Below are 56687 nucleotides of genomic sequence, written 5' to 3'. Positions count from 1 at the left end.
TGTCACCAGACGCACCCCCACCGGCCAGCGGTACTTCGACGGGTCAGATGTGTGCGCCGTGCTCACTCCCGCTTTTTCGCGAGACGACCGGAAGGTGATCGCTTACTGTCGGGTGTCTTCCGCCGGACAGCGCGACGACCTTGCGTCGCAGCGCACCGCCATGGAGACGTTCTGCCTAGCCCGAGGGCTGGTTGTGCACGAGTGGGTCAGTGAGATCGGCGGTGGTATGGATTTGCTGCGGCCTAAGCTTCTCAACGTCATGAGCCGAGTCAAGGCCGGGCAGGTGTCGACGCTGGTCATCGCCCACAAGGACCGGCTGGCCGGTTCGGCTTCGACTATCTCGCCTACGAGGTGAAGTGGCCGGATGTGAGCTGTTGGTGATCAACCAGGAATCGCTGTCACCGCGGGAAGAGATGGTCGCCGACCTGCTGTCGATCGTGCACAGTTTCTCAGGTCGGCTCCATGGCCTGCGCCGATACGAGAAGCCGATGAAGACCGACGACTTGAACGGGGGTGCCCGGTGAAGACCACCCGGATCGCTTACTCGCAGCGACTCAACGTCGGCAAGTATCGTGCGCTGGCCGAGCAGGCCCGGCGACTCGGGCGGGTACGCAGTGAGGTATGGCGCCGCTACGGCTCCGTGGCCGGGGCAGGGCTGACGGACCGGCAGGTCCGCGACCAGTGGTTAGCCGAGGGCACACACCGACGGTTCGAGGTGCTGGCCAACGCGTGGAAAGAGACCGTCCGTGACGCTATGGCCGACATCACCGCCAGCCGGGAGTCGGCGAAGACGGTGGTACTTCGGGCGGTTGGGCGTCATACCGCAGACCCCGCCGCGCGCAGACGGCTGTTGGGGCTGCTCAAGACCAACAAATGGTCCGGCGACGCATACCTGGCCCGGCAGATGCGCAAGCACTGGCGGCGCGGGCAAAATCACACCCACAACCAAATCGTGGTGCGCGCCGACAAGCACCACACCCATGTCGACGGCAACGGCCTTCTGTGGCTAGCCGTACCGGGGCTCGTGCGGCGTCAGCTCGTGCGTATCCCGCTGAATACCACCGTCGCGCCGAGGGGCACGCTGCGGCTGATCCTGCGGGGCGACCGGGTCGAGGTCCACTACCAGATCGACGCCGCCACCATGAAGACCTCACAGCGTCCGTGCGGCGGATCGACGATCGGCGTGGACAAGGGCTACACGGAGGTACTGACCGACTCCGACGGCAACCACCACGGCGCACGCCTCGGTCGGTTACTGACAACAGAGTCGGATCGGACCAAGGAACGCAACCGCCGCCGGGCGAAGCTGCGTTCGATCGCCAACAACGCCGCCCGACGCGGCGACCAGGCCAAGGCGGACCGGATCAGCCAGAACAACCTGGGCACCGTCAAGCGTGACCGGCAGGCCGCCCGCCACCGGGCACAGGTCCGCACGGAGATCTTCACCGCTGTACATCGAGTCGTCGACAAGGCCACCGTCGTCGTGGCCGAAGACCTCACCAAGACCTTCGCCGGGCGTAAACCGCTCGGCAGGGACACCAACCGACGCCTCGCCGCGTGGACCAAAGGAGTCACCGCCGAGGCGCTGGCCAGCGTGTCGGAGCGCAGAGGTTCTGCGCTCGTGCACGTCAACGCCGCCTACACCTCACAAGTCTGTCACCGCTGCGGCTGTCTCGGCCGTCGCGCCGGGGACCGGCTTCACTGCACAGTGTGCGGGGTGGTGTGGCAGGCCGACGTGAACGCCGCGATCAACGTCCTGCAACGACACGGTGACCCCGACATCACCCTGCGCACCCCGCATAACTTGGTGAAGCAGATCGTGCAGACACGGGCCGATCGCCACCGGAGCAGACTGCCGCTCCCGGACTTCAGCCCAGCCCTGCTGAGCGAAGAGCGAATCATCCGGAAGTCTCACCCCGATCAGGTGTGAGCAACAAGAAGGAAGCAGACTCTGTGATCGTGGACGCGCTCTCGGTACGGGGACTCAGTCGCAACTTCGGCAACCTGGTCGTGCTCGACGAGGTGAGCTTCACGCTCCCGGCGGGCCGGATCGCTGTGGTGCTGGGCCCCAACGGCAGCGGCAAGACCACACTGCTGCGCTGTGTCGTGGGCGCCGACCGGCCGGACGCGGGTGAGGTGCTGGTGCAGGGCCGCCGGGCCGACGAGACCGATCCTCAGGTGCGGGCGCTGGTGGCGGCCGCCCTGGACGACATCGACTTCTTCCCCGACCTGTCGGTGGTCGAGCACCTGGAGTTGGTCGCGTACGCCCACGGGGGTGACGCCGAGCCGGTCGAGGAGGTCCTCGCCGAGCTGGGTCTGGAGCCGGCGCGCGACCAACTGCCGGTGACGCTGTCCAGCGGGCAGCGCCGCCGGCTGGCGCTGGCGTCCTGTTTCGTCCGGCCACGCCGGGTGCTGATCCTGGACGAGCCCGAGCAGCGCCTCGACGTGCGCGGGCGACAGTGGCTCGCCGACCGACTGCTCCGGGAACGGGCGGCGGGCACGGCGGTGCTGCTGGCCTCGCACGACCCGGAGCTGATCGACGCGGTGGTCGACGAGCGCATCGAGATCGGCAAGTGACCGCCGCGCCGGCCACGATCGCCGACACGCCGGCCGGGGTGCCGACCGCACGACAGGTGCGAACGCACCTGCGCAAGGCCCGCAGCCGGCATCACGACCATTCCCTCGGTGACGTGCTCGGCGACGCGTACGTCATGGTCCTGTTCGTGGGCATGTACGGCTGGTTCGCGATCAGCGCCAGCCGCGACCTGCTGGACTCCCCCACCGTGGGGCAGGCCGAGCCGGGCGTGCGGTGGTGGCTGGCGGTCGCCGCGCTGCTGGCCGGCGCGGGGCTCGCCTGGCGCGGTCTGCGGGCGCTCGGCCCGCTGCTGGTCACCCCGGCGACGCAGAGCTGGGCGACCAGCGCGCCCATCGACCGGCGGGCCTGGCTGGCGCCGCGCCTCGCCCTGCTGCTGGTGGGCGCGGCGGCCGGCACCGCGGCGCTCGGAGTGGCAGTGGCGGCGCTCGGTGGGGTCACCGAACCGTCCGCGCTGGGCTGGGCGGCGGCGGCCGGCGCGGGCTGGGGCGCGGCCGCGCTGGCGCTCAGCGTCGTCGCCCAGGGCAGCAGGTCGGGGCGACGTTGGCCGACAGTGGTCGGGGCGGTGCCGATGGTGGCGGCAGCCGCGATCACCGCCCTGGTGGTGCTCGTCGGTCGCCTCGGAGACGGGCTGCCCCGGCCGGCGACGACGCCGACCGTCGCGTTGTTCGCCGCCGCGGTGCCCCTCGCGGGCCTGGGAATGATCCTCGCGGCACGCGCGCTGCCCCGGGTCGACCGGGCCACCCTGACCACCGGCGCGCAGTTCGCCAACGCCGCCGCCACGGCCACGATCCTGCTGGACCCGAGCCTGCTCGCCGGCCTGGTGGAGAGCCGCCGCTGGCGCCGGATCGGCCGGGTTCACAGCCGCCGGTTCCGGCCCGGCCCCGGCTGGTGGGCGCTGCTCCAGGCCGACGTACGCCGGCTGCGCCGCCACCCGAGCGCCGTGCTGATCTGGGCGGCGCTGATCGGGGTGCAGTACGCTGCCGCGCTCGCCCTGCCCGGGTTGGCCGGGGCCGCCCAGGTGGTGTTCGCGTACCTCGCCGCCAACCGGCTGACCGGCGGCCTGCGGTCGGTCAGCCGGTCTCCCGGGCTGCGCCGGGCGCTCGGTGGCAGCGACAACCTGCTGCGCGGGATCCACGTGGTGGTGCCGGCCGTCGGTGCGGGCCTGTGGTGGTTGCTGACCCTGCCGTCCGTCGATCCGGGGCCGGCCTGGCTGGCGCCGACGCTGGCGCTGGGGGTGGTGGCCGCCGCCTTCCGGGCCGGCACCCGCCCGCCGATCAACTACGGCGGCGCGACGGTCAACACGCCGTTCGGGATGATTCCGGTCGACCTGATGCGTCAGGGGTCACGGGGGCCGGCGCTGCTCGCCGTGCTGGTCCTCGTCCAGCTGTTCCTGGGCTGAGCTGGTTCATCTGCCCGGTCGGCCCGGGGCCCGATCGCGGGGCCGGTGATGCTCGCGTGCGTCCGGCCGGCCTGCTCCCAGAACACCAGGCCCCAACGCGCCCCTGCCACCGACGTCATCGTGGTGACCGGAGCCGAGCGCGGCGGCGACAGCGGCGACGCCGTCCTCGATCTCGGTCGGTGTACGGGCCGCGTAGCCGAGCACCAGGCCGGGCCGGTACGGCCGCTGGCAGTGCCAGGACAGTGGTTGCACCTTGACTCCGCGCGCCAGCGTCGCCGCCGCCAGCTCGGTGTCGACCACGGCGTCGTCCAGCGTGATCATCAGGTGCAGGCCGGCGGCGGCGCCGTGCACCGTCGCCGACGGCAACGCGCGGGCCAGCGCGGTGATCATGGCGTCCCGCCGACGGATGTGTCGCCGCCGCAGCAGCCGTAGATGCCGCTCGAAGGCGCCGGAGGTCATCAACTCCGCCAGCACCAGTTGCGGGAGCACGGCGTTGCCCAGGTCGGCGTTGCGCTTGGCGGCCACCACTGCCTCGCGCAGCCGCGCCGGCACGAGCAGCCAACCGACCCGCAGTGCGGGGGCGAGCAGTTTGGAGACACTGCCGGCGTAGCAGACCTGCTCGGGCAGCAGACCACGCAGCGCCGGCACCGGAGGACGGTCGTAGCGGTGCTCGGCGTCGTAGTCGTCCTCGATGATCAGACCGCCGGCCCGCGCCCAGGCGACGAGCTGTCGGCGGCGGTCACCGTCGAGCACCACGCCGGTCGGGAACTGGTGCGCGGGGGTGAGCATCACGGCCGGTACGCCGCTGGCGGTCAACTCGTCGACCCGCAGCCCGGCGTCGTCGACCCTGATCGGCGGGGTGTCCATCCGCCAGTTGTTCAGGTGCTGGCGCACCCCGAGCGAGCCCGGGTCCTCGACGGCGATCCGGTCGACACCGGCGGCGGTGAGCGCCTGGGCGAGCAGCCCGAGCGCCTGGGAGACGCCGGCCACGATGATCACCTCGGCGGGGTCGACGCTGATGCCGCGGTTGCGGGCCAGCCAGGCGGCGACGGCCTGTCGCAGCGCGGGCGTGCCACAGGGGTCGCCGTAGCCGAGGTCGGCCGCGGCGACGCGGCGCAGCACGCTCCGTTCGGCGCGCAGCCAGTCCGCGCGGGGGAAGGCGGCCAGATCGGGTACGCCGGGCGTCAGGTCGATGGTCGCGTGCGCCGCGCGTACCGCGTCGAAGATGTCGGTGCCCGGTGCCGGCGGGAAGGTAGCGGCCGGTGCCGGCGCGGCGGCCGTTGTGGGTGTGGGCGCGGCCGGCGCGGCGACGACCACAGTGCCGGCCCGGCCCCGACCGGCGACGTGCCCCTCCTCGGTCAGGCGCTGGTACGCCTCGGTGACCAGGCCCCGGGAGACACCGAGGTCGGCGGCGAGCACCCGGGTCGGGGGCAGCCGGTCACCGACCGGCACCCGCCCCTCGGCGATGGCCTGCCGCAGCCGGTCGGTCAGCCAGTCGGCGCGCCCGCCCGGCGCCGCGTCGGTGACGGTCAGGTGCAGGAAGTCGGACCCGGCCGATATGGACCCCTCGGACGCAGTCACTTTGGCTCTGCCCATCGGACCATTGTGGCAGCAGAGTGAGCAGGAGCCCGACCTGCCAACTCCGCCGGAGGACGATCGTGACCATCCCGTTCCTGATCACCACGCTGATCGTGGTGGTCACCCCCGGCACCGGGGTGATCTTCACGCTCTCCGCCGGCCTGTCGCGGGGTGCGCGGGCCGGCGTGCTGGCCGCGTTCGCCTGCACGCTGGGCACGTTGCCGCACCTGCTGGCCGCGATGACCGGGCTGGCCGCGCTGACGCAGACCAGCGCCGCGGCGTTCGAGACCGTCCGCTACCTCGGCGTCGGCTACCTGCTCTACCTGGCCTGGTCCGTGGCCCGGGACCGTGACGCCTTCGCGGTGACCACCGACGCCCCACCCCGCTCGGCGATCTGGGTGATCGTCTCCGGGGTGCTGGTCAACCTGCTCAACCCGAAGCCGACGATGTTCTTCGTGGCGTTCCTGCCGCAGTTCGTGGACACCACGGCGCCGGGTTCGACCCGGGCGATGCTCGGCTGCGGCGCGGTGTTCATGCTGCTCACCTTCGTGGTGTTCAGCGGCTACGGCATCTTCGCGGCCAAGGTACGCGACAGGGTGCTGACCCGACCGCGGGTCACCGACTGGCTGCGCCGATCCGCAGCCGGCACGTTCGTCGCGCTCGGCGTGACCCTCGCCCTCACCGAACGATAGGACCACAGTGCATTTCGAACATGCTCCACAGCTGCGCGAGGCGTACCCCGACCTGGTTGCCGGTGTGGTGTGGTCCGCCGGGATCACCGCCACCGCCGACGTGACGGCACGCACTGCCGATCATCTCGCCGACGCGCGGCGGCGGTTGGCGGGCGGGGCCGAGAGCGGGTTCCCGGAGATCCAGGCGTGGCGGCGGGCGTACGCGGCGATGGGGCTGCGGCCCACCAGGTACCGGTGCGCCGCCGAGGCGCTGCTGCGTCGGCTGCGCCTGGACGGCGAACTGCCCCGGGTGCATCCGCTCGTCGATCTCTGCAACGCCGTCTCGGCCGCGTACGCCATCCCGGTCGCGGTGCTCGACCTGGACCGGGTCGACGGCGACCTGGTGGTCCGCCCGGCACACGGCGACGAGGAGTACCTGAGTTTCGCTGGCGACACCGAGCACCCCGAGCCGGGCGAGGTGACCTTCGTCGACTCCGCCGGGCGGGCACACGCCCGACGGTGGACCAACCGGCAGAGCGGCTGGTCGGCCGTGCGGTCGGGCACCTCGTCGGTGCTGATCGTCGCCGAGGCGCTGCACCCGGGTGGCGAGCCGGCGGTGACCCGGCTGGTCGCCGACCTCGTGACGGAGCTGACCGACGGGTGGTCGGCCCCGTCGGCCGCCGCGGTGCTCACCGCCGCCGCGCCCCGTTTCCGCACCCCGACGGCAGATGGTCAGGCGGTGTCGCCGGGCATCAGGTGACGGTAGCCGGGGATCGTCTCGGCGAACCAGCCAGCGACACTGGCCAGGCCGCGGTCGTTGAGCTGCGCGTCGTGGATCGGGTACGCCGCCGCCGCGCCCACGGCGCCGGCGAACCGGATCGCCTCGTCGAGGCGCAGCCAGGACCCCTGGGCCGGGACGAGCAGGGTGCGCACCGGCTCGTCCGGCACGTGCAGGGCGTCGCCCGGGTGGTAGAGCTCGTCGCCGATCAGATAGCCGAGGTTCGGGCAGTCGGGCTGCCCCTCGTGGATCGCGGCGTGCCGGCCGCCGTGCGCGCTGACCGGGATGCCGGCAGCAGTGAACCGCTGCCCCGCACGGACCCGGGTCACCGGCAGCGGGGCGAGATCCGGCAGTCGGGCGCCCTCCGGCGCGTACACGGGGACACCGAGACCGGCGAGCCGCAACACGTCCATGTGGTCGGTGTGCTCGTGGGTGACCAGGACGGCGTCCGCGCCGACCAGGGCCTGCGGCTCGCTCCACGTCCCCGGGTCGACGACCAGCACCCCGCCGTCGTGCTCGACGCGCACACAGGCGTGGGTGAACCGGGTGATCCGCATCAGGCGACGGTACGCCGACGGCACATCGGTCGTGGTCCCCGTGGCGGTTGGGCCGGCCCCGCCGGGGTAGTGCGGCAGCATGCCACAGCGATACGAGAACTACCCCAGGATCGCCGTCGTCACCGGCGCGGACTCCGGCATCGGCAAGGCCTGCGCGGTGGCGCTGGCCAAGGCCGGCTTCGAGATCGGCATCACCTGGTACGGCGACCCCGACGGCGCGGAGCGGACGGCCACCGAGGTCCGCGCGACGGGTCGGCGCTGCGAGGTCGCCGAGGTGGACCTGACCCGGCTGCCGGACGCGGCGGCGGTGGTGGACGAGCTGGCCGACCGGCTGGGCGGCATCGGGGTGCTGGTCAACAACGCCGGCATCGGGGCCTCGGCGCCGTTCGTCGACACCGGGTGGGAGCAGTGGCGCGAGGTGCTCACCGTCGACCTGGACGCGCCCTTCCTGTGCGCCCAGCGGGCCGCGCGACGGATGCGGGCCACCGGCGCCGGCGGGCGGATCATCAACATCACCAGCGTGCACGAGCACGCCCCCCGGGTGGGCGCCGCCGCGTACTGCGCTGCGAAGGGCGGGCTCGGGCTGCTGACCCGGGTGATGGCCCAGGAGCTGGCCGCCGACGGGATCACCGTCAACGCCGTCGCCCCGGGCGAGATCGCCACGCCGATGACCGGTCAGGAGGGTGTCGACCCGTTCACCCAGGAACGGCCCGGCGTGCCGCTGGGGCGACCCGGCGACGCCCGGGAGGTGGCCGCCGTGGTCGCGCTGCTCGCCTCCCCCGCCGCCAGCTACGTCACCGGCGCGTCCTGGCCGGTCGACGGGGGCTTGTCGCTGATGGGTCCCCAGGCCACTGCGTTGACGAACGACGACTGGCGATCGGTCTGAGCGGCACCGGCGGGCGCCGTCAGCGCATCGGCGCGGCCGACGCCCGGACGATGTAGGCGAACTGCACACCGAACGCCACCACCGCGACCAGCACCCCGACCACTACCGTCAGCCCGACCCCGGCCCCGACGGTCGTGGCCACCAGGGCGATGCCGAGCCCGCTCAGCACCGCGTTGACCGCTCCCACGAGTGCGGCCGTGGTCAACATGAACTCCCACCGCCCCGGGCGCGTGCCGACCAGGTTCCAGGCCGTGCTCATGGCGTCGTCGGCCACCACCGCGTCGGCGAAGAAGTCGTGCTCACCGGCGAGATGATGTTGGTAGTAGGCCCGGATGCGCTGGATCCGCAGCAGGTCCAACGAGTTCTCCACTGTGGTCTCCACGAGCCGCAGGAACGTCAGCACCCCGATGATGACCAGCGTCGGTAGCACCGCCGCCAGGTACGGCCGCACCAGCTTGTCGTTGCTGGCGACGAAGCCGAGACCGATCAGCGCCGCCGACAGCACGGACAGGAAGATGGTGGCGCGGCCGGTGGCCTCGGCGATGGTGCCGGCGCGCGACGTCTGCAACGCGTAGTGCTCGGTGGTCAGGACGGTGAGAAGCGCCTGCTCGCGTTCACTCTCGTCCACCCCGCCACCCTCCGTGGTCGCACGACTCCGTTACCGTCACCCTATGAGCGGTGGACCGGGTCGCAACGGCGAACCGGCCGCTCGGAGAACGGGACAGCGCCCAGCAAAGCGGGCACGTATCCTCCGAACTCCGGTGATCAGCAAGCGGCGGTGGGGCCGACCGACGGCGGAAGGGGACCGGATGCCCGGGTGGGCTGGTCGGGGCGGGCGGCAACGACGGGCCTTCGTCGTCGGTGGGGCACTCTTCGCGATCGCCGTCGTCATGTTGCTGGCCGCCTGGCGCAGCACCGGTTTCCTCAGCGACCTGCTGCTCAACCTCGGGGCCAGCGTGGTCCTCGCCGCCATCTCGTACGTCATCTTCGACCCGTTGTTCGAGGAGGCCCGCAAGGCGCGGGTGCAGGAGCACCTCAGCTTCGACCAGCAGGCGTTCGTGACGCGGCTGCACCGCTCCGGTCGTCGGGTGCGCATCCTCGACACCTGGACGATCCTGCTGGAGCAACGGCACCGGGAGGAGACCCTGAGCGCGGTGCGAGCGGCGCTCGCCAACGGCGCCCAGGTGCAGTTGCTCCTGCTCGACCCCGACTGCACCGCCGCCCAGCAACGCTCCGAGGAGCTGGAACGGCAACGGGTGGACGTGCCCCGGCAGATCCGCACCAACCTGCGCCACCTGGCCGCGTTCACCGAGGCGCTCGACGCGCGGCTGCGACACCGCCTACAGGTTCGGCTCTACGACGCGTCCCCGTCGATCCAGCTCTACCAGTGGGACGGGCGGGCGCTCATCTCGTTCTTCCCGATCGGGAAGTTGTCGTTCAACGTGCCGCAGCTCGAGGTGGACATGGACAGCCCGTGGGGCGGGTTCGTGCACGCCCGGTTCGAGGAGCTGTGGGAGCACGAGCAGGCCACCCTCGACCTGGAGCGGTACTGGTCGGTCACGGTCACGCTGCGCCACGACGAGTCGGACGTGGTCGAGGTACGCGTGCCGTACGTGACGGTGGACGGGCAGCACCACGTCGACTGTCGGGGGTTCCGGGTCACCGGGCCACTGACCGTGCGAGCCGTGCTGCCGCCCCGCGCGCCCGGGGCAGCCCCCGGCGTGTTCGCGCTGGCCGAGCCTGCCGACGGGGACCGTACCCCGGTCGAGGTGGTGAAACGGCACTTCGACCAGAAGTACGGGCACGGCGACGGCGAGCGGGACGTCCGCCGACTGGTGCCGCCGCCGGGCGATGCCCGTACCCCGGCGCCCCGCCCCTCGACGGCCGGCGACACGCACGCACGGTGACCCCCCAACGGACCGTCGGCCCGGCACGGGAAACAATGGTGGCCCAACCCTGATCGCCAGGAGGACCGTCGTCGTGTCGCACCGCACCGCACCGCCGTCCGGGGCGGCGCAGCTGCGCGCCGACTGCGGACGCTGCTTCGGGCTGTGCTGCGTGGTGCCCGCCTTCGCCGCTTCGGCGGACTTCGCCATCGACAAGCCGGCCGGCTCGCCCTGCCCCAACCTGCGCCCCGACCACCGCTGCGGCATCCACACCGAGCTGCGCCAGCGGGGTTTTCCCGGCTGTACGGTGTTCGACTGCTTCGGCGCCGGGCAGCAGGTCGCCCAGGTGACCTTCGGCGGGCGGGACTGGCGGGACGCGCCGGAGACGTTGCCGGCGATGGCCGAGGCGTTCGCGGTGCTGCGACCGCTGCACGAACTGCTCTGGTACCTCACCGAGGCGGTGGCGCTGCGCCCGCCGGCCGACCTGCGCGCCGAGCTGGAACGCGCCCGCGCCGAGACGCTGACGCTCACCGAGGGTGACCCGGCGCACCTTCGCGCCGTGGACGTCGCCGACCAACGGAACCGGATCAACCCGCTGCTGTCCCGGGCCAGCGACGTGGCCCGCGCCCCCGACGGCACCGACCGGCGGGGCGCGCGCCTGCTCGGGGTGGATCTGCGCCGCGTCGACCTCCGCCGGGCCAACCTGCGCGGGGCGTTGCTCATCGGCGCCGACCTGCGCGGGGCGGACCTCGGCCTGGCCGACGTCACCGGCGCGGACCTGCGCGGCGCCGACCTGCGGGGCGCGGACCTGCGGCGCACGCTCTTCCTGCACCAGACCCAGCTGGACGCCGCCCGGGGGGACACCCACACCGGGCTGCCGCAGACGCTCACCCGGCCGGCGCACTGGACGGCGCTGCCGCTCACCCCGGTCCGTCAGCCGGCCCGGTCTCCCGCACCCGCCCGTCGGGGCCGACGTCGCTGACCGCGAGGTTTCGGCCCTGACGACGCCGGGTAGCCAGCGCCGACGCGAACCGGCATCGACGGGGGGCACGGCGTGGGCTACCGAAAACGCGACGGTGAGCTGCCGGGCGACCCGCAGCACAGCGAGGACGAGGCCGGCCAGGTGCCACTGGTGCAGGTCGAGACGGACACCGAGGTCCCCGCACCGGCGGACACCGACGTCCGGCCGGACATCGTGACCGAGCCCGACAACTCGGGCGTCGCCGGTGGTTCGTCGGGCAGCAGCGGCGGCGGGTCGAGCATGCCGGGGCACCCCGACGCGACCCGCTGACCCAGGCTCAGCGGCTGGTCAGCGCGGCCCGAGCCTCGGTCATGCCCTTGTTGGCGAGCCCGTCGGCCCGCTCGTTCTCCGGGTGACCGTTGTGCCCCTTGACCCACAGCCAGGTGACCTCGTGCCGTTCGCAGGCCGCCTCCAGCCGCTGCCACAGGTCGGCGTTCTTCACCGGCTGCTTCGCGGCGGTCCGCCAACCGTTGCGCTTCCACGACGCCAGCCAACTGGTGATGCCGTTGCGCACGTACGTGCTGTCGGTGTGCAGCTCCACGGTGACCGGCCGGTTCAGGCTCTCCAACGCCTGGATGGCCGCCATCAGTTCCATCCGGTTGTTGGTGGTGGGCGTGGCCTCGCCGCCGCACAGCTCCCGCTCGTGATCGCCGTAGCGCAGCAGCGCACCCCAACCACCCGGACCGGGGTTGCCACTGCACGCCCCGTCGGTCCAGATCTGCACGCCCCTGCCGGCCGCCGCGTCCACCATGCCCGGCAACCTACCGGGCGCGCAGGTCGTCCTCCCCGCTCGGGGGGCCGCCGCGCCGAGCCGCCGGCGCCGAGCCCACCACCGCGGGTGGGATGGCCGGCGCGGGCCGGGTGGGGCGCAGCCGGTCGCGGACCCGGTGTACCGCGTCACCGGCGGTCGCGGCGATCATCGGCACCAACCGGGTCGAATTCATGATCGCGACCTCCTCGGCCGGGGTGGTGCCGCCGTCGAGGAAGCGCAGCACCCGCTCGGCCGGGTTGCGGTCGAAGAGCCGGTCGAAGAACTCGGGACCGCCCACCCCGCCCCGGTCCAGCGCGCGCAGCGCCACCGCGTCCATCCAGCGGTGCCGGCGCGGGTACGCCGGGGCGGGCACCGGAGCGCGGCCCGCGGCGAGGGCGCGGGCCACCTGGTCGGCCTGGCGGTACATGGCGGAGAAGGTGAAGCCGGTGGAGGGGCGGGTCGCGCCACCGGCCGTGCCGAGCCGGACCACGCGGGGGGTGGGCCGGGCCGGGAACGGCGCGTCGGTCATCGGGATCACCCCGTTCTCCACCTCGCGCACCCGCAGCCCGGTCGGATCCAGCCCGAGCAGGTCCCGGTAGCCGGCCAGCGCCGCGTCGTACCCGGCGTCGGTGAGCAGGTCCGGTGAGAACTCGGTGTACTCGACCAGGGCGTAGCGGTCGCTGACCGGCAGCACGTACCCGAAGGAGACACCCAGGGGCGGTTGCGGGGTGCGGAAGTCCATCAGCACCGCCCGCGTCGGGTCGAACACCGGCCGGTCAGCCTCCAGCCACCACCCCCGGAAGTGCTGCAACCAGGTCGTTCGCCCCGCTCGCGCCGGTGGGCGGGGGCGGGAGTCGAGCACCCAGCCGGCCCGTACGCAGCGCCCGTCGCCGGTGCGCACCAGCACCCGGTCGCCGTCGTCGCGCACCGTCTCGGCGGGGGCCACGATCCGGGTGGCGTCGAGGCGACGCTCGGCGTCGGCAGCCCGGTCGTAGACCGGGCCGGAGCGGAGCATGGCGTACCGCAGCGGGGTGAGGTCCAGGACGCGGCGTCGCGCCGCCGTCGCCACCTCGACCTGCTGCCAGCTCGCGCTGAGCAGCGGGTCCAGGTCGCTGTCGGGGTGGCCCCAGAACGCCCAGGTGCGGTCCTGACCGCGTCGGCGCACCGGGTCGACGATGGCGACCCGCAGATCCCGGACGCCGTGCCGGTCCAGTGCGGCGAGCAGCAACGACGCGGCGCCGCCGCCACCGAGCAGCGCGAGGTCGACGTCGAGCGGCGCGGAGTCGGTCACCCCCACCACGCTGCCACACGGCCGCCCGACACCACCGGACGGGCCGCGACGGCGCTCAGGCCACCGGGGCGGGCGACTCGAACGGGGGCGGGTCGGCAAACGCGCGCCAGGTGGTGCATTTCCGCCGTCGTCGGCAATACCTCGCCCCAGGCCCAGCGACGACAGCCCGGCCGGAGCAGACATCGATCGGAGCACCGGTGCCGGTCGGGCCGTCCGGGCCTTTCCGCAGCTCTCCCCGCCTTCGGGTGGACACGTGACGGCAACGAGGATTTCTCATTTTCACCTGATCGAGGACCCAACCCACCTAGTGTTGGGCACACCGGTGCTAGTCACGGAGTTGGCCACCCGAACGACGTCCCACGCAGTCAGCGGACGAAAAGTGAGGGAAGACGCGTATGAAGGTCTCAACAGCACTCTGCTCGGCGGCGCTCGGCGTGGGCCTCGGCACGCTCCTGCTGCCAGGCGCCGCACTGGCCGACACCACTGTGTCACCGGCCACCACCCCGGTCGGTGGGACCGTCGTGCTCACCGCGACGACCTGCAACCCGAAGTCGGGTGACGCCATCTTCCGGGTCACCGGCCCCAACCGCGACCAGAACGTCCGATCCACCACGGCCGCCGCCGGCGGCGGGCTGAGCGCCGAACTCTTCACCGCCGGGTTCACCCTGGGCACGTACACGGTGGCGGCGACCTGCGGCGACGGCAGCTCGGCCGGCACCGCCACCTTCGCCGTCACCCCGATCGGCGGCGCGCCGGCCGGCTCCGGCGGCGACAACCGTGACACCGGCGCTCTCGCCGCCGGCGGCACGCTGCTCGGCACCGCCCTCGCCGGCGCGGTGATCCTGATCCGCCGGCGCCGTCCGGTCTCCACTGTCGCCTGATCGGCGACCGTTCCATCCCTGAGACGGGTGCCCGCGCCGGGAACACCGGCGCGGGCACCCTGACGATCCGGTACGGAGGTGCACACGTGTGGTGGCGGCGGACCCTACCGGCAGTGGTCGCCCTGCTCGGCGTCAGCGGGCTCGGGCTGATCACCGTCGGCCTCACCGCCGACCCGGCGCGGCCACCACCACCGTCGGCCGACGCGCCGACCCGCACCCACCCCGCACCGGACCTGGCACCGCTGCCACCCGCCGCGCCGGTCCGGGTGCAGATCCCCGCCATCGACCTACGCGCCGACATCGTCCCCGTCGGCGCCGACGCCGCAGGGGTGCTGGAGGTGCCGCCACTGGACCGGCCCACCCTCGCCGGCTGGTACCGGCACGGCGTCAGCCCCGGCGAGACCGGCAACGCCGTCCTGGTCGGACACGTCGACGCGCCGTCCGGCCCGGCGGTCTTCTTCGACCTCGGTCGGCTCCGCGCCGGGCAGCAGGTACAGGTCACCCGCGCCGACGCACGGGTCGCCACGTTCACAGTGGACGACGTCCGGGCGTACCCCAAGGAGCACTTCCCCACCACCCTGGTCTACGGCCCGGCGGACGCCGCCGGGCTGCGCCTCATCACCTGCGGCGGCCAGTTCGACACCGCCACCGGCAACTACGTCGACAACGTCGTCGTCTTCGCCACCCGCACCGCCTGAGCCGCGCCGCAGACCCGAGCCGCCCGCCCGCCGGAGCCACCGCCCCGCTGTCGGGAGCCGGACCCCGCTCGGCAGAATGCGGTGGCACCATCCCCTGATCGGGACGGTGCGCCGACGAGGGGGAGGCACGCGGTGGATCAGCGACCGGTACGGGACCGGACCGGTCGAGGCGTACGCGCCCTGGCCCGGCGACTGCTCGGACGGGTCGAGGGCGACTCCCCCACCCCCCGCCGGTCCAACCCGGACGCCGTGGTCGACTGCGCCGTCTACGTCAACGGCCGGCGCGAAGCCGGTCAACAGCACTACGCCGACGCGTACGCCCGGGCGCGGCACGGCCGCGACGCCTTCGTGTGGCTGGGACTGCACGATCCCGGCCCGGCGGTGCTCGCCGCGGTCGGGCAGACCTTCGGCCTCGACGAACTGACAGTCGAACAGGCGCTCGCCGACGGGCACCGGCCCACAGTGCAGCGCCACGGGTCGGTCACGCTGCTGGTCCTGCGCACCGCCGGGTACGTGGAGCACGACGAGCTGACCGAAACCTCCGAGGTGATCGACACCGGGGACGTGATGGTGCTGCTCGGTGACCGCTTCGCCATCACGGTGCGGCACGGCGCCGCCGGGACGCTGCGCAGCGTCCGCGCCGACATCGAACGCCGCCCCGCGCTGCTGGCCGCCGGCCCGTGGGCGGTGGCGTACGCGGTCTGCGCCCGCATGGTCGACTCCTACCTGGAGGTGGCCGGGCACGTGGAACGGGACCTGGAGCGGGTCGAGGAGGCGGTGTTCGCCCGCGACCGCACCGCCGACATCCAGCACATCTACCAGCTCAAACGGGAGGTGGTGGAGTTCAAGCGGGCGGTCCTGCCGTTGCAGGCGCCGATGCGTACGCTGCTCGACCCCGACGGCCCGCCGCGTGCCCTGCACCGCTGGTTCGTCGACGTCGACGGCCGGCTGAGCCGGGCGGTGGACCGGGTGGCCGCGTACGACGACCTGCTCACCTCGATCGTCCAGTCGCGACTGGCGCAGCTCGCCGTCGAGCAGAACAACGACATGCGCAAGATCGCCGCTTGGGCGGCCATCGCGGCCACCCAGACCGGCATCGCCGGCATCTACGGCATGAACTTCGACCGCATGCCGGAGCTGGCCTGGCGCTACGGCTACGCCGGGGCCCTCACCCTGATGGCGGCGGCGGCCCTGTTCCTGTACCGGCTGTTCCGCCGCTCCGGCTGGCTGTGAGGCCCGCCGCGCCGCGCCGCGCCGCGGCTCGGCGCGGCCCGGCGCGGCCCGGCGCGGCGCGGCCCGGCGATCTTGCACTTTGTGTCGTCGATCCGCACCTTTTATGCCCTATGCCACGACAGAAAGTGCAAGATCGCGGGGCGGGGCGGGGCGGGGCGGGGCGCGGGGTGGGGTGGAGCAGGGGTGGGGTGATTGGGGCAGGATTGGTGACGTGGGTAAGGGTGCGGGACGTCGGCGGGCGAGCGCGACAACGGGACGGGTGTGCCCGTGCGGCTCCGGCCGGGCGTACGCGGACTGCTGCGCGCCGGCGCACGACGGAGACGCCCCGGCGACGGCTGAGGCGTTGATGCGCTCCCGGTTCAGCGCCTTCGCCCTCGGCGACACCGGTTACCTGCTGCGCAGCTGGCACTCCTCGACCCGACCCGCCTCCCTGGAGCTCGACCCGGGGCAGCGGTGGACCCGACTGGAGATCGTGGAGACCGAGCGGGGCGGCCTGCTCGACACCGCCGGCACGGTGACCTTTCACGCGCACTACCGGGCCGGGGGCCGGCCCGGCACGGTGACCGAACACAGCCGGTTCGTCCGCGAGGACGGCCGGTGGGTCTACCTCGACGGTGACCAACCCTGACGCGTGTTTGGGCGTAGGATGACGTCGGCGTAGTCCTGCGCCGCACCTCCCTCCCGGCGCTCACGCCGTCGGCAACGCGGAGGCAGAGGGGGCCTGGAGCCCTCGGGACGTGGTGCCACATGCCCCACTCCGGCGGGGTCGGCGGGAGCGTGAGTCCCGGTGACCGTGCCGTTGACCGGGAGCATGTGATGACCACTCAGAGATCGTTCAAGGCCCGGGTCCGGGCCCGGATGGGGAAGACCGGCGAGAGTTACACCACCGCCCGCCGGCACCTGATCAATCGGACCGTCGAGCCGACAATGGCGTCCATCGCCGCGTCCCCCCCAGCACCTGCCGAACCGACCGCCGCGGCTGCCGCAGCGCAGACCGAGCGGATCGCCGACGAGCTGATCCGCGCCCGGACCGGCCGCGGCTGGGCCGAGTGGTTCGACCTGCTCGACGCCGCGTCCGCCACCGAGTGGACGCACACCCGGATCGCCCGTCACCTGGCCACCGAACACGAGGTGCCGGGCTGGTGGGCGCAGACCATCACCGTCGGGTACGAGCAGGCACGCGGCCTGCGCGCGCCGGGTCAACGACGCGGCGGCGGCTTCGAGGCCAGCGCGAGCCGGACGGTGGCCGTGCCGGCGCCGCGACTGTTCGAGGCGTTCGCCGACGAGACGGCACGCGCACGCTGGCTGCCTGATGTCGAAGTACGTGTCCGCACCGCCACCGCACCGCGCAGTTTCCGGGCCGACTGGGCCGGTGGCCCCACCAGGATCGTCGTCGGTATCGACGCTGTCGGCGAGTCAAAGGCCCGGGTCAACGTCCTGCACGAGAAGCTGACCGCAGCCGAGCAGGCCGCGGAGCTCAAGGCGTACTGGCGGGACCGGCTCGCCGCACTGAAGGCACTGCTCGAAACGGACGGAGACCACCGATGACCATGACATTCATCAACCTGCCGGTGCGCGACCTGACCACCGCGACCGAGTTCTACCGGGCGATCGGCTTCACCAACGACCAGGCCGAGCCGGACGGCGACAGCACGGTGCTCACCATCTCCGACAGCACCCGGCTGGTGCTGCACCTCCGGTCGGGCTTCGAGGCGTACACCGGGGTCGCCGCGACGGACACGGCGACCAGCCGGGAGGTCATCGTCGGGCTGTCGGCGTCGAGCCGGGGGCAGGTCGACGAACTCGTCGACCAGGCGGCGGTCGCCGGCGGGGAGTCGCTCGGGCCGGGGATGGCCAACGGGCCGATGTACATGCGCGGCTTCCGGGACCTCGACGGCCACCAGTGGTCGTTCCTGCACATGGCCGGCTGACCGCGCGGGGCGGCGGCGGCCCCAGCAGGCCGCCGCCGAGCCCCGGTCAGTCCTGGCCGCCGGGCACCGCCGCGGCCACGCCGGCGGGCACTGCCGTCCGGCGCCGGCGGCTGTTCAGCAGCACCATCGCCACCACGAGGTACGCCCCGGCGGTGAACGCGAACGCCACCGCGTTGCCGGCCGACGTGGCGAGCAGACCGTAGCCAGCGTACGTCACGATGATCAGCACGTCGGTGGCCATCCCGGCCAGGGACGTGACTGTGGCGCGGCTGGAACCGGTGATCCGGGCCTGGAGTCGCGCGTCGGCCAGCACGGTGGCCAACTGCGCGGCGCCGAACGCCACCGCGAGCAGCACGAACCCCGCCGGGTGCCGCAGCAGGGCACCGCCGGCCAGCGCGACGCCGACCAGCCCCAGCAGCGCGGCGTAACCTCGGCTGCCCAGCCGCTCCCCCGCCGGGGCGAGCAGCCCGCCGACTGTCACTCCGGCCCAGAGCAGCAGGAGCAGCAGGGGTACGGCCTGCGCCCCGACGCCGGTGTCCAGGGCGAGCAGCGGGGTGTACTCGTCCAGGGCACCCCAGTCGGCGGCGACCACTGCCACCAGCAGCACGGCGGCCCGTACCGGCGGACGGGTGCGGACCTGCGACACTCCGGCCCGCAGCGTGTCCCACCACCCCAGGTCACCATCGTCGTCCGGGTTCGCGGGCGCGACGGCGTCCGGCTCGTCCTGCCGGGGTGGTGCGGCGCCCACCGGCCGAGCGGCCATCGCCGGCTCGGCGACCGGAACGCGTACGGCCCTTGGCGCGCGGTGTTCCGGGAGGCGAGTGGCGACGATCGTGGCGAGCAGGCAGGCGAGCACGCTGGCCGCGCCGACCGCCGGGTAGCCGCCGACGGCGAGCACCGGGCCGGCGAGCACTCCGGAGACCACCACGCCCAGCACACCCGCCGTCCGAGCCCGCCCGAGCACCCGGGCGTACCTGTCGACAGCGCCGAGCCGGTCCAGCTCGGTCCAGACCAACGCCTCCAGCGCGCCGGAGACCAGTGCGCCACCGGCGCCCCAGAGCAGGAAACCGACAGCGAACGCCGGGTACGACGGCAGCAGCACCCAGAGCGCGAAACCGGCGGCGGCCACCAGCGGGGCGAGGCACAGCAGCAGCCGGCGGGACAGCACGTCGGCCCAGGCGCCGGAGGGCACCTCGAACAGGATGCCGGCGGCGGACCAGATGACGAAGAGCGACGCGATCTGCCCCACCGACAGCCCGGTGTCGGCGAAGAACACGACGTACAGCGGGTAGAGCAGGACGAGGTCACTGAGGAACGCGTACCCGTAGAGGGTCGCCGTGAGCCGACGGACCGCCGGCTCGGGCACGCGCGAAGCGATGGGGATCATGGGGCCTTCCCGTGGGAGTGGAGACGGACACCGGACGTGCGGTGCCCGTGGTGGCCCACGGGATCGGCCGACGCTGCTGGATCAATGTCGCCAGGTCATGCCCGCGATGCTAGACAAACGGCGCGGCCGCGGCCAGCGTTTTCGGCGTGCCGAGCAGCGCGAACCGTGCCGGGTGAGCGAGGCGGGGCGGACAGCGCGAGGCGGGGCGTGATCAGATCGATTCCGCCCCGCCTCCGTACCGCTGGTGTCAGCGCCGGTCGACCGGCGGAATGACGGTGGTGGTCTCACTGTCGTCGCTGGTGCGCTGCCCGGGCACCGCGCGGTCGGTGCCGCCCGTGACCACCTGGGTCGTGTCGGGGTCGACACCGGTGCCCACCGCCTGCGTGACGTCCGAGCCGGCCGAGCCGCTGACCACCTGGGTCGTGTCGTCGGTCGCGGCGGGCCGGGTCGGGTCGGAGGTGACCGGGAAGCGGACGACCTGGGTGGCGTCCGTGTCGGCCGGCCGGGTCACGACCTGGGTGGCGTCGGCGTCGGCCGGCCGGCTCACCACCTGGGTGGCGTCGGTCTCGGCGGGCCGGGTCACCACCTGGGTGGCCTCCGGGTCGCTGGTGGTGGTCGACGCGTGCGCCAGCTCCGCCTCGGCGTCGCGGCGGCCGGCCCGGTACGCCTGGGCGTGCTCGGCGATCAGCTGCGACTCCTGCTCGGCGCGGGTCAGCCACGACTCCCAACGGCTCTGCATCGGACGGATCAGGCCGCCGCCGACACCGACGACGAGGATGCCGCCGATGGTGGCCAGCACGGCGATCAGCACGGGAGTGGTGACCGCTGTGGCGACGCCGATCTGGTTCAGGGCCGCGATGACGCCGAGGCCGAGGATGAACACCGAGGCGATGGTGGCCAGCACCCGGCCGTACGACAGGCCGCCGAGGGCGCCACTGATGATGTCCTTGACCGCGTTGGCGATGGCGGCGGCGACCACGACGATGACGATCGCGACGAAGGCGCGGGGCAGCCACGCGATCACCGCGCCCAGCAGGTCGGAGATCGGGTTCGGCCCCCAGATGCCGAAGGCGAGCTGAAGCGTGAACAACAGCACCGCGTAGTAGACGAGTTTCGCGACGATGTCGCTGGCGTCGTACCGGGAGCGGCTCAACGCGCGGCGGATGCCGCCGCGTTCGACGGCGCGGTCGAACCCGACCCGCTCGAGGACCTTCTCCACGATCTTCAGTACGGCCTTGGCGATCAGCCATCCGGCCACCAGGATCGCCAGGAAGGCGACGGCCTTGGGCAGGAAGAGCATCACCGAGCGGAGAGCGTCGCCCACCGCGTCGCTGACGTTGTCACTCATCTGGTCATTCCTTAGGAAGGGGCAGCCGGAACGGTCAGCCCCCGACCTACCCCCGACCCGACGCGCGGAAACGCCGACCAGGGGCGGTCGCCCTCCAGACCGGGGTGCTGGTGAGCGAACAGCACGCGGCGGCGCGGATGTGGAGTGCCCCGAACCCGCCCTCGCCGTCGAGGATCTGTACGTGGTGATGAGGTGTGCGTGTTGCGGTGTTACCTGTCCTCGGTGCTGGGCTGCATTGTGCTTGGGGAGTTGAACCCCGCGCTGCCCACCGCGCGCCAGGAAGGGTGCCGGGGTTGCAGCCCGGACCTGTGTGTACACGCCTCCACGACGGCTACCTGCTCCACATCGCTGCTGGGATAGGTTAGTCCAGCAGGTCAGCCTCCCAGTTGGTGCGCTGAATCCGCACCTCGAGCTCGCGGAGCTGCCCGGCGAGCCCGTCGGCGCGTTCCCGAAGCTCGGCGACCGGCAACGCGGCGAGCATCTTCAGCTCGGAGCGGAGCTGCCGGGCCACGTGACCCCGGCCGCTACCGGCGGCGGCGTCGGCGGCCGCCGTGATGGCCGCGTGCCGCAGTCGCAGGACGTCCCGCCGGGCCAACGCGTCGGTGAGCGTTCCGAGGTCGTCGACTGGCACGGTGGCGTTGGTCCGGTTGATGCGCCGGATCAGCGTCTCCAGGTTGTCGAGGACCTGGTCCAACTCGGTCATGAGCACCGTGGCGTCCTCCGGAGGCAGCTCGCCCTCCTGGTACCGGGCGCTGCCGTTGATCCGGGTCCGCAGCTGCTCGACCCGTCGTGCCGCCTCGGCGCGTTCGGTCAGCGCCTCACCAAGTTTCATCTTCCACCCCCGAGTCAGCGGCGAGGTTAGCGGAACGTTGATCTTTTGGCCACCGGTTTTCGGCCTCCCGCTGCGGTGGGCGCCCTCTAGCGCGCGGGCGAGTTTTGGCAATATTCTTCGGAGTGCGTGCGGCCACTGGAGCTACTTTTCATCCCCCCGCCGTCGGCCGCAGGAGGAGATGCAATGCACGTCGACCATTCCGAAGTGGATCGCCGGACGCTGCTGCGGGCCGGTCTCGGTGCCGCCACGGTCGCCGTCGTCGGGAGCGAACTCGCCTTCCCGGGCGCGGCGCAGGCCGCGCCGGGCACCGACCTGGACTGGATCATCAGCTGTGACGAGTGGGCTGCCCGCCCGCCGAAGGACCCGCTGTCGGTGAGCGCCATCGCCACCAACAAGATCATCGTGCACCACATGGCGTTCCCGAACGTCACCGACTACTCCCGCGAGCAGGCGGTCAAGCTGGCCCACGACTGCCAGGACCTGCACATGGACGGCAACGGCTGGTCCGACACCGGCCAGCACTTCACGGTGAGCCGCGGCGGTTACGTGCTGGAGGGCCGCCGGGGCAGCCTGGAGCGCCTCGAAGCCGGCGACCGGCAGATGATCTCGGCGCACTGCCCGGGTGAGAACGGCCGGGCCATCGGCATCGAGAACGAGGGCACCTACGTCACCGAGACGCCACCCAGGGCGTTGACCGACTCGCTGGTCAAGCTCTGCGTCGCGATCTGCCGGCAGTACGGGCTGCACGCGCACGACATCTTCGGCCACTGGGACTTCCGCACCACCGAGTGCCCGGGAGCGGCCTTCTACCGGCAGTTCCCCGAGTTGCGGCGGCGGGTGCACGCCGCCCTGGGCACCAAGCTCGGTGACGTGCCAGCACGCCGCTGGCCGGACCTGTGGCGTTTCGTCAACTCCCCCTCGGTGCGGGTGGTGCAGCACCTGCTCGCCCACCGGGGTTACCCGGTGACCGTCAGCGGCACGTTCGACGCCGCGACCGTCGCGGCCGTGCAGGACTGGCAGGCCCGCAACGGCATCGCTGTGGACGTGGACGCCACGCTCACCACGCCGACCTGGGAGACGCTGGCGCCGGAGCTGGACCAGCACGCCGCCGGAGCGCCGGTCACGGCCGTGCAGGAAATCCTCGCCACCAAGGGGTACGCGGTCACCGTCACCGGGGCGTACGACCACGCCACCCGGAGGGCGGTGCAGGACCTTCAGGCGCTGCACGGGCTGCCTCGCAACGGCAAGCTGAGCACGAGCACGTGGTGCACTGTCGTCGGCGGATCGGTCCGCGAGTCGTTCCGGCACCGCTGAGCGCGTGGTGGCGGTGCGGGGCCCGCCCGCACCGCCACCAGCCGGCTCATCGGTTTGATCCGCCGCCCGGGCGGAAAGAACCCCGGGCATGACCTGGGCCCGTCGAGCCGTACCCGCTGTCGCCGCCGCCGTCGCGGCCCTCGCCGCGCGGGACCTGATCCAGCGCGACCACGCGCTGCTGCGCAACTTCCCGGTCCTCGGCCGCGCCCGCTACCTCCTGGAGACGATCGGGCCGGAGCTTCGGCAGTACATCGTGGCCGGCAACAACGAGGAGCGGCCGTTCACCCGCGACCAGCGCCGCTGGGTGTACGCGTCGGCCAAGCAGGAGAACAACTACTTCGGTTTCGGCACTGACAACGACATCGAGTACACCCCCGGGTACCCGATCATCAAGCACCGCACGTTCGGCCGTGCCGTGCCGCCGTCGTCACCGACCGCCGGGCACGACGTGCGGTTGCCCTGCGCGAAGGTGCTCGGCGCGGCACGGGGACGCGCCCGGGCGTTCCGACCGGAGTCGGTCGTCAACATCTCCGGGATGAGCTTCGGCTCGCTCTCCGGCAACGCCATCACCGCGCTCAACAAGGGGGCGGCCCTCGCCGGCTGCCTGCAGAACACCGGCGAGGGCGGCCTGTCGCCGTACCACCGCAATGGTGGTGAACTGGTCTTCCAACTCGGCACCGCGTACTTCGGCTGCCGCGACGAGCACGGTCGGTTCAGCCTCGACCGGCTGAAGGACCTGGTCGCCGGCGCACCGGTGCGGGCGCTGGAGATCAAGCTGAGCCAGGGCGCCAAGCCGAGCCTCGGTGGGCTGCTGCCCGGGGCGAAGGTGTCCGCCGAGATCGCCGCCACCCGGGGCATCCCGGCCGGGCAGGACTGCGTCAGCCCGTCCCGGCACGCCGAGTTCTCCGACTGCGACAGCCTGCTCGACTGGGTGGAGTTGCTGGCCGCCGAGACGGGTCTGCCGGTCGGCATCAAATCGGCGGTCGGCGACCTGGGCTTCTGGCAGGAACTGGCCACCCTGATGCGGGACACCGGCCGGGGTGTGGACTTCGTGACGATCGACGGCGGCGAGGGCGGCACCGGCGCCGCACCACTGATCTTCACCGACTCCGTGTCGCTCCCGTTCCAGCAGGGCTTCTCCCGGGTGTACAAGATCTTCGCCGAGCACGACCTGCACGAGCAGGTGGTCTTCGTCGGCGGCGGCAAGCTCGGCCTGCCGGACAACGCCATCGTGGCGTTCGCGCTCGGCTGCGACCTGGTCAACGTCGGTCGGGAGGCGATGCTGGCGATCGGCTGCATCCAGGCGCAGAAGTGCCACACCGACACCTGCCCCACCGGCGTCGCCACCCAGAACGCGTGGCTCACCCGGGGCCTGGACCCGACGGTGAAGTCGGTCCGGGCGGCCAACTACGTGCGGACGCTGCGCCGGGACCTGACCAAGGTCGCCGAGGCCTGCGGCGTCGAACACCCCGGCCTGATCGGCACCGACGCCGTCGAGATCCTGGACGGCCGCACCGGCTCCACCCCACTGCACGAGGTGTACGGATACCGACCGGAATGGGGACTGCCCTCGGCAGCCGACCAGGCGGAGATCGTCCGGCTGATGGTCCCGGAGGCACCCCAGGGGGGCAGCGCCCCGCCCTCCGCCACCGCCGTCGGCTGAGATCGCGCCCGACCTCCGACCCCGCTGGCTTCGGGCCGGGAGCCATATTCGCTCATGAGCGGTATGCCTGTGAGTCATCAATATGACTCACAGGCATAGCCCGTTTCCGCGACACGCCCTCCAACTGCCGACGGTTCGGCAACAGCCTCGGCTCGGCAACCGATCGCCCGCGCCACCCCGGCTGAGCACAGCGCCAAACGGGATAACGCGTGGAGCCGCTGCCGAAGGCACCCGTATGGTGGCGCGGTGCTGATCAGACGCGAGACACCCGCGGATGTCGACGCCATTCGGGCGGTGCACTCCGCCGCCTTCGCGAAGGCTGACGGCGGTGACGCCGTACCGGTCGAGGCGACCCTTGTCGACGCGCTGCGCGCCGACGAGGGCTGGCTGCCCGCGTACTCCCTGGTGGCGACCGACTCGGACGGCCAGGTGGTCGGGCACGTGGTGGCCACCCGCGGCCGGGTGGGCGGTGCGCCGGTGGCGTTGGGCCTGGGGCCGCTGGGCGTGTTGCCCGACTGGCAGCGCCGCGGGGTCGGCAGCGCGTTGATGCACGCGGTGCTCGGCGCGGCCGACGCGCGGGACGAACCGCTGGTGGTGCTGCTCGGGCACCCCGACTACTACCCACGCTTCGGGTTCCGGCCCGCCGTCGAACTCGGCGTCACTCCGCCGCAGCCGTGGGGGCCGCAGTACTTCATGGCCCGACAGTTGCACGCGTGGCGCGAGTCGATCCGGGGCGAGTTCCGCTACGCCGGCCCGTTCGACGATCTGTGAACCCACCCGCTGTCCGTCGGCGGCGCGCCACCGACCTGGACGGCTGCGTCGCGGCGCTCGCCGAGGTTCACCGGGTCGACGGGTACCCGCTGAACTGGCCCGCCGACCCGCACCGCTGGCTGCGCGAGCCGCACCCGGCGCGAGCCTGGGTCGCCGTCGACGCCGATGCGGCCATTGTCGGACACGCCGCGGTGCATCGGATCCCCGATCAGGTGGACGGGCCGCCCGGCCGGCCGACGGCCGAGGTGGCTCGCCTCTTCGTGGTGCCGAAAGCGCGTGGGTTGGCGCTGGGCAGCGCGCTGTTGGACCGGGCCCGCCAGTGGGCGGACAAACGCGCAACGGACCTGGTGCTGGAGTTGGCCGGCGGTGGCACAGCGGCCGCTGCGCTGTACGAGCGCGCGGGATGGCGGTGTGTCGGCACCAGCACGGCACCATGGACCGCCCCCGACGGAAGCCCGGTGTCGCTGCGCCACTACGCGCTGCGTCACCGCCCGTCGGGTTCCGACGGCGCACCGGCCAGCACCGCCAGGCGACGGGCGAGCCGGCCTGCGGCCTCGCGCAGCTCGGGAGGCTCCAGCACCTCCATCTCGTGATCCAGGCGGGCGAGGTGAGCGGCGAGCCAGTCCAGGTTGTCGCCGCCGACGACCAGCACGGACCACCCGTCGCGGTCGTCCTCGACCCGCCCCACCTGGGGCGGGACCACCTCCCGCAACCGCTCCGGTTGGGCGTGCACCCGCACCCGGGCAAGGTACCGGTACGGCGCACCGGTCACGGCCCGCTGCACGAACGCGACCGGGTCCGGGTGCTCGCGCGCCGGGAAACGCCAGGTCGTCGCCACCGCCGCCCGCATCCGGTCCAGCCGGAACGTCCGCCAGTCGTCGCGGTCGACGTCCCAGGCCATCAGATACCAGCGACGCCCGGTCGTGACCATCCGGACCGGCTCGACCGTCCGCTCCTGCTCGCCACCGCTCCGCCCGGGATAGTGGAATCGAACGCGTACCCCGTCTCGACAGGCCCGGGCGAGTGTCACCAGCAGCTCCGCGTCGATCTCGGCGACCGGGCCGATGAGGGTGTCGGTGGAGCCGTGCACCGCCCGTACCTCGGCGCGTAGCCGCGACGGCATCACCTGGTCGAGCTTCGCGAGTGCCCGCAGCGCGGCCTCGCGCGCCCCGGCGACAGTGCCCCCGGAGGCGAGCCGCAGAGACACCGCCGTGGCGATCGCCTCCTCGTCGTCGAGGAGCAACGGCGGCAGCCGGGTGCCCGCACCGAGTTGGTAGCCGCCGCCGACGCCCGACACCGCGTGCACGGGGTAGCCGAGCGTCCGCAGACGCTGCACGTCGCGGCGCACGCAACGCCCGGTGACGCCCAGCTCGACGGCGAGTTCGGCGGCCGTCCAGGACAGTCGTCGTTGCAGCAGCGCCAGCAGGCGCAGCACCCGCTCGGTCGTCGCCTCGACGGTCACCCGTCGATCGTTGCACGAATAGCGGAACGACTCTGTCCGCTATCAGCGAGAGGCTGGGATCATGACCGACCAGAACAGGAAACAGGAATCCGCCGTGACCCGCGACGTCCAGATCACGTTCGACTGCGCCGACCCGGCGAGGTTGGCCACGTTCTGGGCCGAGGCGCTCGGCTACCAGGTGCAGGCCCCACCCGGCGACTTCGAGTCCTGGGACCAGGCGTTGGAGGCGATGGGTGTGCCGCCGGAGAACCGCAACGACGCGTCGGCGGTGGTCGACCCCGAGGGCACGCGACCACGGCTGTTCTTCCAGCGGGTGCCGGAGCACAAGCAGGTGAAGAACCGCGTCCACCTCGACGTACGCGCGGCCCCCGGGCTGGAGGGTGACGAGCGGATGGCGGTCCTGGAGGCGGAGGCCGAACGGCTCGCCTCGCATGGTGCCAAGCGGCTCAGTCGGCACGAGCCCTCTCCCCCGTTGGGGGCCGGTCATCTCATCATGGCCGACCCCGAGGGCAACGAGTTCTGCCTCGACTGACCGGGCGTCAGCCCAGCTCACTGCCGCACCGGCCGGGCGTCATGCGAACATGTGTACGTGTCGCCCGGCGCCAGCATCCTGCACGCCGACCTGGACGCGTTCTACGCGTCGGTCGAGCAGCGCGACGACCCGCGCCTGCGTGGGAGGCCGGTGATCGTCGGTGGCGGCGTGGTGCTCGCGGCCAGCTACGAGGCGAAGGCGCGGGGCGTCCGCAGCGCGATGGGCGGCCAGCAGGCGCGTCGGCTCTGCCCGGACGCGATCGTCGTGCCGCCCCGGATGTCGGCGTACACGGCGGCGAGCCGCGCGGTCTTCGAGATCTTCCGGCAGACCACACCGCTGGTCGAGGGGCTCTCCATCGACGAGGCGTTCCTCGACGTGGGTGGTCTGCGGCGGCTGGTCGGACCACCGGCCGAGATCGCCGAACGACTGCGCCGGGAGGTCAGCGACCGGGTCCACCTGCCGATCACGGTGGGGGTGGCCCGCACGAAGTTCCTGGCCAAGGTGGCCAGCGGGGTGGCGAAACCGGACGGCCTGCTGGTGGTCGCACCGGACGCCGAGCTGGCGTTCCTGCACCCACTGCCGGTGGAACGGCTCTGGGGCGTCGGCCCGGTCACGGCCGCCAAGCTGCGCGAACGCCGGATCCGTACCGTCGGGGAGGTGGCCCGCCTCGGTGAGGCGGCGCTGGTGTCGCTGCTCGGTGCGGGCGCCGGCCGCCACCTGCACGCGCTGGCGCACAATCGCGATCCCCGGGCGGTGCAGGTGGGGCGGCGGCGCGGTTCGATGGGCGCGCAGCACGCGTTGAGTCGTACCCCGCACGCCTCGACGGAGCTGGACGCCATCCTCGCCGGCCTGGTCGACCGGGTCAGCCGGCGGATGCGGACGGCCGGGCGGTCCGGCCGCACAGTGGTGTTGCGGCTGCGCTTCGGCGACTACACCCGGGCGACCCGCTCGCACACGGTGGGCAAGGCGACGGCGGACACGACACCACTGCTCGCCGCCGCCCGTGCGCTGCTACGCGCCGCACTGCCCGAGATCGATCGCCGTGGCGTCACGCTGATCGGTGTCTCCGTGGGTAACCTCGACGACAACCCGGTCCAGCCTGAGCTGCCTTTCCAGCCGGACCCCGGGTCCGATCTGGACGCTGCGGTCGACGCGGTCCGCGACCGGTTCGGATCAGCGGCGCTCACTCGGGCGGTGTTGCTCGGCCAGGAGCAGGGCGTGGAGATGCCGCTTCTGCCGGACTGACCGATAAGCGTGCGGCGTCCACGGTCGAGCTGCGATCAGAGACACATCACAGCAGGTCGGCGGTTTAGCCGGCGGCTGACGGGTGACCCTTGTGGGGTACAGCCTGACGAGGGGGGCCCACCATGTCCGACGACACCAGCAACCGACCGAGTCGCACCGCCGAGCGCCCGCACGACGTGACCGACCCGCTGCTGTGGCAGTTGGCGGTCGACGTGCTGAGCGCACACGAGCCGGACGACGAGGGCCGGTGCCGCAACCTGCAGTGCGCCGGGCAGTCCTGGCCGTGCGCGGCTCGTACCGGCGCCGAGCACTCACTGCGACTGGCCCGCAGCACACCCGCCCCGGTCGAGCGGACCGTCGACGGAACCGACGGCGACGACGTCGACACGGACGGGCGGCGCGACGCGGCGGTACCGGCCCCGCGCTGGAGCTGGAACGCCGGCCCCGTTGCGTCGCACCGAGGGTCGAAGGCCGCCTCCGCGGCGTGACGGACCACCCACACCTGAACTGATCCGCGCTACACAGGCGAACGCTCGGCCGGTTGTCCGGCCGAGCGTTCAGCTGTCGTGGCGCAGCCAGGCCACGATGCGGCGCAGCGCCAGCCGGCGAGCCCGCTGTTCGAACGGGCCGCCGCCCGGGGTACGCCTACAGGGTGCGCGCCAGCCGGTCGGCGAGCGTCCGGGTGAAGCGGGCCGGGTCGGTCAGCTCACCGCCCTCGGCGAGCACCGCCAGGCCGTAGAGCAGCTCGGCGGTCTCGGTCAGGGCGGCGGGGTCGCTGCCCTGCTCGTGGGCCTTGCGCAGCCCGGACACCAGCGGGTGACCAGGGTTGATCTCCAGGATCCGCTTGGTAGTGGGGATCTCGTGTCCCATCGCCCGGTACATCTTCTCCAGGGTCGGGGTGAGGTCGTGGGCGTCGCCGACGACGCAGGCCGGTGAGGTGGTCAGCCGCGACGACAGGCGGACCTCCCGGACGCTGTCCGTGAGGGTGGTCCCCAGCCAGTCGAGCAGCCCGGCGAACTCCTGTCGCTGCTGCTCGCGCTCGGCCTCGGCCTGTTGCTTCTCCTCGTCGGTGTCCAGGTCGATCTCGCCCTTGGCGATCGAGCGCAGTGGCCGACCGTCGTACGTGCCGACCCGCTCGACCCACACCTCGTCGACCTGGTCGGTGAGGAGCAGCACCTCGTGCCCCTTGGCCCGGAACGCTTCCAGGTGCGGAGAGTTCTCGATGGCGGCCCGGGACTCGCCGGTGGCGTACCAGATGTCGCTCTGGCCGTCCTTCATCCGCGACACGTAGCCGGCCAGGTCGGTGGGCTCGGCCGGGTCGTTGGTGGAGGCCACCGACAGGATGTCCAGCAGGGTGTCCCGGTTGTCGGTGTCGTCGATCAGCCCTTCCTTGACCACCGCGCCGAACTCGGTCCAGAAGGTGCGGTAGCGCTCGGCGTGGTTGGCCTTGAGGTCCTTGACAGCGGCGAGGACCTTCTTGACCAGGCGGCGGCGGACGATCTGGATCTGCCGGTCCTGTTGGAGGATCTCCCGGGAGATGTTCAGCGACAGGTCGTGCGCGTCGACCACGCCCTTGACGAAGCGCAGGTAGGTCGGGACCAGCGCCTCGCAGTCGTCCATGATGAAGACGCGCTTGACGTAGAGCTGGACGCCACGGCGGCCCTGCGGGGAGAACAGGTCCAGTGGGGCGTGGCTGGGCAGGAAGAGCAGCGCCTCGTACTCGAAGGTGCCCTCACCCTTCATGTGCACGACCTCGAGCGGGTCGGCCCAGTCGTGGCTGACGTGCTTGTAGAACTCGTTGTACTCGGCAGCGTCGACCTCGTCGCGGGGCCGCGCCCAGAGCGCCTTCATCGAGTTGAGGGTCTGCACCTCGCGGGTGGCGGCCTCCCCCTCGGCGCCGGGGCGTTCGACGCTCATCCGGATCGGCCAGGCGATGAAGTCGGAGTAACGCTTGACGATCTCGCGGACGGTCCACTCTGCGGTGTAGTCGTGCAGGTTGTCCTCGGTGTCGGCCGGCTTGAGGTGCAGGGTCACAGTGGTGCCCTGCGGCGCCTCGTCGACCGCCTCGATCGAGTACGTGCCCTCGCCGGTGGACTCCCAGCGGGTGCCACCGGTCTCGCCGGCCTTGCGGGTCAGCAGGGTGACCCGGTCGGCGACCATGAACGCGGCGTAGAAGCCGACGCCGAACTGGCCGATGAGGTCCTGCTTGGCGTGGGCGTCGGCGGACTCGCGCAGTTGGCGCAGCAGCTCGGCGGTGCCCGACTTGGCGATCGTGCCGATCAGCTGGACGACCTCGTCGCGGGTCATCCCGATGCCGTTGTCGCGCACGGTGAGGGTGCGGGCGTCGCTGTCGATCTCCAGGGCGACGTGCAGGTCGTCGGTGTCGGCGACGAGGTCCTTGTCGACGAGGGTGGCCAGCCGAAGCTTGTCCAGTGCGTCGGACGCGTTCGAGATGAGTTCCCGCAGGAAGACGTCCTTGTTCGAATAGATCGAGTGGACCACCAACTGGAGGAGCTGCCGCGCCTCGGCCTGGAACTCCAACGTTTCGGCCTGGTTGCTCACACCGTCTCCCATCTCGGCTCGTGCGAAGGTTCGCGGAAAGGATACGAGTCGTCACCGGTCGGGGTGTGGGCGCGTCCGGGTCGTATTCCCGATCCGGCCGGCCACCCCTCGTGACATAGCTGACTTTGCCTAACAGAAGTCAGGTTGGATAGCGTGACGGCCATGAAGATCGCTGGAACCACCGCCCTCGTCACCGGCGCCAACCGTGGCCTCGGCCGGCACCTGGCCGCCGAACTCCTCGCCCGGGGCGCCACCGTCTACGCCGGCGCCCGCAACCCCGACAGCGTCGACCTACCCGGCGTGACGCCGGTCCGCCTCGACATCACCGACCCCGCCTCGGTGGCCGCCGCCGCCGAGCTGGCCGGCGGCGTGAACCTGCTGATCAACAACGCGGGCATCGACACCCGGACCGACCTCCTCGACGGCGACCTGGACCTCGTCCGGCTGGAGTTGGAGACCCACTACATCGGCACCCTGTCGACGATCCGGGCGTTCGCGCCGGTCATCGCCGGCAACGGCGGCGGAACGATTCTCAACGTCCTCTCCGTGCTGTCCTGGTTCGGCTCTCCGACCCACGCGGCCTACAGCGCCGCCAAGTCCGCCGAGTGGGCGATGACCAACGTGCTGCGCGTCCAACTGGCCGACCGGGGCGTCCGGGTCGCCGGCCTGCACGTCGGCTACCTGGACACCGACATGGCCGCGGACATCACCGGCCCGAAGTCCGACCCGGCGGCGATCGCCCGGATCGGCGTGGACGGCATCGAGGCCGACGCGTACGAGATCCTCGCCGACGACCTCAGCCGCCAGGTGCAGGCCGGGCTGGCCGGCGGCGTCGCCGCGCTCTACCCGCAGCTCCCCTGACCCACGACGCGACGGGCCGCCACCGAAAAGAACCGGTGGCGGCCCTCTCTCGGCTACGCGGTCAGCTCGCCTGCAACGTCACGTCGTCGATCACGAAGGTGGTCTGCAACGACGAGTCCTCGGTGCCGGTGAACCGCAGCGTCACCGTCTGCCCGGCGAACGCGGCCACGTTGAGGCTGCGCTGCACGTAACCGGTCGCGGCGTTGAGATTGGAGTACGTCGCCAGCGTGGTCGAACCCGCCTGCACGGTGAGCCGGTCGTACGCCGTGGAGCTGGTGGTCTCGGCGGTGTCGATGTGCAGCCAGAACGACAGCGTGTACGTGGAGCAGCCGGCCGGCAGGGTCACCGACTGCGACAGGCTCTCGGTGCGAGTGCTACCGAACCCGTTGAGCCATGCCTTGTACGACCCGGTCCGGGCGGGCTGGCCGCTGGCGTTGGTGATCACGCCGGAGGACGCGGTCCACGGGGTGCTGCCGCTCTCGAAGCCACCGTTTCCGACCACCTGACCGCCGGTGCAGGTCGGGGTGCCGCCACCCACGGCGAGCTGCCACAGCGCGTACGCGACACCGTCGGCTGCCCGGTTCAGCACCGTTGCGCTGACGTTGGCCGTGGTGTCGCAGGACCGGTGGTAGCACGGGTCGTACGCGGAGTTGGCGGTGCCGCCCCACTTGGCCGCCTGGGCGCTGGTCTTGCGGGCGCTGGCGCCGGCGGCGTAGCCCGAGGTGGGGATGCCGGCCTGCTGGAAGTAGTAGTCGTCGGAGCGGCCCTGGCCCTCGACGTTCTCCTCCGGTTGCAGGCCCAACGAATCCCAGTACGCCTTCAGCGGCGCCGCCGTGGTCGAGCTGACCCGGTTGATGAAGTAGCCGCCGTTTGTCGAGCCGACCATGTCGAAGTTGTAGTAACCCTTGATATAGCCGCGCTGGGTGGCGCTGAGCGAATTGACGTAGAACCGGGAGCCGTTGAGCCCCTGCTCCTCGTCTGTCCACCAGGCGAACCGCACCCGTTTGGTAACGGTCGGGTTCTGTGCGGCCAGGACCAGCGCGTTCTCCAGCAGGGTCGACGAGCCGGTGGCGTTGTCGTTGATGCCCGGACCGGCGGAGACGCCGTCCAGGTGCGCACCGAACATGACCACCTGGTCGGCCGGGCCGCCGGGCCACTCGGCGATGAGGTTGTTCGAGGGGTACCGGCAGCTGGAGCAGTACTGCTCGCTGACTGTGTAGCCGGCCGACTGGAGCCTGGTCTTGACGTAGTTCAGTGAGGCGGTGTAGCCGGCCGAGCCGGCCCGTCGGTTGCCACCGTTACTGGTGGCGATGGCGTTGAACTGCGTCAGGTGCGCCTGGACGTTGGTGATGGAGATGTCCGGCGCGGCCAGCGCGGCGGCGGACGCGGCGATCGGCCGGGTCACCGTCGTGGCGGTCGGAGGTGACGCGGTCGCCGATTGGGCGGCCAGCGGCACCGTCATCCCGGCGAACACGGCGAGCGCGATTCCCGCGCTCAGCGTTCTGCCTCTCATGGGGGCTCCTCGGGGTTGGAGAGATACCCGAGACACTGACAGATATCTATTTCTTGAGCATCGGTCGTTCGTCCCGAACCGCCGCCGGTTCGACGGTGGGTACCGGCGTCGGCACAGGTGAGTAGAGGTGTCAGGATGGGTAGGTAACGCGGCAGGGGTCATCGGGCCCGGAACGGGGGCTTGCGATGGGGTCGGATCGAGCGTGACACGACCCAGCACTGACCTGTTCCTCGGCGGCGGCGACACCGGGCGGTTGATGGCACAACTGGACTGGGCCGGCACTCCGCTCGGCCCGGCCGGCGGGTGGCCACAGAGCCTGCGCGCCGCAGTCCGGATGGTGCTCTCCTCCCGGTATCCCATGCTGCTGCTCTGGGGTGAGAGCTACTCCCAGCTCTACAACGACGCCTACTCCGCGCTGATCGGCGACAAGCACCCCGCCGCGCTCGGCGACGACGTACGGGTGACGCTGGCCGAGGGCTGGAACGTGCTCGCCCCGCTGATCGAGGAGGCCATGGCGACCGGGGTGGCCAGCTGGGTCCCCGCGCTGCAACTGCTGTTGGAGCGGGCCGGCTACCGCGAGGAGGCGTACTTCAGCGTCTCGCACGCCCCGGCCCGCGACGACGACGGCCGCACCGTCGGCGTGCTGACAGTGTGCAGCGAGGTCACCCAGCAGGTGGTCGGCGAACGCCGGCTGCGTCTCCTGCGCGACCTGTCAGTGCTCGGCGACGGGCGCACCGTCGACGTCGACGCCACCGGCGCTCGCCTCATCGACGTGATCGACGGCCACCCCCTGGACGTGCCGTTCGCCGCCATCTACCTGCGCGACGACACGGCGCTGCGCCGGGTCGCCTGCACCGGCGGCGACCAGGGCCACGCCGGGGCTCTGCCGGACGCCGTCGAGCTGACCGACCCGGGCCCGCCCGCGTACGCCTGGGGGCTGGCGGACGCCGCCGAGGGCCGGGCGACACCGGTGACCGACGTCGCCGACCGGCTGCCGCTGCCCGCCGGCCCGTGGAACGACCCGGTCCGCGCCGCGCTGGCTCTGCCGCTGCCCTCCGCCGACGAGGATCAGCCGCTCGGCGTCCTGCTCGCCGGCGTCAGCCCCAGCCGAGGGCTCGACGAGGCGTACCACTCCTTCCACCAACTGCTCGCCCAGCAGATCTCCGTTGCTCTGCGCAACGCCCAGGAGTACGAGGAGGAGCGGCGCCGGGTCGAGGCGATGGCGGAACTGGACCGGGTCAAGACCGACTTCTTCGCCAACGTCAGCCACGAGTTCCGTACCCCGTTGACCCTCATCCTCGGCCCGCTGACCGACGCCCTCACCGACGCCGCAGCGCCGTTGGCGGCGGTGCAGCGGGAGCGGGTGGAGACCGGCTGGCGCAACGCCACTCGGCTGTTGACGCTGGTCAACAGCCTGCTCACCTTCTCCAGCCTGGAGGCCGGGCGGACGCGCAGCGACGCCCGTGTGGTCGACCTGGCCGCGCTGACCGCCGAGCTCGCCGGAGTGTTCCGGGCCGCCGTCGAGCGGGCCGGGCTGACCCTCGAGGTGAGCTGCCCACCGCTGCCCCGGCCGGTCGCTGTCGACCCGGTCAACTGGGAACGCATCGTCACGAACCTGCTCTCCAACGCACTGAAGTACACGTTCATCGGCCGCATCCGGGTCACCCTCGACGCCGACGACGAGGAGGTGCGCCTCACCGTCGCGGACACCGGCATCGGCATCGCCGAACGGGACCTGCCGAAACTCTTCGAACGCTTCCACCGGGTGCGAGGCGCCCGCTCGCGCAGTCACGAGGGCACCGGCATCGGCCTGGCCCTGGTGCACGAGTTGGCCCGGCTGGAGGGCGGCGACGTGCGGGTGACCAGCCAGGTGGGCGTCGGCAGCAGGTTCACCGTGACGCTGCCCTGGTCGGCGGCGCACCGCACCGCGGTCACCGGGCCGGCGGTGGACGGACGGGGTGACGCCGCCCGCGCCGCCGTCGAGGAGGCGATGGGCTGGCTCACCGAACCGGACGACGCGCTGACCGAGCCCGATTCCACGTCCGGGCCGGCCACTGACGAGCTGGCCGGGGCCCGGATCCTGCTCGCCGACGACAACGCCGACATGCGGGCGTACCTCACCCGGCTGCTCACCGGGCAGGGCTGGCGGGTGCGGGCCGTCACCGACGGCCGGCAGGCCCTCGACGAGATCCGCCGCGACCTGCCCGACCTGGTCCTGACCGACGTGATGATGCCGGTGCTGGACGGCTTCGACCTGGTGCGCCGGCTACGCGCGGACCCGGCGACCCGGACGCTGCCGGTGCTGGTGCTCTCCGCCCGCGCCGGTGGGGAGGCCAGCGTGGAGGGCCTGAGCCTGGGCGCCGACGACTACCTGGTCAAACCGTTCGCCGCGGCCGAGTTGATCGCCCGGATCCGGGCCAGCATCCGTCGAGCCCGCGACCGTACCCCTGCCGCGGCCGCAGCGGGCGACCCGGCGACGGTCGCTGCCCCGACTCTTCCGGCTCGACCCGCCCCGATCGGCCCCGGCACGCCGGCCCCGGCGGCCGAGCCTGTTCGCGACGCGTCAGTGGTCGGGCAGGCGCCGGCCGACCCGGACGGGCTGGGCGACGTCCTGGACGTCGAATGGACGTACCCGTCCGCGCCCACCTCCGCCGCCGCGATGCGTCGGGACGTCCGGGGCGCGCTGGACGACCTGGACGTCGACTCGGACGTGCTGGAAGATCTCCTGCTCGCCGCCTCGGAGGCCATGAACAACGCCGTCGAGCACGCGCAGCGGCCCAGCCGTCCCGAGGTACGGGTGCGCGTGCAGGTCGGTGGCGGGCTGAGCCGGATCTCGGTACGGGACTTCGGCACCTGGCGGGACCGCCGGCCGGCGATGGACCGGGGACGCGGCGCGCTGCTGATGAACGCCTACGGCGACGTGCGGCTGGTCTCCACCGCCGAAGGGACGACGGTGACCATCGAACGTCGACTGGCCTGAGCGCCGGCGGCGCGTCAGAGTCGGTGGCCGCTGCTGTCGTGGGCGATGATGCCGTCCAACCGCTCCCCCGGGGTGAGCTGCGCCGGGTCGAACCAGAAGATCAGCACCTGCTTGTCGACACTCCAGCGCGCCACTCGGGCGTCGACCTGCCGGCCGCCGACGGTGCCGATGATCCGCTTGGCAGGGCCGACGAAGTAGCCGAAGGTGGGCACCGGCGCAGCAGAGCCCTCGTCGTAGCCGATCTGGTGGAACCCGGCGCTGCGGTCGCTGCCGTCGACGTCGTTGACCAGGATGTCGGTGGTCACCGAGCCGTCCGGCGCCTGGCGACCGGCGGCCAGCCCGATGGACACCTTGGGCTCACCGGCCACGGACACCCGGACGAAGTAGTAGATCCGCCGGTCGGTGCCGTGCCGCACCCCGCTGTCCACGAACTGGCCCAGCGGCTTCGGCGGCGGCTCGTCGCGGCCCACCGTCGGCGGCGGCGTGGAGACCGGTGACTTCTCCGCCCACGGCGAGACACCCACCGACGGCGGAGCGACGGCGACCGGCGGTGGGTGCTCGGTCGGCGCCGGATCGCCCGGCCCGGACGCACCGACCGCCACCACGACGACCACGGCGGCCAGGCCGGTCGCGAGCGTCGCCGCCCCGGCTCCGGCGACGCGTCGACGGGTACGCAACCGACGTCCCTCGCGCATCACGGTGTCCAGGTCGAGCACGGCGTCGGGGCGCTCGGTCGCCCGCATCGCGTGGCGGAGCCGTTCCAGCTCGCTCATCGGCGCGCCTCCTCATCGGCCGTGCGGGGCGCGGCGGTGCGCAACTTCTCCAGGGCTCGCGAGCTGGTGCTCTTGACAGTGCCGACGGATACGGAGAGTTCCCGGGCCACCTGCGCCTCCGGCAGGTCGAAGTAGTAGCGCAGGACGACGATGGCGCGCTCCCGGGGGCTGAGCGCACCGAGGATGGTGACCAACCAGCGCCGGGTGGCCACGTCGTCGGCCAGGTCGCCACGCCGCTGCTCCGGCACCTCGTCGGTCGGGTACTCCCGCATCGGCCGCCGCCACCCGTCGACCAGATGGTTGACCAGCGTGCGGCGGGCGTACCCGTAGGCGTCGTCGTCATGGATTCGCGACCACGACGCGTAGGTGCGCACCAGGGCGGTCTGCGCGGCGTCCTCGGCCTGGTGGTGGTCACCGGTCATCAGGAACGCGGCGTGCACCAGTCGCGCGGATGCCGCCCGCGCGAACTCGACGAATTCCGCGTCACCCCGCGCCACCGCGAACCCTCCCCGTGCCACAGAGCTGGAGACGGGCGAGGCCGGCAAAAGGTTGAGCCCGGATCACATCAACTTTTCGCCACGGTCACCCGTCATCTCCTCCGCGCCGCCGCCGAGCGACGCGCGAGGGGAGAGACATGTCGACGAAGGTTACCCGCCGCTGGGGTCCCGCCTCGATGGCGTCGCTGCTGGTGGTGGCGCTGCTCACCGGGTGCGGCCTACCCGCCGCCGGGCAACCCGCCACCGACCCGGTCGCCGCCGGACCGCCGGCCAGCGGACCGGCGACACCTGTCGGTCGGCCGACCGGGGCCGCCGAGGTCCGATCCAGTTCCGCGCCCGTCATCCCGGTCAGCTACCCCGCCACCGGCGGTAACCGCTGGTCGGTGGCGCCCGGCGAGGCACCCTCCGGGCACGCGACGGCCGGCCGGTTGCTGCGCTACCGGGTCGCCGTGGAGCGCGACATCCGGGGCCTGCCGGCGACTGACATCGCCACGGCGATCACCACGACGTTGAACGACCCACGCGGGTGGACGGCGGGCGGGGCGTGGCGACTGCGCCGGGTCGGCGCCGGCGAGCCGACCGACGTCACCATCTACCTGGCGACCCCCGGCACCCGCGACACCCTCTGCCAGGACGTGCCGGACGCCTACACCTCCTGCCGCAACGGTGCCCGGGTGGTGCTCAACGTGGCGCGCTGGGTCAAGGGGGTGCCGGGTTACGGCGCGACGGTGGAGACCTACCGGCAGTACATGGTCAACCACGAGGTGGGGCACAAACTCGGGTACGGCCACGAACGGTGCCCCGGGCGGGGCCGGCCGGCGCCGGTGATGCAGCAGCAGACACTGGGCCTGCACGGCTGCACCGCGAACGCCTGGCCGTACCCGAAGGGCGAGGCCCGCTACAGCGGGCCGGTCGGGGCGTACGACGACGAGATCCCCCGGCGTGAGGGCGCCTACTCGGCGTCGTGAGGCCGGCGTGCCCTCAGGTTCGCCGGCGGCGCTCCTGTTCGAGTCGCTCGTCCTGCCGGCCCATCTCGTAGATGGCGTTGAGGCTGGTCGGCAATCGGCTGACATTTTCCGGCACCGGGCCGGGGTCCGGTGCCGGCCCGGAATCCGGTACGGGACCGGGGTCGGGTGCGGCGGCGGGGACGGGGGCCCGGCGGCGCAGGAGCAGCAGACCCAGCACCGCGAGAACCGCCACGACCAGCAGGTACGACACGGGTGGCCAGGCATTCCGGGTGGGGTTGGCGAGCGCGGGCGGGGCGGTCGGCGCGGGGGTGTCGCCGTCGCGCCACGGCACTGTGTCCTCGCGGGTGCCGGTGACCTCCCCGGCGGTGCGGCGATCGGGGGCGGGTGCGGGAGCACCGCCCGCCGACCCGGCGGGCCCGGGCACCGCGATGGCCGCGGGGCTGGGCTGATCGGCGACCGGTGGGCGACTCGGCGTGGCCGCCCCGGTGGGAGTGACGCTCGGCGTCGGAGCGGCACTCGGGGTGTCGCCGCCGAGCAGGTCGTCGACGATCTGGCCGACGCCGCCGATGATGTCACCAAGCGGATCAGAGGTGGCCGACGGCGACGGCGCGGGCGCGAGGGCGAGGGTCAGCGCGAGGACGACGACGGTAGGCATGACGCCACCTCCGATGTGCCGGATATGCCACGCACCGTACCGCATCGTGGGATCGCGTGGGCGACACCGGCACACCACGGGCGGGGGCGCGTCTGGCGCTCGCCCCCGCCCGTGGTGTCGCTGATGGTCAGACCGGCAGACCACCCACCTGAGTGGAGATCCACGATCGGATCGACGGCAGGTCGACGTAGATGGACGGGCCGGTGGCGCAGGTGGAGTTGTTGTTGCCGGCCCGACTCGTGGCGCCGATCAGGTTCCACACTCCGTTGACCCGGCGTACCTGCGGCCCACCCGAGTCGCCGTAGCAGGCGCCGGAGTTGCCGTTGGTGTTGTTGGTGCAGATCTCGTACGGGCCGTTGATGCCGGAGCAGCGGCTGTCGGCCACGATGGACGTGTCGAGTTCGTTGGCAACGGCCGGAGCCGAACCGCAGCCCCGCGGGGCGCAGGTCTGGCCCCAGCCGATGATCCGGGTGGCGGTGCCGACCGCGCCGGAGGTGCTCGGGATCGGGGCTGGCGCGTACGTGACCGAGCTGGCCAGTTGCAGCAGCTTGACGTCGACGCTCGGGTGGTCGACCGCACGGGTCACCCGCACCACGGTCCCGCCGCTGGAACGGTTGACGCTGCCCACCCGCACCGAGGACGGCGTCGAACAGTGCTTGGCGGTGACAGCCCAGTTGCCCTTGATCAGCGTGCCGGTGCAGCCGGAGACGTACACCATGAAGGGGTAGTTCTCGGTGGCCGGCCGGCCTCCGACCACCAGCGGGCTGATGTCCGAGGCGCCGTCCCAGGTGTAGGTCGTGCTGGCCGGCGCGGCCAGGGTGCCGGCGAACAGCGAGTTCACCCGGCTCGCCTCGGCGGCGCTGGGGTTCGCGTTGCGGCAGGAGACCGGTGCGCTGCTGCCGGACATCAGGTCGGAGCAGAGGCCGGTGCGCCGGTCCGGCAGGCCCAGGATGTGGCCGACCTCGTGGGTGGCGATGCGGGTGCGGTCGTAGCCCTGGTTGACGGCCGTGCGGCCCATCCAGATGCGGCCAGAGCCGAGGCCGGTCGGCTGCGCGCGGGGCCAGCCGTCGTCGACGTAGATGGTGATGCTTGCCGGGGTGCCGGCCAGGAGTCGGACGTTGCTGACCCGGCTGTTCCAGATCTGCGCCGCCTGGTCGAAGTTGGTGCGGAACTCGCCGGTCCGGCTCGCGTCGTAGTAGACGGTCCGGACGGCGGCGGCCGGCGTGCCGGTGGCGAGCTGCATCCCGGCCGCCGCCAGGATCGCCACCAGCATGGCCAGCGCCGCGCGTCTCAGTTGTCCTCGGAACATCGGGTACTCCCCTGCGGTCGTCCGGCGGCCGTCAGCCACCGGGTCATCGATGCACGTAAATATTAATGTGACGGCGATCGATGTTCGACATAGCGGAAGCGTCATACCGATGACGGTGTCCAACATCCCGGCGGCCCCCGGTCGCTCGAAGCCAACCGGCGTCAGCTGGCAGCCGCGCCGCTGGCGGCGATCATCGCCTCTGCCGCCGTCGTGCGGGCGTAGAGGACGAAGCGTCCGACGCGGTGGGTGCTCACCAGGCCGGCTTGGCGAAGCGCACCGAGGTGCTGCGAAACGGTGCCCGGCGTGAGACCACACCTGACAGCCAGTTCCACGGTCGAGGTCGGAACGGCCAGTTCGTGCAGCAGCACCGCCCGGGTGCGACCCAGCACCCGCGCCAACCCGCGCCCCTGCGGGGTCGCGTTCCGTTCCCACAGTGTTGCCACCGCCCGCGCCGGGAAGCGCAGCACCGGTTGTTCAGGAGAGCCGAAGTTGGACCACACCCGGCGGCCGATGAATACGGACGGTACGAGCAGCAGACCCCGCCCGTCGAGTCGCACCGTGCCGGCCAATGCGATGTGTTCCACCGACAGCGTGTCGGCCTCCAGCCGGACGAAGGGGTCGAGCTGGTTGAGTAGGCCATGAACCCCGTCAGTGGCCATTCGCTGTGCGCCGAGCAGCACCTCCCGCTCGAGCAGGGTGCGCATCCGAGGCCAGTAGGGCGCGATGACCGCGTCCACATACGCCCGGATGGCCTCGGCCAGCCGAGCCAGGTGACACGGCGGGTCGGCGTAGAGCGCCGCCAGGGGCGATGACCGGGGCCCGGGCAGCTCGTCGAGGCTGGCCCGCACCGCTTCGGCGGGGGTGGCGACGAGGGATGCCAACTCGATGTCAAGGGTGGGCTGTGAGGTGGCCGGCGGTGGGCAGACGAAGGTCGGGATGATCGGCGTCGGCATCTGCACCAGTTCGGCGAGGAGCTGCCACCGCACGCCGGCCAAGCGTGGCTGGACCCGCTCGGACCAGGCCAGATGCTCCGGAAACTGATGCGGCCGCTTGATGATCCGCACACTCGCCACAGCTTCCCAGAGCGGTGACACCGCAAATCGGGTCATCGCCAGGTCCCGCGCGTTCAGACCGACAAGCATCATTGGGCGCCCCCGACGGATTCGGCGAGAGTCAAATCTATCGGTTCGAGGCGCTGCCGCCAGCACCGTGGCCGCATGACCACCGCCTCGATGACGACCGGATCGAAGGACCAGGACGATCTCTGGCCGCGTTCCTTCCGACTGCTCTACGCCGCCGCCCTCATCAATGGCGTCGGTTTCCACATCGGCCAGTTGGCCGTTCCGGTGTTGGCGGTGTCCCTACTGTCGGCAGGCCCTGGTGAGGTGGGGCTGCTCGGTGCGCTGAGCACCGCCGCGTTCCTGCTGATCGGCCTGCCGGCCGGAGTCTGGGTCGACCGGCTGCCGCACCGCGCCGTCCTGGTCACCACCGATCTCACCCGGGCGGCGCTGGTCGCATCGGTGCCGGTGGGATGGTGGGCCGGGTGGCTGACCATCCCGCAGCTGTACCTGGTGGTACTGCTCACCGGAGTCGCCACCGTCTTCGCCGACGTCGCCGCGCAGAGCTACCTGCCGGAGCTGGTCGGCCGGCGCCGGTTGGTGGCGGCGAACGCACTGATGATGAGCACCGGCGCGACCATGCAGATTGCGGGTCGAGGTCTGGGCGGGATCGTTGTACAGGCGCTCACGGCGCCAGTCGCGATCGTGCTGGACGCGGTGACCTTCGTCGTGTCCGGTGCGATTCTGGCCCGGATCCGTGCCGAGGCACCCCGCGGGCGTCCGCCGCAGGTGCCGGGCGGCTTCGTCCAACAGCTCGGCGCGGGCGTCCGGCACGTGACCGGCAATCCCCTGCTCCGCCCGCTCGCCCTCTCGACCGCGAGCATCAACCTGACCATGCAGCTGACCACCACCCTGCTGCCGGTGGTGTTCCTACGCGAACTGGGGCTGGGCGCCGCTGCCCTCGGCCTGTTCCTCGGCTTGGGCGGGATCGGCGCCCTGCTCGGCGCGGTGACCGCGCGCCCGCTCGCCGAGCGGATTGGTCATGGTCGCGCGCTCTGGCTGCCCGGGCTGCTCGCCGGGCCGCTCGGCGGGTTGGTCACGCTGATCGACACGGGGCCGATGCTCTGGGTGGCGGCGGTCGGTTGGCTGGCGCTGGCCTGGCGGACGGGAGTAGGCAACGTGATCGGGGTCAGCCTGCGCCAGGGTGTCACCCCGGACGCGCTGCTCGGGCGGATGAACGCCACCTTCCGGTTTCTGCTCACCGGGGCCCTCACCATCGGTGCGGTACTCGCCGGAGTGCTCGGACAGTACGGTGGCGTCCGGACCACACTGGTGGTCGGGGCGATCGCGAACGCGCTGACCTGGCTGCCGGTGTTCTGCTCCCCGCTGCGCACGCTCCACCGGCCGCCGACGGTCGACTGACCATCGGTCACCGTTACTCAGCGGTTACGCCGCGGCGAAGCGCCTGTGCCGGGGCAGGACGACGGTGACGGCAGAGGGTCACCGGCAGCGCCGCCGCGACGTGGCCCCGGTAGCGAACGGAGCCACCACAATGAGGATCAGGAGCGCACTGACCGCGTTGGCGGTCGTCCTCGCCGGGCTGATCGCCAGCGCCGGCAGCAGCACCGCCGCGGGCACCGCGGGCACAGCGGCGTACTGCGGGATCACCTGGGGCAGCGCGGAGAAGACGGCCGGCGCGCTGAGCGACGCCCCGCTGGTCGACGTACGGACCGGCCGGCACGACTGCTACGACCGGGTCGTGTTCGAGTTCAACGGCCCGGTGGACGGTTACGCGATCGGCTACGGCGAGACGTGGACCGAGGGCGAGGGGCTGGCGCTGTCGCCGTACACCGCCGGGGGCGCGCTGCTGCGGGTCTCGCTGCGGGCCCCGGCGTACGACGACGACCACCTGGGCACCGTGCCCTACGCGGTCGGTGAGCACGTGGCGAACCTGCTGCGCTACCCGACGCTGCGCGACGTGGTCTTCGGCGGCAGCTTCGAGGGCTACAGCACCTTCGCCATCGGCGTACGGGCGCGGTTGCCGTTCCGGGTGCTCGTACTCGCCGGCCCCGGCACTCACAGCCGGGTGGTGCTCGACGTCGCCCACCAGTGGTGATCGGAGCCGGCCGATCCGCTTGGCCGTCCGCCCAGTTCGAGCGGATGGCCAAGCGAGGCACCAACCCGCCTGGGCGGCATGCTCGGTCAGACGTGCAGGGTGGGTCGGTAGACGAGCTCCTGGGTGCGGCCGTCGAGGGTCCGGCTCTCGATCAGCTCCAGGTCGAAGTCGGCCGCTCCCTGGAAGATCGGCTCGGTGCCGGTCTGTCCGGTGATCACCGGGAAGATCGTCACCTGGACGACGTCGACCAGCCCGGCGGCCATCAGCGCCCGGTTCAACGACAGGCTGCCGTGCGATCGCAATGGCACGTCGGACTCCTCCTTGAGCTGGGCGACGACGTCGACGGCGTCGCCGGGCACGACCGTCGCGTCCGGCCAGTCGAGGGGGCCTTCCAGCGTGTTCGACACCACCGTCGCCGGGAGGTTCCTCATCTGGGTCACCCAGGCGTCGCGGACCTCGGACTCGTCGGTGCTCGCGGCCAGCATCTGCGCGAACGCCCGGTACGTGTTGGCCCCGAACACCATGCGCTGCTCCGCGCTGTAGACGGACAGGCGGTGCGCGAGCAGTTCGGGGCCCTGCTTACCCCAGTACCCGCCCCAGTTTCCGCTCGTGGTGCCGAAGCCGTCGAGGCTGGAAAAGACGTCGACGGTGTAGGTGGCGGTCATGATGCTCTCCATTCACTGGTGAGTTCGGTACGACGGGTCTCCAGGTGGGCCCGCTCGGTCTCGTTGGTGGCCAGTGCCGCGGCCTGGTCGTAGGCGGCTCGGGCCTCGTCGTCGCGTCCGAGCCGGGCCAGCAGTTCGGCCCGGGTGGCAGGCAGCCGGTGGTAGCCCGGGAGGGCGACGTCCTCCAGCGCGGCGAGGGCCACCGCCGGCCCGTGCACCTCGGCGACGGCGACCGCACGGTTGAGCGCCACGACCGGGGTTGGCGCGCGCGCGAGAAGTTGGTCGTACAGTGCCAGGACCTGCGGCCAGTCGGTGGCGGCGCCGTCGGTGTGCACAGCGCTGATCGCGGCCTGGATCTGGTACGGGCCGGGCCGGTTGCGGCGCAGGCAACGGCGGACCAGATCATGGCCCTCGGCGATGAGCTGCCGATTCCACAGTGACCGGTCCTGGTCGGCCAGCAGGACCAGTTCACCGGTCGGGCCGAGCCGGGCCGGTCGGCGCGCCTCGGTCAGCAACAGCAGGGCGAGAAGGCCCAGGACCTCGGGCTCGTCGGGCATCAGCGCGGCGAGTTCGCGGGCGAGCCGGATCGCCTCGGCGCACAGGTCCGTCCTGATCAGCGGGCCGGCGGTGGACGCGTAACCCTCGTTGAACATCAGGTAGAGCACGGCGAGGACGGGCGGCAGCCGGTCCGGCAGCTCATGTTCGGCCGGTACCCGGTACGGGATGGCGGCGTCGCGGATCTTCTTCTTGGCGCGGACGATCCGCTGGGCGACGGTCGCCTGCTGGACCAGGTAGGCCCGGGCGATCTCCGGTACTTCGAGGCCGCCCAGCAGACGCAGGGTGAGCGCCGTCCGCGCCTCCGGGGCGAGCGCGGGGTGACAGCAGGTGAAGATGAGTCGCAGCTGGTCGTCCTGCACCGGTCCCACCTCCGGGGGCTCATCCTGGTGATACAGCAGCAGGGCCTGGGCGTGTCGGGCCTCGCGGGTCGACTCCCGGCGAAGCCGGTCGACGGCACGGTTGCGTGCGGTGGTCACGATCCAGGCGCCCGGGTTCGGCGGCAGGGCCTGCCACTTCTGCAGCGCCGTGGTGAACGCGTCCTGGACGGCCTCCTCAGCGAGGTTGATGTCACCGAGGAGGCGGGCCAGGGTGGCGACGCAGCGGCCGTACTCCGCGCGATAGATGCTCGCCAGGTCCATGTCGCGAGACCGGCTCCTGGTCAGCCCTGGGACAGGTCGTCGAAGGGGCGCACCTCGATCGGCCCGCAGGCCGCCGCGCACCTCTCGGCCCAGGCCAGCGCCGCGTCCAGGTCCGCGCACCTGATGACCCAGAACCCGGCGATGTGCTCCTTCGTCTCGGCGAACGGCCCATCGCTCACGGCGGTGGTGCCGTTCTCGACCCGGACGACGGTGGCGCTGTCCGGCGAGGTGAGTCCCCCGGCGAAGACCCAGGCGCCGGCGGCCTGCATGTCGTCGTTGATCCGATCCGTCTCCCTGAACATGGTCTGCGTCTCCTCGTCGGACGGCGTCGGCGCGCCCTCGACGACGTGCACGGACAGCAGGTACTGCTTCATGACGATCCTCCGGTAGCTCGATGGTGGGATGGGTACAGGTCAGGCGGCCAGGCGGCGCGCGACAGCGTTGCGATGCCGGGCTCTCACCAGGGCTACGAACTGAACCGATCCCAATCGACAGGCACGCCCACACATGTGTCGAAGACTTTCCAACGCGAGGCAGTCTCGGAACCTGACGGGCGAGCCCAACCACCGATTCTCGCAGCTTGACCGACCGGTGACCGACGGCACGCCGGCCGGATCACCGGCCGGCGTGCAGTCCAGCTAAGGGGTCGTCAGTAGTTCACGTAGGCGGTCACGGCGCGGTGCTCGGAGTACTCGCCGCCGGCCATCGACGGCGTGATGGTCGCGGCGTTGCTGAAGCCGTTGCCGCTCTTGACCAGCAGGAAGTCGATCCGCCGACTGCCGTTGGTGTCGTACGCCGAGGAGCAGTCGCGGCTGCCGCACTTCTCGGCGATCGGGTCGCGGTACCCGTCGGCCCTGCCGTCGTTCCACCAGCCCGCGTCCTCGGGCTCGGCGTTGGCATCACCCGCGACGATCTTCAGGGCGCCACCGAGGCGGTCCATCGCCTCGTCGGCCTCCTTGATGTTCTCGTCGGCGCACGTGGGCCCGTGCCAGGTGTTGGTCGGCCAGTGGATCGAGGCCACCGACACGTCCTCGTTGCGGAGGTTGTCGTGCAGTCGAACGGCGATGTTGTGGACGCGGTCCTGGCTGCTGCGGGTGGGTTCGAGGTTCTGGCACCCACCGGTGCCGGCGTCGTAGTCCTCGGGGGCGTCGGATCTCCACCGGGTGGCGTCCTCGAACGTGAACCGGTCCGAGCGGTAGATGACCGCATTGGTCTGCTGGTTCTTCAGTTTGCCGCAGGTGCTGGTGTAACCCATCGAACCCGGGCTCGCGATCGCGATCTGTCCGGCGTACGTACCGGGCAGCTCGTCGGAGAGGCGCCGCGTGAGGGTGTTGAGCTGCGTCTGGTTGGACACCTGCTGCACGGTGAAGATGTCCGGGCTCAGCGGCCGACCCTTGAGGTAGGTGATCAGCCGGTCCCAGCTGTACCCGTCCGCGCAGGAGCTCGGCAGCCAGTTCTCGATGTTGTTGTTGTAGACCACCAGGTAACTCGTCGAGGTGTTCACGGCCGCCTGGGCCCCGGTCGAACTGGCGACGCTGATCGCCGCGGTGGTGAGGATCGTGGTGAGCACGGCGACGGTGCCGCGCAGGAAACGGCTACGACGGATGGACAATTTCGCTCCTCTGTACGCCGAACAGCCGGCATCGGAATGGGGCCTCAGAGCGCGCGCTGGTACTCCTCCCAGGTCCGCTTCGGGCTGACCGTCGGTCCATCATCGACGCCCCGGTTGGCCAGGCCGTTACGACCGAGGTAATAGTCGCCGGCCTGGTTCTGCGCACCGGTCGACTGGTCGGTGTCGGAGAGCGCGATGGCGTGGATGTGGTAACCCCAGTCCCCCTGGGCCGGGGTCCGCAGCCACGCGGCGAAGCCCACGGTGCGCAGGCGACGCAGCACGTCCGTCCGGACCGCCGAGGAGAGACCGCTGACGGAGAGGTCGAGCGCGCCGCCGCCGTCGTGCGTGCCGGCGGAGGCACCCACACCGCTGCTGTACGAGCCCTGCGTGATGCCGAGCTGACGGCCGAGCAGGCGTTCGGCCTCGAACAGCATCGACCTGGTGCGCGTGTTGACCTGCACACCGCGCAGTGTCACCACGCTGCCTGGCGAGATCGCCCTGGCCACGGTGTACCGCCCCTCGCCGAGCGATCGCAGCGACGACGGGCCGGGAAGACCTGTCGCGTCGAGACCGGTGTAGCCGAGGGACCGCTGGTACGCGGCGTACGCGGCGATCGTGCTGGTGCCGAAATGACCGTCGACGTACGCCGACGAGAGCAGTCCTCTCGCCTGGAGTGCGCGCTCCACCAGCAGGACGCTGTCCTTGGCCCCCTCGGTCAGCGCGGTGTCCGGCCGACGCGGGTCGATCTGCGCCGCCTTGATCAGCGCCTCCATGTCCAGCTGCGGCAACGCGGCCGAGGCCGGGCCAGCCAGCGGTACGGCGCCGACCACCGCCGCACCGGCGGCGACGAGCAGGTTCCTTCTCGTGAGCACGCTTCCTCCGTAAGATGTCGACAAATCTACATACAACAATGAAGCTATTCTTCAATGCGGGAGCTGAGTTGTCACCCCGCTGGGGCGTACCAACGTCCTCGGGCTCGCCTCCCACCGGTCGACACGGATGGTCGGGACCGACCGGCCCCGACCACCCGATGGCGCCCACCCGACCGGCTAGCTGCCGGCGCCCTGCTGGGTCGGGTCGGGCGCCTGCCCGCCCACCTCGTCGGCGAGGTGCCAGACCTCGCGCATCGGGGCCCACCAGTCCCCCGAGCCGGGCTCGGCGATCGACTCCTGACACGGGTCGGTCAGCTTCCACCACTCCTGCGTCTGCGGGTCCGCCGCGATCAGCCGCAGGTCGGCCTCGTAGTCGTCGCCCACGTACTCGTAGTAGCCGAAGAGCAGATCGTCGTGGAGGAAGATGGTGTAGTTGCGGAAGTTCGCCTCGCGCAGCGTCTTCTCCACGCTCGGCCAGACGGCGGCGTGCAACCGCAGGTAGGTTTCCCGCTGCTCGGGGCGGAGTCGGATCACGCAGCCATGACGTTTCACGTCGTGCCCTTTCGTGTCAGCTGGTTCAGGGGTGCCGAAACACCTGACCTTGACGTCCTCTGCGCCTTGAAGGGCGCAGATTCCGGTCTGCTATACCCCGGTAGGGGCGGGCTCCCGGCGGGTTACCGTTTCCCTGCGCGGTGCCGGCACGGATGCCGGTCTTATCTGCGCTCCACGGTCGTTGAGGTCCGCCCGTCCGGCGGCCCTGATGTTCCTGGCGGCGTTCACGTCCCGGTCGTGGTGACTGCCACACGGGCAGACCCACGCACGAACGTTCAGCGTCATCTTGTCGGTGATCCGGCCGCAGTCCGAGCACATCCGGGTGGACGGGAAGAACCGGTCCACCCGGCCGAAGGTGCGCCCGTACCGGGCAGCCTTGTACTCCAGCATCGCGGTGAACTGCGCCCACCCGGCGTCGTACACCGACTTCGCCAGCCGCGTGCGGCCGAGCCCGGTCACGCACAGGTCCTCGACGTACACCGCTTGGTTGTCGCGGATGATCGCCGTGGACAGCTTGTGCTGCCAGTCCCGCCGGGTGTCGGTCACCCGCGCGTGGGCGCGGGCGACCTTGACAACGGCCTTTCTGCGGTTGCGGCTGCCATGCTGCTTGCGCGACAGGTCCTGCTGCAACCGCTTCAGTTTGCGTGCCGCGCGACGCAGGAACTTCGGCGCGGTGACCTTCGTGCCGTCGGACATGACCGCGAAGTGCGTCAGGCCCAGGTCGATACCCACCTCGGACGCGGCCGACGGCAGCGGCACGTCCGTGCTCTGCACGACAAACGACGCGAAGTACCGACCCGCCGCGTCCCGGATCACCGTCACCGACGTCGGCATGGCGGGCAGCGTCCGCGACCAGCGCACCTGCACGTCGCCAATCTTCGGCAGCCTGAGCCGTCCGTTGTCCAGCACCTTGAACCGGGCGTTGGCCGTGAATCGGATGGCCTGCCGGTTGTCCTTGCGCGACCGGAATCGGGGCGCAGCCACCGTGCGGCCCTTGCGCTTGCCGGAAACTGAGGTGAAGAAGTTGCGGTACGCGGTGTTCAGGTCCGCGAGGGCCTGCTGCAACACCACCGCCGACACCTCACCCAGCCACGCACGCTCCGGGGTGAGTTTGGCCGCCGTGACCTGTCGAGACAGTTCCGCGTCCGTCACATATGGCAGGCCAGCCTCCCGCGCCAGCTGACGTGCGCGCAGCCCATCGTTGAACACCACCCGCGCGCACCCGAACGCCCGCGCCAGCGCCTGCTGCTGGCCCGACGTCGGATAGACACGGTAGTTGAACCGAAGCAGCACAACCACAGTCTGCCATTGGTTCATGGCCGAAGAGCGGCGCACTAGCCCGCATTTCGATAGCGGTTGGGCGGTGCCCGCCCGGAGGGGGCCAGCCGGCCGCCGATGTCGACCGTTGTGCCAGGACTACGCACTGTGGCGCCGGGTCTACCCTCGGATGATGGAGGGCCGCGTGTTGGTGGTCGAGGACGACTTCTCGATCCGGGAGGTCACCGCCCTCGGTCTGCGCCGCGCCGGGTTCCGGGTCGACACCGCCGTCGACGGGCGGCAGGCCCTGGCCACGTTCCGAGCCCACCCGGTCGACCTGATCGTGCTCGACATCATGCTGCCGGGCCTGGACGGCCTGGAGGTCTGCCGGGAGATCCGGCGGACCAGCCAGGTGCCGATCCTGATGCTGACCGCGCGTACCGACACCATCGACGTGGTGGTCGGGCTGGAGTGCGGCGCTGACGACTATCTGCGTAAGCCCTTCGACCTGCCCGAGCTGGTGGCCAGGGTCCGCTCGGTGCTGCGCCGGGTGAGCCGGCTGGCCCCCTCGACAGTCATCGAGATCGGCGGCCTGGAGATCGACCCGGGCGGCTTCGTGGTGCGCCGGCACGGCCAGGAGGTGGCGCTCACCGCCACCGAGTTCCGCCTGTTACTGGAGCTGGCCCGCCGGCCCGGTCAGGTCTTCACCCGGGATCTGCTGCTGGACCTGGTCTGGAACCACGACTTCCTCGGCGACTCCCGACTGGTCGACGTGGCGGTGCAGCGGCTACGCGCGAAGATCGAGGACGACCCGGCGCAGCCACGGCTGATCCGGACCGTGCGCGGCGCCGGCTACAAACTGTCGACGGGCTGACGGGGGGGCGGCGATGGCCGAACGCGCGGTGTTCCCCGGCCGCCTGCGGCGCCGACTGACGATCGCGTTCGTCCTGGTCGCCGGCGTCTCGGCCGGGCTGCTCGCCGGCGGGACCGGACTGCTGCTGCGGCAGTCCTGGCTGGACGCGTCGCTGCACGAGGCCGCCGCCGACGCCCGCTACCAACTCGTCCTCGCCGGGCAGTTCCTGCCGCTGACCGAGCAGCGCAGCACCGAACTGCTCACCAGCTTCGAGGCCAGCGGTCGGCACGTGCTGCTCGTCGACGGCCCGACCCGCGCCTCGCACCCCGCGTACGCCCCGGTGCTGGGCACCCGGTTGCGGGCCGTCGTCGCGGACGGGCGGCTCGGCTATCAGCGCTCCACGCCGACGGAGCGTCCTCGGCTGCTGGTGATCGGTGCGCGCATTCCCGGCTCGACCGCCGAGCTGTACGTCCTGACCGTGGAGGACGACGTCGCCAGCGACCTGGGTCAGCTACGCACCGCGCTGGTGGCCGGCTGGGTGCTCGTGGTGCTGCTCGCCGCCGCCGTTGGTCACGCGTTGGCCCGCCGCACGTTGGAGCCGGTGGGCCGGGCCAGCCGGGCCGCCCGAGCGCTCACCGAGGGCCTGCTCACCACCCGCCTGCCGGTACGCGGGCGCGACGAGTTCAGCGTCTGGGCGGCGACGTTCAACGAGATGGCCGAGGCACTGGAGTCGAAGATCGCGGCGCTGTCGGCCGCGCAGGCCCGGGAGCGGCGGTTCACCGCCGATGTCGCGCACGAGCTGCGTACCCCGGTGACCGCGTTGGTGGCCGCGGCGTCGCTGCTGCGCGAGCACCTCGACCAGCTGCCCGACGACGCCCGGCCGGCGGCCCGGCTGCTGGTCGGCGACGTGGTCCGGCTGCGCCGGTTGGTCGAGGATCTGATGGAGATCTCCCGACTGGACGCCGGGCGGGAGCAGCTGGTCGTCGGGCCGGTCGACGCGTTGGCACTGCTGCACGGCATCGTCGCGGCGCGCGGCTGGTCGCCCCGGGTGCGGGTCACCGGTGGTCCGGTCGCGGTGCGCACCGACAGGCGTCGGCTGGAGCGCGTGCTGGCCAACCTGGTCGCCAACGCGGTCGAGCACGGCGGTGGCGAGATCACCGCCGCCGTGGCGGGCGCGGGCCCCCTGGTCGTCTTCGAGGTCACCGACGAGGGGCCGGGCATCCCGGCCGAGCATCTGCCCCGCGTGTTCGACCGGTTCCACCAGGTCGATCCGTCCCGCTCCGCGCCGGGCAGTGGGCTCGGGCTGGCCATCGCGCGGGAGCACGCCGAGCTGCTCGGCGGCGCGCTGGGCGTGCGCAGCGAACCGGGCGAGGGGACCCGGTTCCGGCTGGAGTTGCCAGCTGACGGTCCCGCCGGTCCACACGGTGACCTGCCGCGCCCGGGTCCGGTTGGGCGTAGCGCCGGCGCGGCGGGCGGTGTGGGATGACCGGCCGTGGCGCGGTCGGGCTGGGCGTACCGGTGCTCGTCGCGGCGCTCCTGCTCGGCGGCTGCGGTACTCCCCGCTCCGGTGACCTCGGCCCGGCGCCCACCGCGCCGCCGCCGAGCGCCGCGCCCGCCGCCGGGCCCACCGAGCGCCCGGAACCCACCTCGACCCGGGCCGCGGAGCCGACGCCACCACCCACGAACCGGCCGCCGAGTCCGTCGACGGGTGCGTCCACCGGCACGCGCCGGCCGGACCCGGTGACCATCGAGCTGTGGTACGTCCGCGCCGGGCTGCTCGTGCCGACCCGGCGCACCCGGCCGGCCACTGTCGCGACGTCCCGGCTGGCGCTGACCGAACTGGCCGCCGGACCGAGCCCGGCCGAGGCTGCAAGCGGGATGACCACCCTGCTTGCGGCCGGCGTCGAGGTCACCCGCATCGCCGACGGCGTGGCGACGCTGCGGGTGCCGTCCGTCGGCGACACGGCCACCCGGCGGCTGCGCGAGGCGCAGGTGGTGTGGACGCTCACCCAGTTCCCCAGCGTGCGTCAGGTCCGCCTCGACGGCGCCGCCCCGGTGGACCGGACGGACTACGCGGACCTGCTGCCACCGATCGTGGTCACCGGACCGACCCCCGGCGAGCGCGTCTCCGCCCCGCTCGTGGTCACCGGCACCGCCACCGTGTTCGAGGCCACTGTGAGCGTCCGGGTGCTGGACGCCGCCGGCCGGGAGGTGGCCACCGGCTTCGGCACCGCCAGCTGCGGCAGCGGCTGCCGCGGTGGCTACCGGGTGGTGGTCGGCTGGCGCGCGGTCGGCGAGCAGAAGGGCACTGTCGAGGTGTACGAGGTGTCCGCAGAGAACGGCGCGCGGATCAACACGATGGCAGTGCCGGTGGTCCTCGCCCCCGGCGGCTGACCACCCGTTCACTCGCCGGACCCCCGGTGGAAACGTGACCGTTTCGCCGGCTCAGTGCGAGGCAACTCACGAAAACCTGCACGATCAGTCAACCGCGAACTAGTGTCAGTACGACATCGTTTCGCGGGGGGTTGGGATGCTGGGTGGTCAGCAGGTGGGCGCGGGTGCCGGGGTTCCGGCAGCCCGGGCTCCGCGCTGCACCGACAGCGACCTGTTCACCGTCGTCACCGACACCCTGCGCGAGGTCGGCTTCGACCGGATGACCATCGACGCCGTCGCCGCCCGCGCCCACGTCAGCAAGGCCACCATCTACCGGCGCTGGGACGGCAAGGCCGAGCTGGTCGTCGCCGCCCTGCGCGACCGGCACGTGGGTGTCCACAACCCGCCCGACACCGGCTCCCTGCGCGGCGACCTGATCGAGTTGCTGCGGGCCACGGCCGCGATCTGCACGGCCGACTGTGACCTGATGCAGGCGTTGACCTTCGCCATGCGGACCAACCCCGAGCTGGAACGTCTGGTGCGTCACCAGGTGCTGCCGGCCGGGCGGGTGGCCAGCACCGCCATCCTGGTCCGGGCCGCCGCCCGCGGGGAGATCCCGCCGGAGGCCGGCGAGCGGGAGCTGTTCCACGATCTGGCGCCCGCGCTCACCATGTCCCGCATCGTCGCGCACGGCCTACCCGCCGATGACGCGTTCCTCACCCAGGTCGTCGACCAGGTGCTGATCCCGGTACTCCGCTATCAGCACGACCGTCCGTCGCCGGCCTGATTCACCGATATTCGCAACACGGAAGGCTTCACCATGCCCGGAACCACCTCGACCGCGCCCGGCGCGCCCAACGCCGGGGCGTCGACAGGCGCACCGCACCCGCGGCGCTGGATCGCGCTGGCGGTCATCGCGGTCTCACAGCTGATGGTCGTCCTGGACGCCACCATCGTGAACATCGCGCTGCCGCAGGCCCAGGCCGACCTGGGGATCACCGACGCGAACCGGCAGTGGGTGATCACCGCCTACACGCTGGCCTTCGGTGGTCTGCTGCTGCTCGGCGGTCGCATCGCCGACTACTGGGGGCGCAAGCGCACCTTCCTGGTCGGGATGACCGGTTTCGCGCTCGCCTCCGCCCTGGGCGGTCTGGCCACCACCGGTGAGATGCTCTTCGCCGCCCGCGCGTTGCAGGGCGCCTTCGGCGCGCTGCTCGCCCCGGCCGCGCTGGCGCTGCTCACCGTCCTGTTCACCGAGGCCACCGAGCGGGCCAAGGCCTTCGCCGTGTACGGCGCCATCGCCGGCGGTGGTTCGGCGGTCGGCCTGCTGCTCGGCGGCGTGCTCACCGAGTACGCCGACTGGCGCTGGTGCCTGTTGGTCAACATTCCGGTCGCCGCCATCGCCATCGCATTCGCGCTGCCGCTGGTCCCGGAGAGCCGGGCCCACGGCAACACCCGCTACGACGTGCCCGGTGCGATCGTGGTGACCGCCGGTCTGGTCTCCCTGGTCTACGGCTTCACCAAGGCCGCCGAGGACGGCTGGGACGCCACCGCGACGCTCGCTTTCATCGCCGCGGGCGTGGTGCTGCTCGCCGCCTTCGTGGTGATCGAGCTGCGCTCCAGCCACCCGCTGCTGCCGCTGCGGATCCTGCTCGACCGCAACCGGGGCGGGGCGTTCCTCACCTCGACGCTGATCGGCGCCGGCCTGTTCGGGGCGTTCCTCTTCCTGACCTTCTACTTCCAGGTGGTGTTGCAGTACAAGCCCCTCGAAGCCGGTCTCGCGTCCCTGCCGGTCACCGCCGGTGTGCTGATCGCCGCGGGAGGCGCCAGCCAGCTGATGCCCCGGTTGGGTGCCAAGCCGCTGATGGTCGCCGGTGCGGCGCTCGCCGCCCTGGGCATGCTGGTGCTGACCCAGATCGACGTGGACACCTCGTTCCTCACCCACCTGCTGCCCGCGCAGGTCGTCCTGGGCCTGGGGCTGGGCTTCACCTTCGTCCCGCTGTCCAGCCTCGCCCTGGTCGGCGTGCCGGAGCACGACGCCGGCGCGGCCAGCGCGACGCTCAACGCCACCCAGCAGATCGGTGGCTCGCTCGGCACCGCACTGCTGAACACCTTCTACACCAGCGCGGTCGCCGCCTATCTGGTCGGCCGGGCGCCGAACCCGGTCAACCAGGTCGAGGCGCTGGTACACGGCTACCGGGTGGCCTTCGCCTGGGGCGCGGCGCTGATCGTGCTCGCCGGACTGGCCACCCTGGTGCTGGTGAAGGTCCGCAAGGAGGACATCCCGACCGGCAACACCGTGCACATGGGCTGAGCTGACCGACGTGGCCGCCGGCCGGATCGCCCCGCCAGTGGGGGTGGACCGGCCGGCGGCCACGTCCGGTAGCGTCCCGACCATCGTCGAATTTCCGTTTGAGGAGATCCATGTCGACCCCTGCTGACCAGATCATCACAGCTCTGCGCGCGGGCCACGAGGAGCTCGCCGCGCTCGTACGGGACCTCAAGGAGGACGACCTGCTCCGGCCGTCGGGGGCCAGCGAGTGGCAGGTGTCCCAGGTGCTGAGCCACCTGGGCAGCGGCGCCGAGATCAACCTGGCGACGCTGGACGCCGCCCGCACCGGCGCGCCCGGCCCGGACGGGGACTTCAACCGTGGCGTCTGGGCCCGCTGGGACGCGATGGCCCCGGCCGAGCACGCCGCCGGGTTCCTCGCGACCAACGAACGGCTGGTCGAGGCGTACGAGGCGCTGGACGCCGAGACCCGGGCCTCGATGCGGATCGACCTCGGCTTCCTGCCGGAGCCGGTCGACGTCGCCACCGCGGCCCGGTTCCGGCTCAGCGAGTTCGCCCTGCACCAGTGGGACGCCGAGGTGGCGTTCAACAGGTTCGCGGCGGTGACGCCGGGGGCGGTGGCGCTGCTGCTCGACCAGATCGGCGGCATGCTGGCCTGGACCAGCCGACCGCAGGAGCTGGCCGGCCGGGAGGCCACTCTGCTGGTCCGGCTGCACGCGCCGGAGCGGACGTTCGGGCTGCGGCTGGGCGAGAAGGTCGAGATCGTCGACGCGCCGGAGCGTCCCGACGGCGAGCTGGTGGCCCCGGCCGAGGCGTGGCTGCGGCTGGCCACCGGCCGACTGGGCCCGCAGCACACCCCCGACGGGGCGCAGGTGACCGGTTCGGTGACCCTCGACGACCTGCGCCGGGTCTTCGTCGGAGCCGCTGGGTGCCGGAGTGTCCGGTTCGCTCGGCGGCGGGGGCCGCGGCGGGGTAGAACGGACCTCATGGACCTCACCGACCAGCCCACCGCCC

The 56687-nt window shown here is 72.1% G+C and carries 56 protein-coding genes and 1 pseudogene (1 of these 57 running past the window's edge); 34 read left to right on the top strand and 23 right to left on the bottom strand.

Annotated features, from left to right (window positions below):
• From ABZS40_RS29360 to ABZS40_RS29345, 4 genes and pseudogenes are all read left to right on the top strand, one after another.
• Positions 1 to 524 (top strand): annotated as a pseudogene (locus ABZS40_RS29360) (IS607 family transposase) (it extends 89 nt beyond the left edge of the window).
• Positions 521 to 1930 (top strand): transposase, encoded by a 1410-nt coding sequence (locus ABZS40_RS29355; protein WP_354946821.1) that lies wholly within the window; start codon positions 521 to 523, stop codon positions 1928 to 1930. Before ABZS40_RS29360 ends, ABZS40_RS29355 begins: the two are co-directional and overlap by 4 nt.
• 23 nt (positions 1931 to 1953) lie before the next feature.
• The gene (locus ABZS40_RS29350; protein WP_112602474.1) at positions 1954 to 2577 is read left to right on the top strand and encodes an ABC transporter ATP-binding protein; all 624 of its coding nucleotides are present in this window, start codon (positions 1954 to 1956) and stop codon (positions 2575 to 2577) included.
• On the top strand, positions 2574 to 3995 hold the full coding sequence (locus tag ABZS40_RS29345) for a DUF6297 family protein (RefSeq protein ID WP_354946819.1): 1422 nt from the start codon (positions 2574 to 2576) through the stop codon (positions 3993 to 3995). The genes ABZS40_RS29350 and ABZS40_RS29345 overlap by 4 nt, the downstream gene beginning before the upstream one ends.
• Before the next feature lie 6 nt (positions 3996 to 4001).
• Here the strand turns inward: ABZS40_RS29345 and ABZS40_RS29340 are convergent, their stop codons facing one another.
• Positions 4002 to 5591: a PLP-dependent aminotransferase family protein gene (locus ABZS40_RS29340; protein WP_354946817.1), complete on the bottom strand. Its 1590-nt coding sequence runs from the start codon at positions 5589 to 5591 to the stop codon at positions 4002 to 4004.
• Between the two features lie 62 nt (positions 5592 to 5653).
• On the opposite strand from ABZS40_RS29340, the gene ABZS40_RS29335 reads away from it, so the two are divergent.
• Positions 5654 to 6265: a LysE family translocator gene (locus ABZS40_RS29335; RefSeq protein ID WP_354946815.1), complete on the top strand. Its 612-nt coding sequence runs from the start codon at positions 5654 to 5656 to the stop codon at positions 6263 to 6265.
• 7 nt (positions 6266 to 6272) lie between these two features.
• Positions 6273 to 7004 (top strand): phenylalanine--tRNA ligase beta subunit-related protein, encoded by a 732-nt coding sequence (locus tag ABZS40_RS29330; protein ID WP_354946813.1) that lies wholly within the window; start codon positions 6273 to 6275, stop codon positions 7002 to 7004.
• Here ABZS40_RS29330 and ABZS40_RS29325 read toward each other — a convergent pair.
• A complete protein-coding gene (locus ABZS40_RS29325; protein WP_354946811.1) occupies positions 6977 to 7579 on the bottom strand; it encodes an MBL fold metallo-hydrolase in 603 nt (200 codons plus the stop codon). The two genes, ABZS40_RS29330 and ABZS40_RS29325, sit on opposite strands and share 28 nt — an antisense overlap.
• 79 nt (positions 7580 to 7658) lie before the next feature.
• Here ABZS40_RS29325 and ABZS40_RS29320 point away from each other — a divergent pair, with 79 nt between their 5' ends.
• Positions 7659 to 8465: an SDR family oxidoreductase gene (locus ABZS40_RS29320; RefSeq protein ID WP_354946809.1), complete on the top strand. Its 807-nt coding sequence runs from the start codon at positions 7659 to 7661 to the stop codon at positions 8463 to 8465.
• Positions 8466 to 8484: 19 nt separating this feature from the next.
• On the opposite strand, the gene ABZS40_RS29315 is transcribed toward ABZS40_RS29320, so the two are convergent.
• Positions 8485 to 9093: a hypothetical protein gene (locus ABZS40_RS29315; RefSeq protein WP_354946807.1), complete on the bottom strand. Its 609-nt coding sequence runs from the start codon at positions 9091 to 9093 to the stop codon at positions 8485 to 8487.
• A gap of 181 nt (positions 9094 to 9274) precedes the next feature.
• On the opposite strand from ABZS40_RS29315, the gene ABZS40_RS29310 reads away from it, so the two are divergent.
• The 3 genes from ABZS40_RS29310 to ABZS40_RS29300 all read left to right on the top strand — a co-directional run bounded on the left by ABZS40_RS29310 (position 9275) and on the right by ABZS40_RS29300 (position 11642).
• On the top strand, positions 9275 to 10372 hold the full coding sequence (locus ABZS40_RS29310; RefSeq protein WP_354946805.1) for a DUF5919 domain-containing protein: 1098 nt from the start codon (positions 9275 to 9277) through the stop codon (positions 10370 to 10372).
• Between the two features lie 73 nt (positions 10373 to 10445).
• On the top strand, positions 10446 to 11333 hold the full coding sequence (locus ABZS40_RS29305) for a pentapeptide repeat-containing protein (protein WP_354946803.1): 888 nt from the start codon (positions 10446 to 10448) through the stop codon (positions 11331 to 11333).
• A 72-nt stretch (positions 11334 to 11405) separates the two neighbouring features.
• Entirely contained in the window at positions 11406 to 11642 is a 237-nt protein-coding gene (locus ABZS40_RS29300; protein ID WP_354946801.1) for a preprotein translocase YidC, read from the top strand.
• A gap of 7 nt (positions 11643 to 11649) precedes the next feature.
• On the opposite strand, the gene rnhA is transcribed toward ABZS40_RS29300, so the two are convergent.
• The gene (gene rnhA / locus ABZS40_RS29295) at positions 11650 to 12123 is read right to left on the bottom strand and encodes a ribonuclease HI (RefSeq protein ID WP_030491933.1); all 474 of its coding nucleotides are present in this window, start codon (positions 12121 to 12123) and stop codon (positions 11650 to 11652) included.
• Positions 12124 to 12133: 10 nt separating this feature from the next.
• Entirely contained in the window at positions 12134 to 13414 is a 1281-nt protein-coding gene (locus ABZS40_RS29290) for a lycopene cyclase family protein (protein WP_354946799.1), read from the bottom strand.
• 395 nt (positions 13415 to 13809) lie between these two features.
• Here ABZS40_RS29290 and ABZS40_RS29285 point away from each other — a divergent pair, with 395 nt between their 5' ends.
• From ABZS40_RS29285 to ABZS40_RS29260, 6 genes are all read left to right on the top strand, one after another.
• Positions 13810 to 14295 carry a hypothetical protein gene (locus ABZS40_RS29285; RefSeq protein ID WP_124775133.1) on the top strand — a complete coding sequence of 162 codons (486 nt, stop codon included), beginning with the start codon at positions 13810 to 13812 and terminating at the stop codon, positions 14293 to 14295.
• A gap of 113 nt (positions 14296 to 14408) precedes the next feature.
• Positions 14409 to 14993, top strand: coding sequence for a class F sortase (locus tag ABZS40_RS29280; protein WP_354946797.1), 585 nt, complete (start codon positions 14409 to 14411; stop codon positions 14991 to 14993).
• Between the two features lie 132 nt (positions 14994 to 15125).
• On the top strand, positions 15126 to 16226 hold the full coding sequence (locus ABZS40_RS29275; RefSeq protein ID WP_354946795.1) for a magnesium and cobalt transport protein CorA: 1101 nt from the start codon (positions 15126 to 15128) through the stop codon (positions 16224 to 16226).
• 211 nt (positions 16227 to 16437) lie between these two features.
• Positions 16438 to 16854 (top strand): YchJ family metal-binding protein, encoded by a 417-nt coding sequence (locus ABZS40_RS29270; protein ID WP_354946793.1) that lies wholly within the window; start codon positions 16438 to 16440, stop codon positions 16852 to 16854.
• Between the two features lie 188 nt (positions 16855 to 17042).
• The gene (locus tag ABZS40_RS29265; RefSeq protein ID WP_354946792.1) at positions 17043 to 17774 is read left to right on the top strand and encodes a DUF4287 domain-containing protein; all 732 of its coding nucleotides are present in this window, start codon (positions 17043 to 17045) and stop codon (positions 17772 to 17774) included.
• A complete protein-coding gene (locus ABZS40_RS29260; RefSeq protein ID WP_354946790.1) occupies positions 17771 to 18157 on the top strand; it encodes a VOC family protein in 387 nt (128 codons plus the stop codon). Before ABZS40_RS29265 ends, ABZS40_RS29260 begins: the two co-directional genes overlap by 4 nt.
• 46 nt (positions 18158 to 18203) lie before the next feature.
• Here the strand turns inward: ABZS40_RS29260 and ABZS40_RS29255 are convergent, their stop codons facing one another.
• From ABZS40_RS29255 to ABZS40_RS29245, 3 genes are all read right to left on the bottom strand, one after another.
• Complete coding sequence (locus ABZS40_RS29255; RefSeq protein WP_354946788.1) at positions 18204 to 19544, bottom strand: MFS transporter; 1341 nt, start codon at positions 19542 to 19544, stop codon at positions 18204 to 18206.
• Between the two features lie 247 nt (positions 19545 to 19791).
• Complete coding sequence (locus ABZS40_RS29250; RefSeq protein WP_354946786.1) at positions 19792 to 20892, bottom strand: hypothetical protein; 1101 nt, start codon at positions 20890 to 20892, stop codon at positions 19792 to 19794.
• Positions 20893 to 21253: 361 nt separating this feature from the next.
• Positions 21254 to 21724: a DIP1984 family protein gene (locus tag ABZS40_RS29245; RefSeq protein ID WP_354946784.1), complete on the bottom strand. Its 471-nt coding sequence runs from the start codon at positions 21722 to 21724 to the stop codon at positions 21254 to 21256.
• Positions 21725 to 21907: 183 nt separating this feature from the next.
• Between ABZS40_RS29245 and ABZS40_RS29240 the strand changes: the two genes are divergently transcribed.
• From ABZS40_RS29240 to ABZS40_RS29225, 4 genes are all read left to right on the top strand, one after another.
• Complete coding sequence (locus ABZS40_RS29240) at positions 21908 to 23038, top strand: N-acetylmuramoyl-L-alanine amidase (RefSeq protein ID WP_354946782.1); 1131 nt, start codon at positions 21908 to 21910, stop codon at positions 23036 to 23038.
• Between the two features lie 88 nt (positions 23039 to 23126).
• Positions 23127 to 24701, top strand: a complete 1575-nt coding sequence (locus tag ABZS40_RS29235; RefSeq protein ID WP_354946780.1) for an FMN-binding glutamate synthase family protein — start codon at positions 23127 to 23129, stop codon at positions 24699 to 24701.
• Positions 24702 to 24947: 246 nt separating this feature from the next.
• Complete coding sequence (locus ABZS40_RS29230; protein WP_354946778.1) at positions 24948 to 25472, top strand: N-acetyltransferase; 525 nt, start codon at positions 24948 to 24950, stop codon at positions 25470 to 25472.
• A complete protein-coding gene (locus ABZS40_RS29225; protein WP_354946776.1) occupies positions 25469 to 26065 on the top strand; it encodes a GNAT family N-acetyltransferase in 597 nt (198 codons plus the stop codon). The genes ABZS40_RS29230 and ABZS40_RS29225 overlap by 4 nt, the downstream gene beginning before the upstream one ends.
• Here the strand turns inward: ABZS40_RS29225 and ABZS40_RS29220 are convergent.
• Positions 25957 to 26934, bottom strand: a complete 978-nt coding sequence (locus ABZS40_RS29220; protein ID WP_354946774.1) for a YafY family protein — start codon at positions 26932 to 26934, stop codon at positions 25957 to 25959. The genes ABZS40_RS29225 and ABZS40_RS29220 overlap by 109 nt on opposite strands.
• A gap of 61 nt (positions 26935 to 26995) precedes the next feature.
• Between ABZS40_RS29220 and ABZS40_RS29215 the strand changes: the two genes are divergently transcribed.
• The 3 genes from ABZS40_RS29215 (at position 26996) to ABZS40_RS29205 (ending at position 29199) form a co-directional block, all read left to right on the top strand.
• Positions 26996 to 27466, top strand: a complete 471-nt coding sequence (locus ABZS40_RS29215; protein WP_354946772.1) for a VOC family protein — start codon at positions 26996 to 26998, stop codon at positions 27464 to 27466.
• A gap of 57 nt (positions 27467 to 27523) precedes the next feature.
• Positions 27524 to 28711, top strand: coding sequence for a DNA polymerase IV (gene dinB, locus ABZS40_RS29210; RefSeq protein ID WP_354946770.1), 1188 nt, complete (start codon positions 27524 to 27526; stop codon positions 28709 to 28711).
• 122 nt (positions 28712 to 28833) lie between these two features.
• Positions 28834 to 29199, top strand: a complete 366-nt coding sequence (locus tag ABZS40_RS29205) for a hypothetical protein (RefSeq protein ID WP_354946768.1) — start codon at positions 28834 to 28836, stop codon at positions 29197 to 29199.
• Between the two features lie 157 nt (positions 29200 to 29356).
• On the opposite strand, the gene htpG is transcribed toward ABZS40_RS29205, so the two are convergent.
• On the bottom strand, positions 29357 to 31285 hold the full coding sequence (htpG, locus tag ABZS40_RS29200) for a molecular chaperone HtpG (RefSeq protein WP_354946766.1): 1929 nt from the start codon (positions 31283 to 31285) through the stop codon (positions 29357 to 29359).
• A gap of 150 nt (positions 31286 to 31435) precedes the next feature.
• On the opposite strand from htpG, the gene ABZS40_RS29195 reads away from it, so the two are divergent.
• Positions 31436 to 32134, top strand: coding sequence for an SDR family oxidoreductase (locus ABZS40_RS29195; protein ID WP_354946764.1), 699 nt, complete (start codon positions 31436 to 31438; stop codon positions 32132 to 32134).
• 61 nt (positions 32135 to 32195) lie between these two features.
• On the opposite strand, the gene ABZS40_RS29190 is transcribed toward ABZS40_RS29195, so the two are convergent.
• Positions 32196 to 33647, bottom strand: coding sequence for a M28 family peptidase (locus ABZS40_RS29190; RefSeq protein ID WP_354946762.1), 1452 nt, complete (start codon positions 33645 to 33647; stop codon positions 32196 to 32198).
• A 202-nt stretch (positions 33648 to 33849) separates the two neighbouring features.
• Here ABZS40_RS29190 and ABZS40_RS29185 point away from each other — a divergent pair, with 202 nt between their 5' ends.
• Positions 33850 to 36627 (top strand): ATP-binding protein, encoded by a 2778-nt coding sequence (locus tag ABZS40_RS29185; protein WP_354946760.1) that lies wholly within the window; start codon positions 33850 to 33852, stop codon positions 36625 to 36627.
• A gap of 14 nt (positions 36628 to 36641) precedes the next feature.
• Here the strand turns inward: ABZS40_RS29185 and ABZS40_RS29180 are convergent, their stop codons facing one another.
• Complete coding sequence (locus ABZS40_RS29180; protein WP_354946758.1) at positions 36642 to 37400, bottom strand: hypothetical protein; 759 nt, start codon at positions 37398 to 37400, stop codon at positions 36642 to 36644.
• Positions 37397 to 37897 (bottom strand): SigE family RNA polymerase sigma factor, encoded by a 501-nt coding sequence (locus ABZS40_RS29175; protein WP_354946756.1) that lies wholly within the window; start codon positions 37895 to 37897, stop codon positions 37397 to 37399. The genes ABZS40_RS29180 and ABZS40_RS29175 overlap by 4 nt, the downstream gene beginning before the upstream one ends.
• Positions 37898 to 38034: 137 nt before the next feature.
• Between ABZS40_RS29175 and ABZS40_RS29170 the strand changes: the two genes are divergently transcribed.
• Complete coding sequence (locus tag ABZS40_RS29170) at positions 38035 to 38865, top strand: DUF3152 domain-containing protein (protein WP_354946754.1); 831 nt, start codon at positions 38035 to 38037, stop codon at positions 38863 to 38865.
• 13 nt (positions 38866 to 38878) lie between these two features.
• Here the strand turns inward: ABZS40_RS29170 and ABZS40_RS29165 are convergent, their stop codons facing one another.
• The 3 genes from ABZS40_RS29165 to ABZS40_RS29155 all read right to left on the bottom strand — a co-directional run bounded on the left by ABZS40_RS29165 (position 38879) and on the right by ABZS40_RS29155 (position 41938).
• On the bottom strand, positions 38879 to 39520 hold the full coding sequence (locus ABZS40_RS29165; protein WP_354946752.1) for a hypothetical protein: 642 nt from the start codon (positions 39518 to 39520) through the stop codon (positions 38879 to 38881).
• Positions 39521 to 39647: 127 nt separating this feature from the next.
• Complete coding sequence (locus ABZS40_RS29160) at positions 39648 to 40829, bottom strand: snapalysin family zinc-dependent metalloprotease (RefSeq protein WP_354946750.1); 1182 nt, start codon at positions 40827 to 40829, stop codon at positions 39648 to 39650.
• Positions 40830 to 40990: 161 nt separating this feature from the next.
• The gene (locus ABZS40_RS29155; RefSeq protein WP_354946748.1) at positions 40991 to 41938 is read right to left on the bottom strand and encodes a DUF5937 family protein; all 948 of its coding nucleotides are present in this window, start codon (positions 41936 to 41938) and stop codon (positions 40991 to 40993) included.
• A 108-nt stretch (positions 41939 to 42046) separates the two neighbouring features.
• Here ABZS40_RS29155 and ABZS40_RS29150 point away from each other — a divergent pair, with 108 nt between their 5' ends.
• Positions 42047 to 43309: an MFS transporter gene (locus ABZS40_RS29150; RefSeq protein ID WP_354946746.1), complete on the top strand. Its 1263-nt coding sequence runs from the start codon at positions 42047 to 42049 to the stop codon at positions 43307 to 43309.
• 130 nt (positions 43310 to 43439) lie between these two features.
• Complete coding sequence (locus ABZS40_RS29145; protein ID WP_354946744.1) at positions 43440 to 44003, top strand: hypothetical protein; 564 nt, start codon at positions 43440 to 43442, stop codon at positions 44001 to 44003.
• Between the two features lie 86 nt (positions 44004 to 44089).
• Here ABZS40_RS29145 and ABZS40_RS29140 read toward each other — a convergent pair whose 3' ends face one another.
• From ABZS40_RS29140 to ABZS40_RS29110, 7 genes are all read right to left on the bottom strand, one after another.
• Positions 44090 to 44668, bottom strand: coding sequence for a dihydrofolate reductase family protein (locus ABZS40_RS29140; protein WP_354946742.1), 579 nt, complete (start codon positions 44666 to 44668; stop codon positions 44090 to 44092).
• On the bottom strand, positions 44665 to 45864 hold the full coding sequence (locus ABZS40_RS29135; protein ID WP_354946740.1) for a sigma-70 family RNA polymerase sigma factor: 1200 nt from the start codon (positions 45862 to 45864) through the stop codon (positions 44665 to 44667). The genes ABZS40_RS29140 and ABZS40_RS29135 overlap by 4 nt, the downstream gene beginning before the upstream one ends.
• 20 nt (positions 45865 to 45884) lie before the next feature.
• Positions 45885 to 46238 (bottom strand): YciI family protein, encoded by a 354-nt coding sequence (locus tag ABZS40_RS29130; RefSeq protein ID WP_354946738.1) that lies wholly within the window; start codon positions 46236 to 46238, stop codon positions 45885 to 45887.
• A gap of 275 nt (positions 46239 to 46513) precedes the next feature.
• Entirely contained in the window at positions 46514 to 47476 is a 963-nt protein-coding gene (locus tag ABZS40_RS29125) for a hypothetical protein (RefSeq protein WP_354946736.1), read from the bottom strand.
• A gap of 44 nt (positions 47477 to 47520) precedes the next feature.
• Positions 47521 to 48348: a peptidoglycan-binding domain-containing protein gene (locus ABZS40_RS29120; protein WP_354946734.1), complete on the bottom strand. Its 828-nt coding sequence runs from the start codon at positions 48346 to 48348 to the stop codon at positions 47521 to 47523.
• 177 nt (positions 48349 to 48525) lie between these two features.
• Positions 48526 to 48882: an L-rhamnose mutarotase gene (locus tag ABZS40_RS29115; RefSeq protein ID WP_354946732.1), complete on the bottom strand. Its 357-nt coding sequence runs from the start codon at positions 48880 to 48882 to the stop codon at positions 48526 to 48528.
• Positions 48883 to 48990: 108 nt separating this feature from the next.
• Positions 48991 to 50193: a transposase gene (locus ABZS40_RS29110; RefSeq protein ID WP_354946730.1), complete on the bottom strand. Its 1203-nt coding sequence runs from the start codon at positions 50191 to 50193 to the stop codon at positions 48991 to 48993.
• Positions 50194 to 50350: 157 nt separating this feature from the next.
• On the opposite strand from ABZS40_RS29110, the gene ABZS40_RS29105 reads away from it, so the two are divergent.
• The 6 genes from ABZS40_RS29105 to ABZS40_RS29080 form a co-directional block, all read left to right on the top strand.
• Complete coding sequence (locus ABZS40_RS29105) at positions 50351 to 51031, top strand: response regulator transcription factor (protein WP_354946728.1); 681 nt, start codon at positions 50351 to 50353, stop codon at positions 51029 to 51031.
• Between the two features lie 13 nt (positions 51032 to 51044).
• Positions 51045 to 52496, top strand: coding sequence for a HAMP domain-containing sensor histidine kinase (locus ABZS40_RS29100; RefSeq protein ID WP_354946726.1), 1452 nt, complete (start codon positions 51045 to 51047; stop codon positions 52494 to 52496).
• Positions 52493 to 53404 (top strand): Gmad2 immunoglobulin-like domain-containing protein, encoded by a 912-nt coding sequence (locus tag ABZS40_RS29095; RefSeq protein WP_354946724.1) that lies wholly within the window; start codon positions 52493 to 52495, stop codon positions 53402 to 53404. Before ABZS40_RS29100 ends, ABZS40_RS29095 begins: the two co-directional genes overlap by 4 nt.
• 136 nt (positions 53405 to 53540) lie before the next feature.
• Entirely contained in the window at positions 53541 to 54170 is a 630-nt protein-coding gene (locus ABZS40_RS29090) for a TetR/AcrR family transcriptional regulator (protein ID WP_354946722.1), read from the top strand.
• Between the two features lie 33 nt (positions 54171 to 54203).
• Entirely contained in the window at positions 54204 to 55697 is a 1494-nt protein-coding gene (locus ABZS40_RS29085) for a DHA2 family efflux MFS transporter permease subunit (protein WP_354946720.1), read from the top strand.
• Between the two features lie 110 nt (positions 55698 to 55807).
• The coding region (locus ABZS40_RS29080; protein ID WP_354946718.1) for a maleylpyruvate isomerase family mycothiol-dependent enzyme at positions 55808 to 56687 on the top strand (880 nt) is incomplete at its 3' end.

The sequence above is a fragment of the Micromonospora sp. NPDC005324 genome, assembly GCF_040607155.1.
Classification (GTDB): Bacteria; Actinomycetota; Actinomycetes; order Mycobacteriales; family Micromonosporaceae; genus Micromonospora; species Micromonospora trifolii.
Note: the sequence above shows the minus strand (reverse complement) of the source record. Positions and strands in the feature narration are given on the sequence as shown.

Bases quoted from the DNA above. Each gene is read 5' to 3' on its own strand.
- ABZS40_RS29340 (WP_354946817.1), bottom strand. From the start codon at position 5,591: ATGGGCAGAGCCAAAGTGACTGCGTCCGAGGGGTCCATATCGGCCGGG.
- ABZS40_RS29325 (WP_354946811.1), bottom strand. From the start codon at position 7,579: ATGCGGATCACCCGGTTCACCCACGCCTGTGTGCGCGTCGAGCACGAC.
- ABZS40_RS29320 (WP_354946809.1), top strand. From the start codon at position 7,659: ATGCCACAGCGATACGAGAACTACCCCAGGATCGCCGTCGTCACCGGC.
- ABZS40_RS29310 (WP_354946805.1), top strand. From the start codon at position 9,275: ATGCCCGGGTGGGCTGGTCGGGGCGGGCGGCAACGACGGGCCTTCGTC.
- rnhA (WP_030491933.1), bottom strand. From the start codon at position 12,123: ATGGTGGACGCGGCGGCCGGCAGGGGCGTGCAGATCTGGACCGACGGG.
- ABZS40_RS29285 (WP_124775133.1), top strand. From the start codon at position 13,810: ATGAAGGTCTCAACAGCACTCTGCTCGGCGGCGCTCGGCGTGGGCCTC.
- ABZS40_RS29265 (WP_354946792.1), top strand. From the start codon at position 17,043: ATGACCACTCAGAGATCGTTCAAGGCCCGGGTCCGGGCCCGGATGGGG.
- ABZS40_RS29260 (WP_354946790.1), top strand. From the start codon at position 17,771: ATGACCATGACATTCATCAACCTGCCGGTGCGCGACCTGACCACCGCG.
- ABZS40_RS29255 (WP_354946788.1), bottom strand. From the start codon at position 19,544: ATGATCCCCATCGCTTCGCGCGTGCCCGAGCCGGCGGTCCGTCGGCTC.
- ABZS40_RS29250 (WP_354946786.1), bottom strand. From the start codon at position 20,892: ATGAGTGACAACGTCAGCGACGCGGTGGGCGACGCTCTCCGCTCGGTG.
- ABZS40_RS29245 (WP_354946784.1), bottom strand. From the start codon at position 21,724: ATGAAACTTGGTGAGGCGCTGACCGAACGCGCCGAGGCGGCACGACGG.
- ABZS40_RS29240 (WP_354946782.1), top strand. From the start codon at position 21,908: ATGCACGTCGACCATTCCGAAGTGGATCGCCGGACGCTGCTGCGGGCC.
- ABZS40_RS29235 (WP_354946780.1), top strand. From the start codon at position 23,127: ATGACCTGGGCCCGTCGAGCCGTACCCGCTGTCGCCGCCGCCGTCGCG.
- ABZS40_RS29215 (WP_354946772.1), top strand. From the start codon at position 26,996: ATGACCGACCAGAACAGGAAACAGGAATCCGCCGTGACCCGCGACGTC.
- ABZS40_RS29205 (WP_354946768.1), top strand. From the start codon at position 28,834: ATGTCCGACGACACCAGCAACCGACCGAGTCGCACCGCCGAGCGCCCG.
- htpG (WP_354946766.1), bottom strand. From the start codon at position 31,285: ATGGGAGACGGTGTGAGCAACCAGGCCGAAACGTTGGAGTTCCAGGCC.
- ABZS40_RS29195 (WP_354946764.1), top strand. From the start codon at position 31,436: ATGAAGATCGCTGGAACCACCGCCCTCGTCACCGGCGCCAACCGTGGC.
- ABZS40_RS29190 (WP_354946762.1), bottom strand. From the start codon at position 33,647: ATGAGAGGCAGAACGCTGAGCGCGGGAATCGCGCTCGCCGTGTTCGCC.
- ABZS40_RS29180 (WP_354946758.1), bottom strand. From the start codon at position 37,400: ATGAGCGAGCTGGAACGGCTCCGCCACGCGATGCGGGCGACCGAGCGC.
- ABZS40_RS29170 (WP_354946754.1), top strand. From the start codon at position 38,035: ATGTCGACGAAGGTTACCCGCCGCTGGGGTCCCGCCTCGATGGCGTCG.
- ABZS40_RS29165 (WP_354946752.1), bottom strand. From the start codon at position 39,520: ATGCCTACCGTCGTCGTCCTCGCGCTGACCCTCGCCCTCGCGCCCGCG.
- ABZS40_RS29160 (WP_354946750.1), bottom strand. From the start codon at position 40,829: ATGTTCCGAGGACAACTGAGACGCGCGGCGCTGGCCATGCTGGTGGCG.
- ABZS40_RS29155 (WP_354946748.1), bottom strand. From the start codon at position 41,938: ATGACCCGATTTGCGGTGTCACCGCTCTGGGAAGCTGTGGCGAGTGTG.
- ABZS40_RS29150 (WP_354946746.1), top strand. From the start codon at position 42,047: ATGACCACCGCCTCGATGACGACCGGATCGAAGGACCAGGACGATCTC.
- ABZS40_RS29145 (WP_354946744.1), top strand. From the start codon at position 43,440: ATGAGGATCAGGAGCGCACTGACCGCGTTGGCGGTCGTCCTCGCCGGG.
- ABZS40_RS29140 (WP_354946742.1), bottom strand. From the start codon at position 44,668: ATGACCGCCACCTACACCGTCGACGTCTTTTCCAGCCTCGACGGCTTC.
- ABZS40_RS29135 (WP_354946740.1), bottom strand. From the start codon at position 45,864: ATGGACCTGGCGAGCATCTATCGCGCGGAGTACGGCCGCTGCGTCGCC.
- ABZS40_RS29130 (WP_354946738.1), bottom strand. From the start codon at position 46,238: ATGAAGCAGTACCTGCTGTCCGTGCACGTCGTCGAGGGCGCGCCGACG.
- ABZS40_RS29105 (WP_354946728.1), top strand. From the start codon at position 50,351: ATGGAGGGCCGCGTGTTGGTGGTCGAGGACGACTTCTCGATCCGGGAG.
- ABZS40_RS29100 (WP_354946726.1), top strand. From the start codon at position 51,045: ATGGCCGAACGCGCGGTGTTCCCCGGCCGCCTGCGGCGCCGACTGACG.
- ABZS40_RS29095 (WP_354946724.1), top strand. From the start codon at position 52,493: ATGACCGGCCGTGGCGCGGTCGGGCTGGGCGTACCGGTGCTCGTCGCG.
- ABZS40_RS29090 (WP_354946722.1), top strand. From the start codon at position 53,541: ATGCTGGGTGGTCAGCAGGTGGGCGCGGGTGCCGGGGTTCCGGCAGCC.
- ABZS40_RS29085 (WP_354946720.1), top strand. From the start codon at position 54,204: ATGCCCGGAACCACCTCGACCGCGCCCGGCGCGCCCAACGCCGGGGCG.